Origin of the sequence: Brevundimonas sp., assembly GCF_016463295.1 — a bacterium.
Taxonomy (GTDB): domain Bacteria; phylum Pseudomonadota; class Alphaproteobacteria; order Caulobacterales; family Caulobacteraceae; genus Brevundimonas.
Genome location: NZ_JAEMRO010000008.1, coordinates 1688 through 56157, shown reverse-complemented (window position 1 = coordinate 56157; position 54470 = coordinate 1688). Strand labels below are relative to the sequence as shown.

Sequence of the window (54470 nt, the reverse complement as noted above, 5' to 3'; positions counted from 1 at the left end):
GACATGGGTGACGCCCTGCAGGGCATCGTCATGGGTGACAGCCAGATGGTAGGCCGTGCCCGCATCCTTGCGGGCCAGGATGACGTCGCCGGCGGTTTCGGGGCGGGCCGGGATGCGGCCGGTTTCGCCGTTCGGTCCGGAGCCTTCCTCGACAAAAGACAGGTCGTTCCAAGCGTCGTCGCCCAGTTCGGCCCGCGCTCGATCCAGCGATAGCCTCCAGGCGAAGGGCAAACCCTGTTCCAGCATCACCGCCTCTTCATCTGCCGGATGCGGCCCCGGACAGGCGGCCTCCGCGCGACCGTGCGGGGCGTCACCGATGGCATCCAGTAGCGCCTTGCGGGTGCGAAAGCAGCGGTAGAGCAGGCCGCGCTGTCGCAGCGTGTCTACGACTGCTGCATAGTCGGCCAGATGGTCCGACTGCCTGCGCACCGGCCTGGGCCAGTCCAACCCGAGCCAGGCCAGGTCTTCCAGTATCCCTGCTTCGAAATCCGGCTTGCAACGTGTTGGATCGATGTCCTCGATCCGCAGCAGCCATTGCCCGCCCGCGTTCTGTGCCAGGCGATGGCCCAGCAACGCCGACCAGGCATGGCCTTTGTGCAGGCGGCCGGTGGGGGAGGGGGCAAAACGGGTGACGAAGCCAGGCACCCGTCGTCAGACCCGCACGACCGCCCCGGCCTGATCGGCGGCATCGATCGCGGCCCGGATGTGTTCGGGGGCAAGGCCGTCGAAGGTTGCGGTCATGTCCTCGAGCGCGAACTGACGCTCATCAATGGCCCAGTCGTAGAGTTGGCGCAAAGCCCTGGTTGTGGCGGGAAAGGCGCGGCCGGTCACGCGAAACAGGGTCGCCGGCTTGCGGTTTGGAAGGGTGAAATCAGCCGATGGCGGCTGCACGCGACGCTGGGCGGCGGCCACTTCTTCCAGAAACTCCGGGGCCTGGATGATGTCTTGCAAAAGGCCGGCCAGGTCATCGAGCTGGCGCCGCAGAACCGCGCCCCCCTCTCGGTCGGCCGGAGCCAGATAGGCGCGATAATCCGACTGTCTGGAGGCCAGGCCGTGCAGCACATCCAGGACGGCCTTGCCGGTTATCGGAGTGACGGAATAGGTGACGTGCAGGGACGCGCCGTCCGTCGCCAAGGCGTCGTGGTACCAGCCACGCGGCAGGTACAGGACATCGCCGCGCCGCAGCCGGACCTGGCTCATCACCGCGCCGCGCGACCGCTCAAAGAACCGCTGGGTGTCATCACTGCCCGGCAGGAGATCGACCGGATTATCGGCCCGGTTTTCATACAGGGTCCAGACCTTTTCGCCTTCGGTCTGAACGACGAAGACGTCGTGATTGTCATAGTGGCTGCCGAACGCGCGGATACCCTGGAACGAGCAGTAGACATTCGCCCCGACCGTGGCGGCGAAGGTCCGACCCAGGATCTGGCCAACATGCGTGAGGGGTGGATGGGCGTGCAGCACGTCATTGGCCACCAGGCTGGCCCCGCCCGACAGGAAGACATCGACCATGGTCGGGCTGGGCCGCAGAATTGGGCCGGAGGGCGTGGCGATCGGCTTGCAATACTGCTCCGGGCGCACGGCCTGGCCGTCAAGCATCAGCCGCAGCGTTTCGGCCGTCCAGACGTGGGTCTGTTGCAGAAGGCTATTGAAGGCCTGCCATGTCAGAATACCAGCCTTATGGGGATGGTCGCCAGCGGGGACGTGCAGGGGCTGGCGCCCGTCATAGTCGCGCATGAAGTCGGCTTCGGTGACGGGAAAAAGCAGATCCGCAAGTGTGCGCACACCCTGGGTCTCCTGTTGAGCGGAAGGGGACATCGGCTGGGTCATGAGCGTCGCAGAACGCCCAGGCGCTCTGCCTCTGCCAAGGCAGCCCGCAAATCTGCCTCCGGGATGAAATCGAACTGTGCGACCACGGTTTCCAGCGGCACGCCGGGTTGGGTCATGATCCAGTCCATGGCGATCGCCACCGGGCCCGACCACGCCGGCGCGGTCCGTCCCGTCGGATGAAGCATGACCAGAGGGGGTCGGTCCGGCAGACTGTACCGAGCCGGTCGCGGGGACAGCCTTTCCTGCGTCATCGCGATTTCATCCATGAAGGTGTCGGTCTCGGCGAGCGCCGCCAGACGACGGCCAAGATCCCGCAGCTGAGCTTTCAGCGGGCGTCCTCCATCCTCGGTCGCCGGGCGCAACCAGGTGCGAAACGCCGGGTCCTGCAAGGCAGCGGCCTCCAGCAGGCCGAACATGATCCGACCATACAGCGGCGTGACGGAGAAGGTCACATGCAGGGACGAGCCGCTCGGCGTCAGGGCGTCATGATACCAGCCGCGGGGCAGGTACAGGACATCGCCCGGCCGCATGAGCACCTCCTGCATCAGTGGACCTCGGGTCCGGGCAAACCACTGCCGTGCATCGGGACCGTCGGCCGGAAAATCGATCGGCTGGTCTGCGCGGTTCTGATACAGCCGCCAGGTCTTTTCGCCCTCCACCTGCACGGCGAAAACGTGATGAAGGTCGAAATGGGTGTTAAACGCCTGGACCCCGCCAAACGAGCAATAGATGTTGGCCCCGACCAGGCCCGCGAAATGACGAGAGAGGGCTGTCGAGAGCGTGTCGATTTCGGGGGTCAGGGCCTCTACCCCGTCCGCAATCAGGCTGGCCCCCTTGGCCAGCAGCGGCTGGATGCGCGACGGCGAAGGGCGCAGAGCCGGCCCCGCGGGCGTCTTCACCTCGGCGCAATACTGGGTGGCGGGTATCGGGTCGCCGTTGAAGACCAGCTTCAGGGATTGTGGCGTCCAGATCGATGCCTGGTCCAGAAGCGCATTGAACCCATCCCAGCGCAGCAGGTCCTGTTTGGCGGTGCCGGGCGCGGCGGGAATATGCAGCGGTTTCCGGTCGTCGTAGTCGGACCGAAACTGTTCCGGGGTGATCGGATGAAGAAGATCGGCCAAGGTGCGCATCCGAACAGGCATAAATCCGTGTTCGCATCCTGTCGATGAGGTCTCCATGCCCAAAGCACCCGATATCGAGGCCATTGCGACAGCGCGTGCGACGCTGGCCGAGCGCGATCCCGCCTTGGCCCGTGCGCATGCGCAGACTCCGATGCTGGAATGGCGGCTGCGCCCCGGCGGGTTCGAGGGCCTGTTCCGGATGATCGTGGAGCAGCAGGTGTCGGTGGCCTCGGCGGCCTCCGTCTGGGCCAGGCTGCAGGCTGGACTGGGAGAGATCACGCCAGAGGCCCTGCTGGCGCATGACATCGACAGCCTGCGCGGCATGGGCCTGTCGCGGCAGAAGTCGACCTATGGACAGGGGATCGCCCTGGCCCAGATCGAGGGGCGGATCGATCTGGAGCATATGCAGACCCTGTCGGACGATGACGCGATCGCGGCCCTGACGGCGCTGAAGGGGGTCGGGCTGTGGACGGCGGAGGCCTATCTGATGATGTGCGAGGGGCGGCTGGATGTTTTCCCGGGTGGCGACGTCGCTCTGCAGGAAGCCATCAAATGGGCCGATGGGACCGAGACCCGGCCCGATCAGAAGGCCGCCTATGCACGGGCGGAGCTGTGGCGACCTTACCGGGCGGTGGCGACGCATCTGCTGTGGGCCTGGTACACGGGCGTGAAGCGTGGCGAGATCGTGCTGGCTGAGGGTGGGCCTGAGCCGGTAGAACCGCGAGAATGAGCCCTATCGTCGATCCTGCCCTTGCCAGTCCCGAGACCGTTCTGGGGGCGCTGGACTTTGCCGGCGTCGCCGTTTTCGCGGCCACCGGTGCGCTGGCGGCGGCGCGCGAGAAGCATGACCTGGTTACCTTTGCCTTTTTCGGGGCCATCACGGGCGTGGGCGGCGGGACGCTGCGCGACCTGCTGATCGGGGCTCCGGTCTTCTGGGTGCAGGACTGGCGCTATATCGCCGTCTGCCTGTTCGCCTCGGTGGCGGTCTGGCTTGTCGGGTCGCGGCCCTGGCGGTTCCGGGCCCTGCTGTGGCTGGATGCCATCGGCCTGGCCGCCTATGGCGTGCTGGGCGCGGCCAAGGCGGAGGCGTTCCAGGTCGCGCCCCTGATCTGCATCGTCATGGGAGCGCTGACGGCCTGCTTCGGCGGGATCGTGCGCGATATCCTGGCGGGGCAACCGTCCATCCTGCTGCGGCGTGAGATCACAGTATCGGCGGCGCTCTTGGCGGCGACCCTGTTCGTCATCGGGCGGGCCGTCGGGCTGGAGGCCTGGCCGGCGGCGGTGCTGGCGGCCTGTTGCGGCTTTGCCCTGCGCGCGGGGGCCCTGGTCTGGGGGTGGAGCCTGCCCGGCTTTCCCGGCAAGACCAGTTGGGGCGGGTGAGGGCCCGATCTCCGGCCCGATCTCTGGCCCTGTCGCCAAACCGTCTCGCGCCCGTCACGACGCGATGATCGCCAAGGCGTCGAATCAGGTCTAGGCTTGATCCATAGCCTGGGAAGGAGACCTGTCTTCAGTCCTCTCGCGTGCACACATCCCGCCCGACCCGCGGCCCTCGTGAGAGGTGTCTGATGCAGGTCACCCATCGCCAGCTGTCCGGCTTTCCCGCCTTGGTGCTGAATGCGGACTTCAGGCCCCTGTCCTATTATCCCCTGTCGGTCTGGCCATGGGAGGAAGTGGTCAAGGCGGTCTATCAGGACCGCGTCGACGTGATCTCGACCTATGACAAGGTCGTGCGCAGCCCGTCGATGGAGATCGCCCTGCCCAGCGTGATCGCGCTGAAGACCTACGTCGATCAGGACCGCCCACCGGCCTTCACCCGTTTCAACGTCTTTCTGCGCGACGGCTTCACCTGCCAGTATTGCGGGGATACCGCCGAACTGACCTTCGACCATGTGGTGCCCCGCTCCAGGGGTGGGCGCACGACCTGGGAAAACATCGTCGCGGCCTGCTCGCCCTGCAATCTGCGAAAAGGCGGCCGCACACCCCAGCAGGCCGGCATGCCGATCCGGCGCGAGCCGCACCGCCCCAACGCCTGGCAACTGCAGCAACATGGCCGCCGCTTCCCGCCGCACTATCTGCATCAGAGCTGGCTGGACTATCTGTATTGGGACATCGAACTGGAGCCGTAGGCGTCACGGAACGGCCTCATCGGCATGGCGTTGACGAGCGGCCCGCAATGCCTCAGTCGAGCCTCCATGAAAATCCGCGTCCGTGCCGAACTGGTCTATCGTTTCGATCCCCCGACGGATGCGATCTACAAGATTCAGGTGGCTCACTGGCCCGGCCAGAACATCCTCGAAGAAACGCTGACCACGACGCCCGAGGTGGATTTCCAGCATGATCAGGATGACGAGTTCGGCGCGCGCACGCTGCGGGCGCATCTGCAGGGCGAGGTGGCGCTGGTCTATGAGGCGGTGGTCGACAATGGTGTCCTCAAGGGCCTGCCGCCCGTGACGGTCCAGCATGACTGGAACGACCTGCCGGCCGAGGTGCTGCCCTATCTGAACCCCAGCCGCTATTGCCCGTCGGACCAGTTTGGACGGTTCGTGGAGCGGACGTTCAGCGGCACGGTCGGCGGCGACCGCGTGCTGAAGATCCTGGACTGGATCGCCGAGAATATCGACTACGAGCCCGGTGCGTCGGACAGCGAAACGACGGCGTCGCGCACCTTCATCGACCGCGCGGGCGTCTGCCGCGACTTCACCCACATGGGCATTACCCTGTGCCGGGCCTCGGGTATTCCCGCGCGGGCGGTCAGTGCCTTTGCGCATCAGCTGAACCCGCCGGATTTCCACGCCATCTTCGAGGTCTGGCTGTCGGACGGCTGGTGGCTGGTCGATCCGACGGGGCTGGCTCCCGTCGAGGGTCTGGTACGGATCGCCTGCGGGCGCGACGCGGCCGACATCGCCTTTCTGACCACCCAGGGGTCGTGCCAGATGGTGCGCCAGTCGGTGACGGCCGAGGCGGTCTAGTTTCCGCCTGAGCCCTTCCACGCCTCGATGAAGTCCATGCGGCGCAGGACCTTGCTGTCCGGGTCGATCAGGATGTGCGCGCCTGCGCGGGCCTCGACGAAGCCGCGGCCGCCGGGCATGGCCACGGTGGTGCGCCGACCGTCGATCTCGACCTCGACCGGCATGGGGAAGGGCTTGCCGTCGCCGGTGACCCATTCCAGGGCAAGCCCGCGCTCGTCGCGGGTCTGGCGCAGATCGGGCAGGGCGGCCTGATACAGATAGCCGTCGAAGAACCAGCCCAGGTCCTGTCCGGCCTCTTCGCTGATCAGGGCCAGGAACTCGCGCGTGGTGCCATAGCGGGGCTGGAACTGGCCAGGCTGCGGCGTCGCCGTCCCATAGACCAGGCGGGTCACGGCGCGGAAGAAGGCCTCGTCCCCCACCAGCATGCGCAGGGAATGCGCGATCAGCGACCCCTTGTTGTAGAGGTCCAGCCCCGGCCCGGTGTCACCCTCATAGACCTCGGCCACGGCGCGGTCGGTGCCGGAGACGACAGGGTAGCGGTTGATCAGGTCCCGCCGCTGCTGCAACAGGCTGGCCTGCATGAAGCGCTCGCCGTTCAGCCAGCGGTCGTAGAGCGGCTGCATATAGCTGCCCAGCCCTTCGTGCAGCCACATGTCGTCGGCGTTGCGGTTGGTCAGCTGATTGCCGAACCACTCATGGCTCAGCTCGTGATGCAGCAGCCAGTCGAAGCCGCGCCCGTCCAGCCGGTAGCCGTTGCCATAGGCGTTGATGGTCTGGTGCTCCATGCCCAGATGCGGCGTCTCCACCACCCCCATCTTCTCGTCACCGAAGGGGTAGGGGCCGACGGTGGCCTCGAAGAAGTCCACCATGGGCGCGAACTGGTCGAACAGGACCTTCACCTTGGCCGGGTCGTCGCCGCGCAGATACCAGTAGGTCAGGGGGATGACGTTGCCGAACCGGCTGACATAGTCGGTGGTCATCTCGTCATACGGCCCGATGTTCAGGGCGATGGCATAGGTGTTGGGGCTACGCGCGCTCCAGTTCCAGGTCGTGGTGCCGTCGCCGTTGTCGGTCTTGCCGACGAACCGCCCGTTCGACGGCGCGGCCAGATCGGACGGCACGGTGATGTGCAGGTCGACACGGCCCGGTTCGGCCAGCGGATGGTCGATGCAGGGCCAGAACAGGTCGCAGCCCTCGCCCTGAACCGCCGTGGCGATCCACGGCTGGCCATCGGGCGTGGTGGACCAGACGAAGCCGCCGTCCCAGGGCGCGCGGGGGGCCACGCGCGGCTGGCCCGCATAGGCGATGCGCAGGGACGCGGTCTGGCCCGTCTGAAGCGTGCGACCCAGCGGCACGGTCATGCGGCCGTCGGGATTGGTCCAAGTGCCGGACGCGATCTCCTGCCCGTCGACCTGGACGGAGGAGACGGCGAAGCGGGTGTCCAGTTCGACCACCAGGGCCTCGACCGGCGACTGGGCGGTGAAGTCCAGTACGGCGACGGCGTCGATGGCCTTGTCCGCCGGGATGACCCGGATCGCCAGATCGGCCTTGTCGAACCGCACCGCGACCTGTTCGGGCGCGCGGGGCTGATCGGTGGCCAGGGTGAAGGCGGACGACTCGACGGAGATGTCGGTGACGACAGGGGCGGGTGCGTCCTGGGCCGAGGCTGTGAGGGGGGCCGCGGTCAGGGCCAGGACGGAGACGGTGGCGACGGCGACACGGCGGAATACGGACACGAAGGGCTCCGGGACGGACAGGGGGATCAGCCTAGAGACACAGTCGGTGTGCGCAAGTGATCCATTCCTCCCCCATCGGGGGAGGAATACACGAGCCAACGACTTACCCGGCTGAACCGGCCTTGCCCTCCCGCGCCTTGCGCTGGGCTGCCGTCGCGCGCCGGGCCCAGGCCTTGTCGATCTGTTCGCGCAGGCGGTCGTCGTCGGCCACGGCATAGCGGACCAGCACGGCGGGCCAGCCATCGAAATGCGGAGTCTGAAAATAGGTCTGTGGCTCCGTCTCCATCAGCAGGGCCACGGTATCGCGATCCAGCGCCAGGGCCAGAGCCTCCGGGTCGGCATTGTCATTGACGATCCAGTGCCCCCGCACCCGCACGCACCGCCCGCCATGCAGGGTGGAGTCCTCCGCACCGGGCTGGCTCAGCGCATGGGCGAACATCTGGTCGCGGGTCATGGAGGTGTCCTCGGGGCGAGGTCGTTGGCGCCTGCAAGGTACAGCGCGAAGCGTTAGAAGGAAGCCGCTTGCCAATGTCCGGTTTTCGGCGGCAGTGCGATGTCCGCTTTCGACCCATAGCGGACATTAGCGAGTTGCGGCAGACTTACCGAATGGCGCTGAACGACTATCAAGGCGAGTATGTCACGGGGGGCACGTTCCTTTACGAAGGCACTTTGCCCATGCGCATCACCATCATCGCAAAGGACCACGACGCCTGTTACGCGCTGGGAGAGGCGGAGAACAGGCTTGAGCCAGGCGAAACACCTCGACCGCTTGGACCAGACGGCCTCCTTTATTATCAGAAGGGCGAACTCACGCCCCACCAAACGCTGGCGGAGGTGAAGGCGTGGATCGACGCTAAAGCCTACGGGCCTGTCAAATGGGACCCGCAGCCGGAAACATCGGCGCGCAAAACGACGGGGTCGAAAGGTCCTTGGGGCCAAATGCCATAAGGCTGTTCGTCCGCTTTCCACTCGCAGACGAGAGTCCGCATTCGACCCATAGCGGACGTTAGGCCCTCGGGTTAGCGTGGCCGCATGACCAAGGGCTGGAAGACCTACTGGGTTGCGGTCGGCGTAATCTCCGTCGTGCTATTTGCTTGGATATTGGTCAACGGGTGGTTCGAGCTTGTCCCGGCGTACAGTAAAGGCCACGGCCCCGATCCCGGCTCACAAGAGGCTCTACGCGGAGCCGCGCGCCGTCAGCAGGACACTCCATTCATTGCGGCTCTTGCTGCGGTCTACTGGTTTGCCTTCTCGGCAGTGATAGCTGGTATCGTCATCGGAGCGCGCAACGCGTTTCGCTGGCTCGGTGCGCAAAACAAGAACGTCCGCTAGTCACCCGAAGGCAAGGGTCGGCTTTCGACCCATTGCGGACATTTGACCCTGCTGCCACTTTCGATGGATGGCGGACAAATGGCTCTCGGAAATCGTGGTCGTAAATGAAAGCTCTGACGAGGCGTTGGCCGGTGATGTCAGCATCTTCCGCCACGCCGGTGATGCTTGCGCTCACCTGGAATACTGGTGGGTCCAAGACAAAGAAGGGTTCGCAATCACGGCTGCCGGGCACCGTATAGAGCTTGGTGTTGGATCGCAGCGAGAGGTCATCATCGCTGGCATGGAAGAAGTGCCCACTGGCTCCGACATGGTGCGATCATGGCTCCACAGCATCGCGAATGGTGTTCTGGAGGAAAGGACACGTAGGGCGGAAAAAGGGAAGTTGAGGCTCAGTCCCTCGGAGGCTCATGGCGATTTGCCTACGTCGCCTGAGGGACTGATCGCCTACATTTTCATGAAGTGATGTCCGCTTGCCACCCTCAGGCGACAGTCGGCTTCCGACCCGTTGGCGACCTCCCGAACGTCCGCTATTTGGGGCACATGTATGGACCCAAGCCTCTTGGTTACTGGACCGCCTCACGCTCGCAGGCCGCGTTCAAACACCTGACACCAGGAGCGCGTTACGAGGTAACTCAAGACTTCACCGACTACGATGCCAAGCTGCATCAGGTCGGTGAAACGTGGGCATTCCTCGGCCACACCTCCCTGCCCCACGACGATGGCTTGAGCTTGTTCGTCTCGTTAGACGGCCAGTCCGAATGGCACATCAGGCTGCAATGGCGCGACGATGAACAAGGCCGTTTGATAGACAGCTTGGCCGACTACATTCGGACCGTGAGCTAGCGTCCGCTAACCACCCATAGGCAACGGTCCGCTTTCGACCCATTGCGGACCCTAGAATGGTCGGTTTTGCGTCGCTTGAGCGGCTTGAGTTAGTTCTATCGCGATGTGCTCCAGCATCGCTACCCCCGTCGCGTCGTTGGCGATGAGACATGGGTCATCCCACTCGTTCTGAAAGGCCAGCTTCGCCTTGGCGAAGCTGTAGACAGTCATGAATGGGCTTGAGTCATTGACCGCCGGTTTGCCGTAGTGTCGTTCAAGTGCTGCTCGGACGCGCTCTATGTCGGACACTGAAAATTCCAGCGAGCAGCCGGATTCAGAATAGAGAAGAGATACGGCCATCCAGTGATGGTTGCTAAATCGCCTGCAAGACGCAAGCGACGTCCGCTAGCCACCCCTACGCGACTGTCTGCATTCCACCCATAGCGGACCTTCAGCGCGTCTGCTTGTGGCCTTGCCGCTGCCCGAACTGCCACAAAGCCAGCAACTCTCGTTCCCCATCCACCCAAAGAAAAAGGCCGGTGTTTCCACCGGCCCTCTTCACATCTTGATGTCGTCGCCGATCAGGCGGCGGTGGCTTGCTCGGCCAGCTTGGCCTTGACCTGACGCTTGATGCGCTGGGCGGCCATCGACAGTTGCTCGTCGCGGGCCTTGACGATGAAGGGGTCCAGGCCACCCTTGTAGTCCAGGGTGCGCAGGGCGGCGTTCGAGATCCGCAGGCTGAAGGTCTGGCCCAGGGCTTCCGAGGCGACCTTGACCGTCTTCAGCGACGGCAGGAAGCGGCGCTTGGTCTTGACGTTCGAGTGGCTCACGCTGTGGCCGACCATGGGGCCGATACCGGTGAGTTCGCAGCGACGCGACATGGGACTATCCTTGGGCAGAGGCGTCCACGAAGCGTATGGACGCATGAAATGATTGCGCGCAGGAACGGGGCTCCTGCGCGAGAGGGGGCCGTATAGAGGAGGGCACCCCGCCGCGTCAAGGGTTTGAAGCCCGTTCAGCCGCCGTTCAATTGCCACCCTGTATCCGCTTAATGATGAAACGCCCCTCTGTCGAAAGACCCGCCATGTCTCGCAAGCCCAGCCGTGTCTTCAGCCGCGTCCTGGCCACCGCCGCACCCGTGATCGCCGGGGCCCTGTTCCTGGCCGCGCCGGCGGCCGCGCCGATGGCCGGCCCCTCCTATCAGGCCGCCGCGACGGCCGCGCCACCGGTCCTGCCCGGCTACTGGGAATATACCACCAGCGCCCTGGGTCAGCGGGACACAGAGACGAAGTGCGTGCGCCCCAGCGAGATCAACCGATTCTTCGGCGGCCTGTCGACGCGCCACTATCAGTGCACCTATCCGGTGCGTCAGGTCGGCAACGGCAATGCTAGGTTTGAGGGCAACTGCGTCTCGCGCAGTGGCCGTCAGGCCCGCGTGCGCCTGAACGGCACCTATCAGGCCGAGCAGTTCAGCTTCCGCGGCGGGGCCTCGGTCAAGGCGGCGGGCATCTGGAGCCCCTTCATCCCGGCGACCATCACCGCCCGTCGCATCGCGGCGCAATGCCCGGCCAATGCCGAATATTTCTGACGGTCGGTATCACGGCATCCGGCGGTCGGCCGTGCGTTGATCGTCTGCCCGGTTCTGGGCCGCATCCATCTGACCCACGCTGGCGGCGCCGGAGCGTGCCATCTCCGACTCGGAACCCGGACGCAGAAGCGTGAAGGCCAGCAGGGCCAGCACGAGGCCCAGAAGGCCGATGACCACGATCCGCCCGATCCAGGGGTTGGGATAGTGCGGACTGGTCTTTTGCGCATTGGCCATGGACGGCTCCTTCGCCACATCAACGCGTGAGCAGGCCAAATCCGTGCCCTTGGCGCAAACAAAACTGCGTTCGTTCGCTGGCCGCCTGTTTTCGCTGGCGATTGTCGGGAAAATGAGCCCTGATCAGAGGCGCACCCGGCAGGACAACAAAGCCATGACCCGCAAGACCCCGCCCAAGAAGAGCGAAACCCTGGAAATCCGGCTACCGTTTTCGACCAAGGAACGGTTCATGGCGCGGTGCCGCCACGATGGCCGTTCGGCCAGCGAGGCGGTGCGAGGCTTTATCGAGGATCAGATCGAGGGTCGGACCCGGTCGATGCGCTTGCGGGCCTGGCAGTTTGCCGTGGCGGCAGCCGCCGGTCTGGCGCTGGGGGCTGTGGCGGCCCCGTCGCTGGCCAAGGCGTCGGGCCAGACGGCGTTCGAACAGCTGGATGCGAATGGGGATGGAGTGCTGACGCAGGTCGAGTACGCAGGCCGTTAGTCGTCCTTCTCCCCTTGCGGGAGAAGGTGGCAGCCGAAGGCTGACGGATGAGGAGTCGCACCGGTTTATCGGTGTCTGGCCGCTACGGCGCGGGATGCGGAAAGGTCAGTGCGACCCCTCATCCGACCTCGCTGCGCTCGGCCACCTTCTCCCGCAGGGGGAGAAGGATCAGTTCACACGTTTGAAAAACCGGTCTGTCTGCAGCCTGACCCAGGTCCAGGGCTTGAACAGGTTGGCCCCCGGTTCCCATGACGCCGCCACGACCTCGGCCCGGCCCAGGATGTTTTCCTCCGGTAGCAGGCCGACCCCCACATCCGCCGGCCAGCGGCTGTCCAGGGAGTTGTCGCGGTTGTCGCCCATCATGAAATACTGGCCTGCCGGCACGACATAGGGGCCGGTGTCGTCGCCGGGCTGGCCGGGGCCGCCGTCGTAGGTCAGGTGCTTCTTCTGGCCCGTGGTTTCGCGTACCAGGGCGACGGTCCGCTCGGGCGCATCGTGATCCTGAGCCAGTCCCAAGGGCGTCTGGCGCATTGGCTGGCCGTTGACGAAGACGGTCCCGCCCGTGACCTGCACCGTGTCGCCGGGCAGGCCGATCAACCGCTTGATCCAGACTTCGTTCGGGGCGCTGGGCCGCCGGAAGACGACGACATCGCCGCGTTTCGGCTCCCGCCCGAACAGTCGCCCGTCGGGCAGTGGCGGATTGAAGGGCAGCGACGCCCGGCTCCAGCCATAGGCGTATTTGGACACGACGATGTAGTCGCCGGTCACCAGCCCCGGCTCCATCGAGGAGGAGGGAATGGTGAAGGGCTGGAACAGCACGGTCTGGAAGGCCGTGGCCGCCACTAGCGCGACGGCCACGGTGCGAGCCAGGTCGATGGCTTCGTGCAGCGGGCCGGTGGGGGAGGGAGCTTGGGTCATGCCACCAGCAAGCCGGACTGTGGCGCGGGGGAAAGCGAAAGCTTGTCCGGACAGGGCAAAAACCTGTCCGGACAGAGCCCTCAAAGAAAAGGCCCGGTGTTTCCACCGGGCCTTTCCGTATCACTTGATCAAGCCTGATCAGCTCACGCCGCTTCAGCCTCGTCCGCGTCCTCGGCAGCGGCTTCAGCGGCGGCGATGACGGCCTTCTTGGCGCTGAGGGACTTGGCCAGCAGTTCGACGGCGGCGTCCTTGTCGATCTTGTTGGCGGCGGCGACTTCGCGGGCCATGCGGTCCAGAGCCGATTCATACAGCTGGCGCTCGGAATAGGACTGCTCCGGCTGGCTGTCGGCGCGGTGCAGGTCGCGGACCACCTCGGCGATGCAGACCAGATCACCCGAGTTGATCTTGGCTTCGTATTCCTGAGCGCGGCGCGACCACATGGTGCGCTTGATGCGGGCGCGGCCCTTCAGCGTAGTCAGGGCGCGGGTCACGACATCGTCGGCGGCAAGCGAGCGCAGGCCGGCCGTCTTGGCCTTCTTGGTGGGGACGCGCAGGGTCATCTTCTCGTGGTCGAAGGTCACGACATAGACCTCCAGCGACATGCCGGCGACTTCCTGGGTCTCGACCGCCGCGACCTTGCCGACGCCGTGCGCCGGATAGACGACCGCGTCGCCAACCTTGAATTCCAGACCACTCTTGCTCGTCATGTCATTCCTTTCACGGCGCAGGTGAAGGGCGAGACGTCGTCACGCAGTCGAAAGCACAGCAACCCCCGGCGGAGAACCTCCGAGGGCCAGTCATACAGTCGTCAAACGCGAAAACGGATCACCGAACCTCTGGCCGACTTCACCTTCGTGGGTGAAGTTCTGTCGCAAACGCGGGCGGCGCGAGAAAATCGCAGACCGCCCGTCCCAATAGGGTGAACCTATCACAAATCTGCGGAATTTCAAAACGTCCGGGGACGAAGCGTCGCCTTGGGGCACGCGGCGACCCCCAAGGGCGCGATTCTCAGGAACCCGTGCCCGGCTTGGGCGAGAAGTATTTCTCGAACTTGCCGGTCTCGCGCTCAAACTGCTCGCGGTCTTCCGGCGGCGTGCCCTTGACCGTGATATTGGGCCAGACCTTGGCGTATTCGGCATTGACCTGCAGCCACTTGCCGTCTGGCTCGTCTTCCGTATCGGGCACGATGGCGTCGACGGGGCATTCCGGCTCGCAGACGCCGCAGTCGATACATTCGTCGGGCGCGATGACCAGGAAGTTCTCGCCCTCATAGAAGCAGTCCACCGGACACACCTCGACGCAGTCCATGAACTTGCACTTCACGCAGGCGTCGGTGACGATATAGGTCATGGGCGGACGGGATCGGTCTGGCTGGAATGGCGGGACGGGTTGCGCAGATGACCCCGCAGACCGGAAGTGTCAACCGAACGAGACGGCGAATGCGGCGTTAAGCCCTTGCCAAGCGAAGTCCCGCCTCTATCTGTTACAGTTCTGATTGCAGTTTAGCCGTCGACAGGAGCCTCCTCATGAACCGTCTCGTCCGTTATTCCCTCGCCGGTGTCGCCGCCGCTGCCCTGATGACCTCCGGCGCGGTGATCGCCCGCACCCAGGCGACACAGGTCCCTGCCGAAGTCCGTGCCGGGACCTATGCGCTGGATTCCGCCCACGGCAAGATCACCTGGTCGGTCAACCACCTGGGCTTTTCGACCTACTACGGCCAGTTCGTAAACGTGCAGGCCGAGCTGAAGCTGGACCCGGCCAATCCGTCGGCCTCGACCCTGACGGCGACCATTCCCCTGACGGACGTGGATTCAAACTCCGACGGTCTGGACACGCATCTGCAGACGCCGGACTTCTTCGACACGGCCAACCATCCGAACGCGACCTTCGTGTCCCGCTCGATCACCATCGACAGCGATGATCCGACCGAGGCCGATGTCCTGGGCGACCTGACCATTCGCGGCGTCACGCGTCCCGTGACCATGGAAGTCGAGTTCAACCAGGCCGGTCCGTCGATGGGCAACACCTACAAGGTCGGCTTCGACGGCGAGGCGTCGATCAAACGCTCGGAGTTTGGTATCAACTATGCGCTGCCGGGCATTTCGGACGAGGTCGAGCTGCACATCGAAGGCGAGTTCGTCCTGCAGCAGTAGGCGATCAGTTCGCCTCGATCAGGGCATACAGGGCGCGGGCCTCTTCGGCCGGTCCGCGCCGCTCGCCCAGCCCCTCCACCGTCAGATCGATCAGCCGGGGTCCGACCATGAAGGTCAGGCCGTCGCCGACGTGGACGCAGCGGCTGGGCTTGTCCAGCCGGGTCTGACGCCCCGCATGGGTCAGTCGCACCACGCCCCTTTCGACCAGGGCAGCCGCCATCGACCGCGTCTTCACGAACCGCGCGCGCCACAGCCAGACATCGATGCGGCAGGTCGCTTCATTCGTCATGCAGGTGGGCTTTCGGGCTCGTCCCCCCGTGCGGCAACGTAGCTGGCCGAAAGCTGTCGATAGTAGCGCGAGTTGAAGGCCAGAACGGTCAGCAAAACCCCGATCAGGCCCGCGACCACGAAGACGAGGGCGATGGCGCGTGCCTGGCCGGTGCCGAACCAGCCGCCGATCAGTTCGGCACCCGTGCCATCGGTCATGAAGGGCGTCACCACGAACTGTGTCAGGGGCCCGATGAGGAAGGCTGTGACGGGCGAGGCCGCCTGTTCCACCGACTGGGCGAAGCCGAAGACCCGCCCCTGACGCTCGAACGGCACGACCTTCTGAAGCGTGGTGTGTTCGGCGGCCTCGGCCACGGGGCTGATGAAGAACCAGACGAAACAGCCGATGGCCAGAAGCCAGATCCACGGCTGAACGGTGAACAGAGCCGCGGATATCCAGGCCACCAGATTGACCAGCATCAAAGTGCGCAGCGGGTTCCGGCCCAGACCGTACCGCGACACCACCAGTCCCGACAGGATGAAGCCCGTCGAAACGACCGCCAGCATCACCCCCCAGGTCTGCACCGACATCAGGGACAGGGCATAGGCATCCAGCAGGGCCATGAAGACCCCGCCCAGGAAGTTGTTGAAGGTCGCGAACAGGATCAGGGCGAACAGGCCCGGCACCGCGCCGATGACCTTCAGCGTACCCGGCAGGTCGATTTTCGCTCGCGGCTTTTCGCCGTCATCATGGACCGGCGTCGGCTCGTCCAGCTTCATGAGCCAGAGGTGCAAGCCGACGGCCAGCGTCAGACCCAGGGCGAAGACCAGTGTCCCCGTCATCCCTGTCCAGGCAACCAGCAGGCCGCTGATGACCGAGGTGGTCAGAAAGCCGATACCCGTGACCATGCCCACCAGACCATTGGCCTTGTCGCGTCGATCCTCGGGGACCAAGGCCGTGACCAGGGTGGGAAGGGCGATGGAGCGGATGTTGCCGGCGATGACCCCCAGCATGACGACGCCGATCAGCACCCACAGCATGGGCCCCGACACATCGCGAAACTGCGAGGCCGGCGTGACCAGCAACACGGCCAGCGACACCGCATAGAAGGTCAGCGACGCCAGGCTGGAGCCCAGCATGACCTGCTTCTTGCGGTGGTGATCCACCAGACTGCCGAACCAGATGGCGAAGGCGGCGGTCAGGACCAGAAACACGCCAGCGATCATGCCGGTCGCGAACACCGATCGCGTTTCCAGAAAGACCCAGAAGGTCAGGGCGAACCACACCGTATAGTTGACTATATTGGCCACAGCATTGTTCGCCAGCACCTGATGAAACGGGCTCATTGCGCCCCGCTGCGTGGGCGACGACGGCGGCGTCGGTTCGGTGCAGGCTTGGCCGTCAGAGCCGAGAGGGCCGCGAAAGGAGAGTCCTTGATCTGACGGGCCTGGCCCTCTCCCGCGTCCGCCTGCTGTGCGCGGGTGGACTTCAAGGCGGCGAATAGGGCTTGCGATTGTTCTCGCGTCAGGCCGAGCGTGGTCAAATCGGTGTCCGGCACTGTCCCCTTGCCCTTGGCGCGCGCTTCGCCGAGCGCCTCCAGCGTCTCGATCGGCAAGGCCCAGCGCCCAGCGGCCCGCAGGCCGAAGGCCGACAGAAGGCGAGGCGAGGGGGAGGGGTCGGGCAGCAGCGTCAGGGTCGCTTGAACCGGGCGGAACGGCTCCCGCGCCACGAACGCCTGCGCCACCGCGCGGGGGCGATCCTTCAGCAAGGCGGGCATCCAGACGGAGTGCGCTCCCACCCGGATCCCAAACGTCTTCAGCGTGCGGCGCTCGACCTGGCTGAGCGCCGACAGGTCACGCTCGACGTCGCGGCGGTCCAGAATGCCGCCGGTTTCCAGCAGGCGGAACGCTAGCCCGCGCGGCAGACCCTTCAGCGCGCCGGTCTCGACGGCGGTTCTGAGCCTGCGCAGGGGTCGTAGCGCCCGACCCGCCTCGGCTGCCAGCCAGGCCTCCAGCCGGCGCTGGGCCCGCTCGCGGGCCGCGATCGGACCCAGCTCGCCCAGCAGCCTGACCTTGGGTGCAAACCAGTCGCCGCCCGCAACCTGACCGGCCTGGGCGCCGCGCCACAGGACCGCGCCGTCGGGCAGGACCGCAAAGGCGTCCTCCGTGTCGGCGGCGAGACGACCGAGCCGCCGCGCGATTTCGGGCGTCACGGCCTGGCGGGCGGCATGGCGCAGGGCGCGATCTTCCAGAGCGCCGCCACCCTTTTCGATCTGGAAATGGATGCCGTTCAGCTGACCGACGGCATGCCCCTCGACGACGACGGCTCCATCGCCGGCGACATCGGCGACGGTGTCCTCGGTCACGTTCAGGGCTCGCATCAGGGCCGTGGTGCGACGGTCCACGAACCGCGCGGTCAGCCGCTCGTGCAGCACGTCGCTGAGCCGCTCCTCCAGTGCCTTCGTCTTGTCGCGCCAACCCTGCGCCTGATCCAGCCAGTCGGGACGATTGGCGATGTAGGACAGCGTCCGCACCCCGCTGAGACGCGCCGACAGCTGGTCGATCTGGCCGTCGTCGCGGTCCAGTTCGGCGAAGCGCGGCGCGATCCAGTCCTGGCTCAGACGCCCGTGCCGCCCGGTCAGGGCCTGGAAGATTTCCTTCGATAGCCGCGCATGCTCGTCCAGCGTCGTCTTCTGGAAGTCGGGCAGCTGGCACGCCTCCCACAGGCGCATGATGGCCCCGCGCGAGCGGCTGATGCGGGCCACATCCTCATCCTTGATCGCGCGCCGCAAGAGGGTCTCGTCCAGCGCCGGCTGGGTCAGGTTCAGCCCCCGAAAGCCGGAGCTCACCGTCAGCGACCGCAGCAGATCGGGCAGGGTGTCGAAGTCCAGCCGCGCATTGCGCCATTCGGCCGCCTCGACCGGATCGAAACGATGCTCGACGACCTGTTCGACGATGTCCTGATCCAGCTCGGTCGCCTCGGCGGTGACGCCGAAGGTGCCGTCGCGAAGGTGCCGTCCGGCCCGGCCCGCGATCTGGCCGATCTCATGCGCATGCAGCCAGCGGGTGCGCCGCCCGTCGAACTTCCTCAGGCCCGCGAAGGCGACATGGTCCACGTCCATGTTCAGCCCCATGCCGATGGCGTCGGTGGCGACCAGAAAGTCCACCTCGCCCGACTGGAACAGCTCGACCTGGGCGTTGCGGGTTCGAGGCGACAGGCTGCCCATGACCACGGCCGCGCCCCCCCTCTGGCGCCGGATCAGCTCGGCGATGGCATAAACCTGGTCTGTGGAGAAGGCGACGATGGCGCTGCGCGGTGGCAGCCGGGTCAGCTTCTTGGAGCCCGCATAGGTCAGGGTCGACAACCGCTCGCGCGTGACGATCTCCACATCCGGGATCAGCGAGCGGATCAGGGGGGCCATGGTGCCGGCGCCTAGGAACATGGTCTCGAACCGCCCGCGCGCATGCAGCAGCCGCTGGGTGAAGACGTGGCCCCGCTCCGGGTCCGCGACCAGCTGGATCTCGTCGATGGCCAGGAACTCGACCTGGCGCTCCAGGGGCATGGCCTCGACCGTGCAGACGAAGAACTGCGCCCGGGGCGGGACGATCTTTTCCTCGCCGGTGACCAGAGCCACTGACGACACCCCGCGTCGCTTGACGATCCGGTCGTAGATCTCGCGCGCCAGTAGCCGCAGCGGCAAGCCGATCATGCCCGAGGCATGGCCCAGCATCCGCTCGACCGCCAGATGGGTCTTGCCGGTATTGGTGGGCCCCAGGACCGCGACGACGCGGGAAGGAGCCTGGCCGGTCGAACGGTCGCTCATGATATCGATAAGGTGGCGACTTGTTCGCCGTTCCTCAAGCGAGGCCTTGTCGCCGCGACAATCCCGCCCGTGCCGCCAGATAGACCAGCAGGCCGATCGGACCCGCCATCAGCGTCAGGAACAGCACCGGCACCATGGCCCAGTGTGGCACGCCGCGCTTGCCCGCATCTTCCACGGCCCAGGCCCCGACCCACAGATCGAACGCCAGATAGTGGACCCAGCCGACCAGCACCGCCTCGGGCCGGGAAAACAGGGCTGTGACCCCTGCCAGCGTGGTGAACCCGCCACCCTCACTCATACCGCCACCCACGATCGAGCCGATCAGCAGCCCCGCATAGGTCAGGGCCAGCGCCACCCCGATCACGCGGGCCGCAAGCACCAGCCGATCCCGGGCCAACGGCGCAAAAGCCAGGGCGATCCAGCCAAGAAGTGCGATCAGATTGGCGATGTCGAACAGGCGATCGGCGGTCATGGCGGCGGGTCTCCTCGCACCGATTAATGCGCGTAAACGCCTTGGAGGAACAGGGCCGAAACGAATCAGGACCGAATCAGTGACACCGCCCGATTCGGGTTTTGTTCTCCACAAGATATTGTATCTTAACGACGATTAACCACAATCGCATTTCCGCAGCGTCCAGGTAGAGCGGGGCTTCCGCTCGGGCGACTTTGGTTTTGATCGCCTGCCCGCTTCCCCCGCACCGCTTCTGACGCTAGTTCACGCTCGCGTGGTCCCGTAGCTCAGCCGGATAGAGCAAGGCTTTCCTAAAGCAGAGGTCGGGGGTTCGAGTCCCTCCGGGATCGCCACCTCATCCTCCCAACCTTTCACGACTCGGCCTTGAGCGGCCGATCCTCCAGCCATGGCGCTACAAGCGTCCTCACATCGACGCGGGCTTTCAGACGGGCGGCCAGAAGGGCGGTGCCGCTGATCTTGCGCTGGGCGAACAGGACACCGGTGGGCGGCAGATGCCAGGCGCGGGTGTCGGCAGCGATCTCCATGCCTTGATCGCGCAGGGCGGCGACAAAGCGGCGGTCGCTGAAGTCGAACAGGCCGGGGCGGTTCATCTCGCCCAGGATGACGTCGATCATCCGGTCCACGCCCTCGGCATGGTGGTTCACCACGCCCGAGCCGAGAAAACCCGCCGCCAGTGCCGCCTCGCGCACGGCATCGCGGTCGCCCGCCATACCGGCCCTCAGAAGGGCGCGATAGCCTTCTGACGTGGCCGCATCGACCGGTCGGGCCGCGCCGAAGTCTAGCAGGACCAGCCGCCCCGTCGCGGGCTGGATGCGATAGTTGGCGAAGTTGGGATCGGTCTGCATGACCCCGAACTCGAACAGTTCACGCAGCACCAGCCGCATCAGGGTCTGCATCGCCGCATCGCGGTCGGCCTGGGGCGCGGTCTCCAGCGTCTCGATAGGGCGACCGTCCAGCCAGGTCATGGCTAGGATGCAGGAGGTGGTCAGGTCCGGGTCCAGGGTGGGCACCACGACCTCGGGCATGTCGGCCAGCAGGCGACCGAACAGGCTCATCTGCTCGCCCTCGCGCTGATAGTCGGCCTCCTCGGCCAGTTGCAGCTTGGCCTCGGCCAGCAGGGGCGCGATGTCCAGGCCGCGCGGCAGGGCCCCGGACATCTTCAGCAGGGTGGCGACATTGTCGACATCGGCGTCGATACTGTCCCGAACGCCCGGATACTGGACCTTGATCGCCAGCGCGCGACCGTCGCGGGCGACTGCCCGGTGCACCTGACCGATGGAGGCGGCGGCGACGGGGCTGAGGTCGAAATGGGTGAACCGCTTGCGCCAGTCCGGGCCCCACTCCTGGACCAGCACCTTCAGCAGCTGGGCCGGGGGCATGTGATGGCCATTGTCGCGCAGGCGCGCCATGATCTGGGTCAGCTCGGCCGGCAGGATGTCCCCGGCATCCATCGATATGATCTGGCCCAGCTTCATCGCCGCGCCGCGCAGGTGCGACAGCCGGTCGGCGATCCGACCGACATTGGCAGGCGTCAGCAGCATGTCGCGCAGCTGCGGCCGCTCGCCGTCCGCCAGCCGCCGCGCCCCTTCGGCCAGCATGCCGCCCGCCACGGACCCGGCGAGCCGCCCGAACTGTCCCAGCCGGGATATCCGCCCGCGCGGGATGTTGCGGGCGCGTGCCCGGTCATCGTCGCTTGTCATGGCCTCACCACCCTTGTGTGCCCGGTCCACCCTTGAACGGCCCCGCCAGGCGCGAGGTGATCCAGCCGCCGTAGAAGTCGCCAGCCTGAGGCGTGACGATCTCGCCATCCACGCTGCAATGGTCGAAGGGTGCGGCGTAGAAGGCGATGTGATCGCGCAGAGCCTGGAACGTCGGCGTCGGATCAGGATAGCTCCAGCCGACCCGATGCAAGACCTTGTCGTCGATCACGACATCCCAATACAGCGCCGCTCCCTTCCATTCGCAGAAGGACCCGCCGCCAGCGGGCCTCAGCACGCCGGGCGCGATGTCACGTTGCGGGATGTAGTAGGTGGGTGGATGGCTGGTTTCCAGGGTGCGGACGGCGTTTCGCGTATCGGCCACCAGTCGCCCGCCATGGCGGATGACGATGTGGGCCGCTGTCGGCTCGGCCACCGCCGGGCGGGGGTAGGCCCAGACGCTCTCCTGGCCGGCGAGCGGCTCATCGGGCTGTGGTCTCATGAACGTCGATCCCGGCTGGCGACCAGACGCTGGAGACGGGGCCGCAGTCTCAAAAAGCCTCGATACAGGCGCTCAAGTGCCCAAAGAATCAGGGGCGCGCGTGCGGCGATACCCAGCGGACGCAGGACGGGAATGGCCCGCCACATGGCCGCGAACGCGGCCGCTCCGGACAGAAGCTGCCCATTCTCGCTGGCGTGGAACCGCGCCAGCAAGGCTGCCCGGTCGGTTGGGCAGTTGGCGGTCTGGTCATGAACCAGGTCGATGAACTGGATAGTGCCCCGGCGATCAAGACGCCGCATCAACGCGATTTCCCGTCGGCAGAGCGGGCAGGCACCATCGTACCAGACAAGCAGTTCTGTCATGGCTGACATATGGGGCTGGCCCCTGCGCAGTCAGCCCGCCGCGACATCACGCCTCCTGGGCCCACAGCCGGCGGTATTCGCCGTCCGGATCGTGCATCTGGGCCTGATACTCCGGGTCGAACCGGCGGCCCTGGCGTGGGTCGGTACCGCGCCCGGCGATGTAGAGCCAGTTCCCCTGATTGCTGCAGACGTCATAGTCGATCAGCTGCGCCTCGAACCAGGCCGCCCCCGCCCGCCAGTCACACGCCAGGTCATGGATCAGATAGCTGGCCGCGATCTGGCGCATGCGATTGGACAGATAGCCCGAGGCCGCCAGTTCGCGCATGCCGGCATCGACGAAGGGCTGCCCGGTCTGGCCACTGCACCAGGCGGCGAAGGCCTCGGCGTCATGTGAAGGATAGGGCAGGGTGCTGAGACCGTTATGCCGGAACAGGCGGCGGCCATGTTTGAGAGACGAAAACCGGAAGTAGTCGCGCCACAGCAGCTCGAAGACGATCCAGCGGGAGCCGTCGCTGACGCCGAAGCGGTCTTCGTGTTTCAGGAGGGCCTCGTGAACCGTGCGCGGTGACATCGCGCCAGTGGCCAGCCAGGGCGACAGCTTGGTCGAATAGTCCCTCCCCGAAAGGCCGTTGCGCGTCGTCTTGTAGCTGCGCGGCAAAGGGCCTGAAAAGTAGCGCTCGACATGGGCCAGGGCCGCAGCCTCCGATCCGTTGAAGCGGGCGTCGTCGTAGGGGAAGGATGTGCGCGCGTCGGGGCGGGCGGTCTGCTCGACGACCGCGTCGCGGGCCACTTCTGTCTGTGGCAGGGGCGGGACGACGTCGGGTGCAGGGATGGCCGCGTGAGGCCGGACATCGGCCTTCTCGACCGCCTGGCGGAAGGGCGTGAAGATGTCCGGCAGTCTGGCGATGTCGAACGGCAGGTCGGCGGGGTCAAGCAGGCTGGACTGCCAACTGTCCTCGATGTGCAAGCCAGCTGCCCGCAGAGCCTCGACCTGATCGATCTCTTCGGGCGCGGCGATGTGTTCGCACAATACGGTGTCGGCTCCGCACGTCTTGGCTAAGACCGAGAGCTTGTCGGTCGGATTGCCCTTCAAGATGAGCAGATCCGAGCCGCGCGCCTGAAGGGCTGATCGGAGCCCAGCTAGCGCCTGGTCGCGGAAGCGACGTCGATGTTCGCCCCAGCGCAGGAAGCCCCATCGTGTCAGGGCCTGCGCCTCGTGGTCCAAGACATAGACCGGGACGAGGGTCCGTGATCGCGCGCAGGCGTCGCTGAATGCGGGATTGTCGGTCAGGCGCAGGTCGTTGCGGAACCAGTACAGGGCACAGTCGATCAACATGCCGCCCGGCTCTCTGACGCCCGCAGCCCCTATTTCCATTTCGACCCGTCGCCGTGCTTGCCGATACTGGCCCATTCGGGCGGGGCGGCCTTGTGGACGTACTGCTCGGAGACCATCCAGCCCTTGATGGGCCTCAGGACCGCCAGACAGGCGAGGACCAAGAGCGGCATGGTCACGACCAGATGCACCCAGATCGGCGGCTGGACCGTGAATTCGAACCACATGAACAGGCCCAGACCCACTGTCCCGACGCCGGTCATGCCGAAAAAGGCCGGGCCGTCGGCGGGGTCGGCAAAGCTGTAGTCCAGGCCACACTCCGGGCAGGCGTCCCTGATCTTGAGATAGCCCCGCAGCAACGGCCCCTTGCCGCAGCGCGGGCACCGGCAGCGCAGGCCGGTCGAAAGGGTGCTGAGGCGGGGATAGACAGGATCGGTCATGGCAGGGATGTCGGCCTCTGGTGGCGCGAGGGCAAGCGGCACCTTTGTCGCGGCGACCGGTGGTCACCGATCGTTAACTGCGTTGAAAGGCCGAGGCGGTAACCGTGCGCGTACATGTCCGGGGCCTCCGTCAGCAAGCGCGTCCTTCGCACCACCGTGGCCGCTGCCGCGGCGGGCGCGGTCGCGTTCTCGCCGCTGGCTTCCCTGGCACAGGAAGGGTCAGCGGCGCTGGACCCCGTCACCATCCGCATCGGGGCCAACAGCGAATTCACACGGGTCGAGTTCGCCGGCGTCATCGGTTCGCGCTCCCGCGTGCGACGCGAGGGCCGCAACATCATCGTGCGGATCGGCACGACCGCTGCCCCGGACGTCTCACGCCTGAAGGTCGATCCGCCGCCCGGCGTCGAAAAGGTCGAGACCCGCGCCGTGACCGGCGGTACCGAACTGGTCCTGACCCTGGCGGAGGGCGGCGACGCGCGCTCGGGTAGCGCGGACGGGGCGGTCTATCTGAACCTGTATGCCCAGGCCGCCGAGGCTCCGGCCCCCGCCGCCGGTAGCGCCGCCGCCACCGTGCCGGTGACGACCCGCGCCGAGGCCGGGCGTGTCACCCTTGATTTCGGATGGACGACGCCGGTCGGTGCTGCCGTCTTCCGTAGGGGCGAGGCGGTCTGGATCGTCTTCGACAGCCGCGCCCGTCTGGACATGGCAGGGGCCAAGGCCTTGGGACCGGCCACCGAGGCCAAGTGGACGGCCGGGGCCGACCATGTCGCGGTGCGTATCGCTGCGCCCCAGGCGCTGGCGGTTTCCGCCGTCGCGGACGGAACGACCTGGCGCGTCACCATCGGCGGCTCCCCCACGGCCGTCGAGGGCGTGCAGATCGCGCGCGACGATACAGGCGACGCAGCCCTGGTCGCCCGCATGGCCGGGGCGACCAAGGCGGTCTGGCTGACCGATCCCGTCGCGGGCGACCGGTTCGCCGCCGTTACGGCGCTGGCCCCCGGCAAGGGGTTCGGCGCGCGGCGCAAGACGATGGACCTGGCCCTGCTACCGACGGCGCATGGCCTGGCGGTCGAAACCACGGCCCCCGATCTGGCCATCCTGGCTGAGGGCGATCTGGTGACCCTCAGCCGCCCCGGCGGCCTGATCCTGTCGCCGCCGTCGGCCGAGCTGGAAACCGGCGTGGCTCAGGCAGATGCGCCGCAGCGTGCGCAACATCCCGGCCTGATCCTCGCTCAATGGGCCGATGCGGGTGAAGGCGGCTTTTCCGCACGCTACCGGGCCCTTCAGGATGCCGCCGCGCTGGAAGCCCAGACCGCAGGCGACGATCCCCGGGCCCCGGCCGAGGCACGGTTCGCCTTCGCCCGGTTCCTGATCGGCTCGGGGCTGAGCTATGAGGCGATCGGCGTCCTGAACGCCATCGTGGCCAAACAGCCGAACATGATCGGCGAGCCGGAACTGCGCGGCCTGCGCGGTGCCGCCCGCGCCTCCATCGGCCGGATGGAGGAGGCCCAGGGCGACTTCGCCTCTGCCGCCGTGGCGGGCGACCCTGCGTCCTCGGTCTGGCGCGGCTATATCGCCTCGACCCAGGGAGATTACACCACCGCGCGTCAGGCCTTCACCGCGGGGGCCTCGGCCATCGACCAGTTCCCGGCCGAGTGGCGCGCGCGCTTCGGGGTGGCCCATGCACTGGCCGCGCTGGAGACGGGCGATCTGGACGCGACCCGCGCGCTTCTGGCCTATGCCTTCAGCCAGGAAGCGCCCGCCGCCGACGAACTGGCCGCGCGTCTGGTTCAGGCCAAGCTGTTCGAAATTGATGGCCAGTCGGACAAGGCCCTGGCCGTCTATACCGCCGTCGGTCGCGCGCCGATGGACGCCATCGCCGTGCCCGCCAAGCTGGGGGCGGTGCGCCTGTCGATGGCCAAGGGCACGCTGACGCCCGCCGCAGCGGCCGCCCAGATGGAGAGCCTGCGCTGGCGCTGGCGCGGCGATGCGACCGAGCTGGCTGTCATCCGTCAGCTGGGTCAGCTCTATCTGTCGCAGGGTCTGTACCGCGAGGCGCTGACGGCGCTGAAGGCGGCAGGGCCGCGCATGGCGCGCCTGCCGGGGGCACCCGAAATCCAGGCCGATCTGAACAACGCCTTCCGCGCCCTGTTCCTGGAGGGCGGTGCCGACGGGCTGCAGCCGATCCAGGCGCTGGGCCTGTTCTACGATTTCCGTGAACTGACGCCGATCGGGGCCGATGGCGACGAGATGGTGCGCCGCCTGGCCCGCCGTCTGGTAGACGTCGACCTGCTGCCGCAGGCGGCGGAGCTGCTGAAGTATCAGGTCGAGAACCGGCTGGAGGGCGTGGCCAAGGCCCAGGTCGCGACCGATCTCGCCACCGTCTATCTGATGGACCGTCAGGCCGAGGCGGCCTTGCAGGCCCTGTGGTCGTCGCGCTCTACGCTTCTGCCGACAGCGATGAACGCCGAGCGCCGCGCACTGGAGGCTCGCGCCCTGACGCAGCTGGGCCGTTATGACCATGCGCTGGAAATCCTGGGCAGCGACAACGGTCCGGAAGCGCGGGCGGTCAAGGCCGAAATCCTCTGGAAACAGCAGCAGTGGCCCCAGGCCGCGGCCCTTTACGAGGCCGGGCTGGGCGAGCGCTACAAGGCGGGCGGGGCCCTGACGGCGGACGAGGAGGCGCGTCTGCTGCGCGCCGGGATCGGCTATTCGCTGGGTCGCGACGCGGCGTCGCTGAACCGCCTGTCGCGCAACTATCGCCCCTATGTGGCGGGGGCCCGCAACAAGCCGGCCCTGTCGATCGCGCTGGATGGTCTGGACGGGACGGATGGCGAGACGTCGGCCGCCGACTTCGCCGGACTGGCGACGTCCGCCGATACCTTTGCCGGCTGGGTCACGGCCATGAAGACCGAGCTCCGAACGAAAACGGGCGGCGGCCCTGCGGCCCCCGCCCGTTCGTAATCACCGTATTCCGCTCATCCCGGCGAATGCCGGGACCCAGATGGAAAACTCCGGATCATGATGCAGTGGGCGTTGGGGGTTGAACCCATCGGCCCGCGCTCGTGATCTTGGCCCCGGCATTCGCCGGGGTGAGCGGTTGAAAATGGGTCTTACTTGTTGACCGCATCCTTCAGCGGCTTGGACACGCGGAAGCGCACGGCCTTGGAGGCGGCGATCTTGATGGTCGCGCCCGTGGCGGGGTTGCGGCCTTCGCGAGCGGCGCGGGCGGCGGTGTCGAAAACGCCCAGGTTCGAAATGCGGACATCGCCACCGGCGGTCAGCGAGGCATGGATGTTCTTGACGATGGCTTCCAGCACGCGGCCGGCATCGGCTTGGCTGACACCCGCGTCCTTGGCGACGGCGGAGATGAGTTCGGCTTGAGTAGTCATAAGGGTCGTTTCCCGATGTAAGCTCGCTCCGATTCCGGAGCGATGACCGGGGGATGAGGGCGACTTTTTTCCGACAATGCAAGCGTCATCGCCGCTGTAGTGCCCGCAGGGTGGGGATTTATCCCGCGCCGGACGCCCTCTGGAAGCTCTCGACCAGGCTTCCGCAGACCAGTCTCCAGCCGTCCACCAGCACGAAAAAGATCAGCTTGAAAGGCAGGGAGATCACCACCGGCGGCAGCATCATCATGCCCATGGACATGAGTACGCTGGCGACCACCAGATCGATCACAAGGAACGGAACGAAAAGGAGAAATCCGATCGTGAAGGCGGTCTTCAGCTCACTGATCATGAAGGCAGGCGTGACCACCCGCAGAGGCAGTTCGGCAGGCGGTGTGGAGGCCTCCACGGCCGACAGCCGGGTGAACAGCGACAGGTCGTCCGGGTCCACCTGAGAGAGCATGAAAGTCTTCACAGGTTCGGCCGCCGCATCGAAGGCCTGCGGCAGCTCCATCTGCTGATCCATCAGGGGTCGGATGCCCGAATCATAGGCGTCCTGCCACGTCGGGGCCATGACGACGGCACTCAGGAACAGCGCCAGGGACACGATCACGGCATTGGGCGGCGACTGCTGCATGCCCAGCGCCGTCCTCAGAAGGGACAGCACAACGACGATCCGCACGAAGCTGGTGGTCATGATCACAATCGACGGAGCCAGCGACAGCACGGTCATCAGGCCGACCAGTTGCACCACCCGCTCGGTCAGACCCGCGCCTGTGCCCAGATCGACATTGATCGCCGCGCCGCCCGAGGCGACGTCTTGCGCAAACGCCCCCAGCGGCCACAGCATGCACAACAGGGTCGCGATCAGCGACAGCTTGGCCGCCTTGGCCAGCTCGGCGCGGGTCGGGACGACAAAGAGGCCGGATAGTTTCACTGGTCCGATCCCCGGGGCTCGATCAGTTCGCGCCCTTCGCCCAGCACCAGCAGGCGTTCCTCGTTGTCGATCCGCACCAGGACCAGCCGCCGCGCGGGATCCAGCACCAGGGTCTCGACGATCTGCATGCGGCGCGGCCCGCGATCGGCGCTCAGCCGGGCCAGCAACTGCGGCGCATAGCGGCGTGCGGCCCAGGCGGCCAGGCCGATGATGCCCAGGGTGAAGGCCAGGGCGAACAGTGCCCGCAACAGATCGAGGAAATTCATGCGCCGCCGGTCCCGCCGGCATCGGTCGTCCGGCCCGCCAGATGTCGGCCATCGTGGTTAACGGCGCGTATAGATAACGTCCCATTAACCATGCACGCGGCATTTTCTGCCCATCTTCAGGGGCGATCCGCGCCCGGAGGGATGTCCGTGGGCCTCACCGACCTGCCACTGCTGAGCCAGATCAAGGGCCGCCTGTCCTGGCTGGACGAGCGCCAGCGGGTCGTCGCCCAGAACGTCGCCAACTCCGACACTCCCGGCTATGTCGCCCGCGACCTGCAACAGCCGACGGATTTTGCAGCCGCCATGGCGCGAGGCCAGGGGGTGCAGATGATGCGCACCAGCGCCATGCATATCGCGCCCCAAGGGCAGGTCGCGCGTTTCGAAAGCAAGGCCGCGCCCGATTCAGAGACCACGCTGGATGGCAACTCGGTCGTGGTCGAGGAGCAGATGCTCAAGATGGCCGAGAGCCGCATGGCCTATGATGCCGCCATCGGCTTCTACCAGAAATCCATGCAGATGCTGCGGATGGCCGCGCGCAAGCCCGGCGCGGCCTAGGGCCAGGAGACTGATCGATGACCGACGCCGTACCGCCCAGAAACAGCGCCATGGCCGTGGCCGCCAGCGCCCTGAAAGCTCAGCAGTCGCGCATGCGGGTGATCGCCGAGAACATCGCCAACGCCCAGTCCACGGCCCCGACCGCGGGCGGCCAACCCTACAGGCGTCAGGTGCCGGTCTTTCAGGCGCGAGAGATCGACGGCGCGACCGGCGTCACCCTGGCCGAGGTCCGGCCCGACATGGGCGACTTTCGCAGCGAATACGATCCGTCCCATCCGGCCGCCAATGCCGAGGGCTATGTCCTGCGCCCCAACGTCGACACCCTGGTCGAGGCGATGGACATGCGCGAGGCCCAGCGCGCCTACGAGGCCAATCTGAACGTCATCGAGACGGCGCGGTCGATGGAGACCCGCACCCTCGACCTGCTCAAGCGATAGGATCTAGGCCATGAATCCGATGATGGCGGCCAAGGCCTATGCCTCGATCCAGGGCGGGGCCATGCCCACCGCCCCGGTCCAAGGGCCGGCGCAGTCCGGCTTTGCCGAAATGCTGACCAGCGTCATGGGCGACATGACCCAGACGTCAAAGGCCGCCGAAACCCAGATGGCCGCCTCGGTCCAGGGCCAGGGCAGCCTGATCGACGTCGTGACCGCCGTCTCGTCGGCCGAGGCGTCGCTGGAAACCGTCATGGCGGTGCGGGATCAGGTGATCCAGGCCTATCAGGAAATCATGCGGATGCCGATCTAATCGGCGTCTGCCTTACGCGCCGAGGATCCAGCCTTCTTCCTGCTCGACCTGGGCGATGAGAGCCTCGGACGCGTCCTTGGGCGGGGCGAAGGCCTTTTCCAGATCACCCGCCTCGTCAAGCTTGGCGAAGTGTTCGGCGGTGACGCGGACCTGCGCCTGATCCTTGAACTCGCCGGGGTTGGGCGTCGCGTCCCACATCGACGGATAGACCTCGACCACCAGAGCCGACAGCGGCTCGACGTCGTCGGTGCCCAAGGCGCGCCAGCCGGTGCCGAACGGCCAGACGGCGCCTGATGGGCCCAGCTTCTCCAGCAGACGGCGCACGGCCGGGATGCCGACCAGGGTCTGCCCGCCGACAGCGCCGGCTCCGTGCATCTGCCAGTTCGACTTGGGTTGCAAACGACCCTTGCGGATCGCCTCCTCGGTCGCGCGAAATTCGGGGATGTCGGCCCCGGCCCCTGCAGGCGGCTTGGTCGTGGTCAGCCAGCGCTGGGCCTGTTTGGCGGGTGTCCCCCAGAAGGGCCAGGCTTCGTCCGTCATCAGGCGGTTCATCTTGGCCGCGACCTGATAGCGGTTGTTGGTGTTGTCGGCCTTGTCGACGATGTTGCTGGACAGGAATTTCCACAGCGCGGACCAGGCCGGGGTGTCCTTCAGGCCCAGTCGCGCCGCCGTGCCCGCCGGATAGCCCAGCGAGAAATCGAAGCCGACCAGAACCCGGTCGCCGCGCTTCCTGTGGTCGGCCAGCAGCGAGGCCAGCAGGGCCTCCCCCTCGGCGCGCGTGGCGACGTTGTGGGTCTCGGAATACAGGCGGAAACGCACGTCGCGCTTGGCCACCCCGATCCACACGGAGTTTTCGCCCAGCTTCTTGCCCTCGGCGGCAGTCCAGTCAGCAATGATATAGGCGTCGAACAGGCGGGCCACTGCGGGCTCCTAAAAGGCTGGGCGTAAACAGGATGCGGGCTTCTAGCCCATTTTGGCGCGGGGGCTAATCGTCCGACGGGCAAAAAAGTGTTTCGGCGTTCGTTCAGACCGCAGGCGCGCCGCGCAACTGGATCAAGGGGATGATGATGTCCTCCTCGTCATCCAGATGACGCCGCAGGGGGCGGGTCGCGCCTGCGATCCGGTCGCCGAGGCGATGGGCATGATCGGCGGCGTCGAGGGCCTTGCCGGCCAAAGCCTGGTGGAAGGCCATGCCGTCGCGGAACATGGCCTCCAGCGTTTTGTGGACAGCGTCATGGTCGCGGTCCAGCAGGTCGATGCCGCGATCGATCCGGGGCTCCATCGCGCGCAGGGCCGGAAAATAGTGGCCGCTCTCGACGCGGTGGTGGCCGTCCAGATGCTGCAGGAAGCCTTGCAGGGCGGGGATCAGCTGACGGTGCAGGGCGACCAGGTCGCCGTCTGACCGCCACCGGTCGACCAGATTGATCATGTGTCGCTGATGGTCGCGAAAGCCGTCGTGCATCTGAAGCCAGAAGGCGGCGGTCTGATCCAGTTCGCTGCGCACCCAGCGATCGCGCGGAAAGCCTTCGAGCAGATAGCGCATCTCGGACGGCAAGCCGTTGCGCGAGCCGAGAGCCAGCGCGTCGTAGGTGTGATCAGACAACGGCGGTCGTGGTCTTGATGAAGCCGCCGCCCAACAGGCGGTCGGGATCGGCGGGGTCGTACAGGGCACAGGCCTGGCCCGGCGCGACGCCTTCCTCGCCCTGGTCGAAGCTTACGGCCACCACGCCGTCCGTCATGGACAGGCGAGCAGGCGACGGCGGGCGGGTCGAGCGCACGCGGGCCAGGACAGGCGCACGGGCTTTGGCGGCATCTTGCATCGTGGCCTCGTCACCCAGCCAGTTGGTTTCGTCCAGCGTCAGGGACGCGGTCAGCAGGGCCTCGCGCGGGCCGACGATAACGTGACGTTTGGCGGGATCCAGCCGCGTCACGAACAAAGGTTCGCCCACTGCAACGTTCAGGCCGCGCCGCTGGCCGATGGTATAGTCGGTGATGCCCGCGTGGCTACCCAGAACGCGGCCATCCATGTGCACGATCTCGCCTGCCTCACGCCCCTGTGGGCGCAGCTTGTCGATCAGGGTGCGATAATCGCCGTTGGGCACGAAACAGATGTCCTGGCTGTCCGGCTTGGCCGCAATGCGCAGGCCCAGCGCCGCCGCCACGCCGCGCACCTGAGGCTTCTCCAGATCGGCCAGCGGGAACCTCAGATAGTCCAGCTGATCCCGCGTTGTGGCGAACAGGAAATAGGACTGGTCGCGGCTGTGATCGACGGCCTTGCGCATCTGGGCGCGGCCACCCGCAACGGATCGCCGGACGTAATGGCCCGTCGCCATCGCCTCGGCCCCGAGGTCGCGGGCGACGTCAAGCAGATCGCGGAACTTGACGGTCTGGTTGCAGCGGATGCACGGCACGGGCGTCTGGCCAGCCAGATAGCTGTCGGCGAACTGATCGATCACCGCGTCGCGGAACTTGGATTCATAGTCGAGGACGTAGTGGGGGATACCCAGCATCTCGGCGGCCAAGCGGGCGTCGTGAATGTCCTGCCCGGCACAACAGGCCCCCTTCTTCTTCAGGGCCGCGCCATGGTCATAGAGCTGCAGGGTGACGCCGACGACGTCATAGCCTGCCTTGTGCAGCAGGGCTGCCACCACAGTAGAGTCCACCCCGCCGGACATGGCCGCGACCACGCGCGATCCGACCGGCAGGCCGACCGCCGCGCGCGCGGCCTCGACCGCCGCATCCATGTCGTCCTGCGACGACACGGGGGCGATGTCGGGGATCGGGCAAAGGTCCTCGGTCAGGGTCATGGCCGCTATCTAGGCCTTGAACGGCGCGATTTCGAGACCTGAGCGCGGACCCACGTCAAAACGACAACGGCCGCCCCTGTCGTCAGGAGCGGCCGCTGGCCGTCGGAGAGAGATCGGGCCGATCAGTCGTCGCGGCCGTAATGCTGGATGCGGGTCGTGCGCAGGCCCTGCATGCCCCATTTGTCGATGGCCTTCTGCCAGGCCAGGAACTCCTCGGCCGTCAGGCGATAGCGGGCCAGGGCGTCCTCCAGGCTGATCAGGCCACCGCGAACGGCGGCGACCACCTCGGCCTTGCGGCGGATGACCCAGCGGTCCGTATGCGGCGGCGGCAGGTCGCGCAGCGTCAGCGGCGTGCCCGTGGGTCCCACGACATACTGTTCACCCTGGGTATTAAGACGTCGCTCTTGCAACATGGGCTTTTGCCTCATTCACCACCACACTGAGCAGGCAAGGTAGCGCGACCCGACTAAGGGCCGTTTAAGCGTCGTGGTGAAGGGAATCCTAAAATCCCGTCCGTCCACCCGCCTGGTTTTCATCGATCGGTCCATGCGCCGTTCCCCCCGTTCAGGCCTTTATCAGCGCTTAATGTTGATCAGTTCGGCCAGCATTTCGTCGGCCGTGGTGATGATCTTGGACGAGGCGGAATAGGCCCGCTGGGTGGTGATCAGGCCGGTGAACTCGGCCGACAGGTCCACGGTGGAGGCCTCCAGCTGCGAGGCGCCGATGAAGCCCGCGCCGCCCGTGCCCGCCGTCTTGAGGTTGAAGGTGCCCGAGCCGCGGCTGACGCGGTAGGCATTGCCGTCCTCGACCGTCAGATTGTCGGGGCTGGCGAAGGTGGCAATGGCGACCTGGGCGATACGGCGGGTCACGCTGTTGTCGAAAATGGCGGTGACGAAGCCTTCCTTGTCGATCTCGATGCTGGCCAGGTTACCGAAGGCGGTGCCGTTGGTGTTCACCGACTGGACGGCCGAGGCGCTGCTGTACTGGGTCAGGCCGCCGGCGGAGGCGTTCAGCGCCAGATTGATCGGCTGGGCCGCGATCCCCAGGCCGGTGGCCCACTTCACAGCGCCCGGTGCCGCTGCAGCGTCAGAGGCTCCGATGTTCAGGGTGGCGGCGTTCAGATCCGGGAACAGGGCATTGGCACCCAAGGCTGCGGTCGCCGTGGGGTCCAGACGCCCGTCCTGGGTGAAGACGATCCGGCCGCTCTTGATCAGGCCGTTGGTTCCGCCCTCGATATCGGAAGCGGGCACGGCGTGAATCTCGGCATACCATTCGTTCGGGTTGACGCCCTTCAGGAAGGACAGGGCCACCGTCCGCTGGCCACCCTTGGAGTCCGAGACCGGGATCGACATGGTGAAGTCGGGCTTCACGCCCACGCCCGTGTCGGGGTCGTACATCGCCATGGAGTTGGTGGCCGGATCGTAGGCGTCGGCCCCGGCCGGAACGGTGGAAGCGGCGGTCGCCTCGGCCGAGATCGGCTGGCTGGACTGCAGGTTGGCGTTCAGCTGGGCGCGCGTGGTGGCCTCGGCGGCGCCGCCGACCGAGCCGATGTTGATCGACTGCAGGCGGTTGATGTCCGACGGGTCGGTGGCGATGTTGCCCTCGGAATCCACCGGCCAGCCCTGCAGATACAGGCCCGCCGTATTTTTCAGAAAGCCGAAGTCGTCGGGCGTGAAGGCTCCGGCGCGCGTGAACAGGCGCGCGTCGATCGGCGTCAGATTCTCGGGCTTTTCCGTCACGACGAAGAAGCCCTGACCGGCGATGCCCAGGTCGGTGCTGGAGGTCGTCCGCTGCAGCTGACCGCCCTGCGAGGTATAGTGGCGGGTGTTGGCGATCACGCCGCCGGCGGAATAGCCGGTTCCGGCGGACTGGCCGTTGATGACCGTCTGGAACTCGCTGGTCGTGCGCTTGTAGCCGACCGTGTTCACGTTCGCGATGTTCTGCGAGATCGAGGCCAGGGCGGCGGCGTTGGCGGACAGGCCGGAAACACCGGCCCACAGGGCGCTATTCAGAGACATGGCTCGGGTCCTTTACGAAAACAGTTTGAAGGGGTTCAGCGCCGAGGCGATGGAAGCCATCAGGCCGTCCTCGCTGTCGTCGTTCGCTGGCGTGGGGGTGGGCGTGGCCGTCCGGTTTTCTTCTAGGGCGATCACGGTAGAGAGCGGAAGGATCGAGTTGCCGACGGTCAGATAGGCCTCACCATTGTACATCTCGACGCCGGTGATCCGGCCGCGGGTCAGGACCTGGCTGTCGACCGTGCCGCCGGTCGCATTGTTGGCGACGATCTTCAGGGTGTAGACGCCGCCTTCGGTGGCATTGACGCCGCTGGTGGTCTTGCCGTCCCAGGTGAAGTCGTGAACGCCGGTGGACTTGTCGGGGGCGGTGCCTTCCCAGACGACCTTGCCCGTCGAATCCAGCACCTGCAGCTTGGCGTCGGTGGCGGTGTTGGCCAGCTCATAGCTCCAGGTCGCCTTGCCGTCGGTCAGCTTGGTGGCGGCCCAGGCGGCGGTGGCGTCCTTGCCGATGTAGTTGGCCGCATTGGCCAGGCTGCCGCCACCCTGACCGGCGACCAGGGATTTCAGCAGGTCGTTGGTCAGCAGCTGCTGCTCCACGCCCGCCATCTGGGTCAGCTGGGCCGTGAACTGGTTGGAATCGACCGGGGACAGCGGATCCTGGTTCTTCAGCTGTGACGTCAGCAGCGTCAGGAAGGTCTCGAAGTTCGAGGCCAGCATGGTCGAGCCGGAGTTGATCCGGGTCGTGGCGGTATTGGTGCTGATGGAATCGACCATCGGTTAAACCTTCAAATCCACGCCCGAGGGCGAGAGGGACAGCGACATCCAGCGCGGCGGCTGGGCAACATCGATTTCGGCATTCAGGCGTGAGGCGGCGGAGAAGGCGCGGTTCTGGCGCTGGTTGTCGTTGTGGTCGGACGAGCCCCGGTCGAAGGCGCTGGAGCCGCTGTCGCGCTCGGCGAATTCGAAGGCGTCGTCGGGGACGTGGAAGCCCGCGTCCTGAAGCTGACGACGCAGTTCGTCGGCCCGGCCACGCAGATCGGCGGCGGCTGCGGGGTTGTCGAACGCCATACGAGCGGCCAGGCGGCCCTCGGCATCGATCTCCAGCTTGACGTCGACCCGGCCCAGATCGTCGGGCGTCAGGGCCATCTCGAACCGGGTCGACCGGCCATCCAGCTTGCGGATGATCTGGGCGGCGATCTGGGCCGTGGCATCGATCGTGGCGCGCGACAGGGTCGACAGGCTGGCGTCGTGTGTGACGGTGGCCTCGGCATGGGCCCTGGCGGTGTCGAGAGAGGCGGATACGCCGTCGGTGCCGAGGTCGCCGGAGGGATCGGCCTGGCCTGCCAGCGCGGCAGTTGCAGGCGGCAGCGCGGACGCGTCGGTGGTGGTCTTGCCGGGCGTCGGTGCAGGTGTCGCGGGGGGGGCTGATGCGGTGGTGGTCACGGTCACGCCATCGGCAGACACCTTGGCCTCGCTCCCTTCGCGGGTCAGTCCGTCATGGGTGCGGCCCGTACGCTCGGACGCGGGTTTCAGTGGGGCCGGTGCGGGCGGCTGGACCTGGGGAACCGGTGGTGTCGTCGCGGCGGCCTTCTCGGCGGCGGCGGACGGCAGGGTCTGGGCGTCGTCGGTAGCGGCCTCGGAGGCTGCGGCCAGCAAGGCGGCTTCAGCAGCGTCGGCGGCGGTCACGTCTGGCAGGACAACCGGCGCGGTCGATGTCAGGGCTGCTGTGGACGCGGTTGCAACGACCGGCATCGGCATGACCGGCAGGGGCATTACGGGGGGCTGATCGTCCGTCTTCACCGCGACGTCGGACGCAGGTGAATCAGCTTCCACAGCGGGGCCGGGGAAGGTGAGGGCGACATCCGGTACCTTGGTGCCGACAGTCTCGTCCGCCGGGGCGGGGGGCTGGGTCTGGATGGTGCCCAGACCGGTCGGGTCGGTCAGGGTGCCGGGTGTGCTGCCGTCCAGGGCGATCAGCTTGTTCGTGGCCTTGGTTGTGTCACGTGGCGGCTGTGTGGTCGGCTGCGGTGGGATGCTGTCGTCAGCGCCGCCGTCGCCCGCCCCGACATCGGACAGCAGGCCGCCAAAGATCGACGCATCGGCATCGCCCGCAGCCTGCACAGGCATCAGAGCGGAGGGCGCGATCAGATTGAGGACGGCGGAGGCTGACATGAAACCGTGACGGCTCGCGGTGAAGCGAGAGGACGAGGGCGCCTGCTGCGCCGGACATTCGGCAGCTCCGCCGCAAGTCGCGGGCCAAAGTGCGCAGCCAGACACAAGCATCTGTATTCAAACAACAAATCCCCACCCCTGTCGCCGACGTGGCCCAAACGGCTGTGATCAATCTTGCCGCGTGGTGACGGTATTTGCCCGGTAGGCAGGGCGATTTACGTCGCTTGTCCGTCTGGCCCGCCGCTTGCGCACCTGATCGGTCATGACCCAGGCGCGAAACACGATCTTGCGTAATATCAGTGACTTGACGGAAGCGCCCGCGCGCGCCGCCGGGCAAAAAGCGCATGTGGCATGGCAGGCTTTGCCGAGTGCCGCCCGTGACGGAGGGCCGGTCGCATGACCCTGAACGCCATCATGAATACGGCCAGCAGTGGCCTGTCGGCGGCCCAGACCCAGCTTCGGGTGATCTCGGACAACGTCTCCAACGTCAATACGCCGGGTTATGTCCGCAAGATCGCCGATCAGAAGACCCTGACGGGTACGGGCATCGGCTCGGGCGTCGAGATCGCGCGCATACGCCTGGCCACCGACACCTTCCTGCAGGCGGCCAGCATGAAGGCAGGCGCTGAATCTGCCCGCCAGGCCGTGCGCTATGAACTGTACGACCGCATCCAGTCGCTGTTCGGCGATCCTGGCGGCGACAACGGCTTCTTCTCCCAGATCGACAGCCTGTTCTCGGCCTTTGCGGCCAGTGGCGAGAATCCGACGTCCTCGCCCAGCCGTCAGGACGCCCTGTTCAAGACCCAGGCCCTGTTCGACGAGGCCGGGCGGATCAGCAAGCAGATCGATGCCGTCCGTCAGGACGCCGACGCCCGCATCCTCAGCGCGGTCGAAAAAGCCAACAGCCTGCTGGAACAGATCGAGGGGCTGAATCTGGAGATCGCCCGCGCCTCGGCGACCAAGGGCGACTCATCCGGAGCCCAGAGCGCACAGTCCGCCCTGCTGGGCGAACTGTCCAAGCTGATGGATGTGCAGATCACCCAGAGGCCTATCGGCGGTGTGACCGTGCGAACCAATGGCGGGGCCATGCTGGCCGGCCAGGGCGTGGGCAGGATCAGCTACAACCCGACGGGCACGGTCACCAGCACCAGCGCCTTCAACGAAATCTATGTCACCGAGCCCAGCGGCCAGAAGCGGGCCCTGCTGGACGGCATCACCTCGGGCGAGATCAAGGGCCTGGTCGAGCTGCGCGACGTGGACGCGCCCGCCGCCGCCGCCCGGCTGGCCGAACTGGTCAGCCATGTCGCCGACGAGCTGAACCGCGCGCACAATGCCAATACCGCCGTGCCGGCCCCTAACCGCCTGACCGGACGCAATGTCGGCCAGTCGCTGGAGACGGCGCTGACCGGCTTCACCGGCCAGACGACGATCGCGGTGGTGAATGCTTCGGGTGTGATCCAGAACCGCGCCGACATCGTCTTCTCGGGCGCGACCATGACGATCAACGGCGTCGCGGCCGACCCGACAACCTTCCTGGCGACGCTGAACAGCCAGCTGGGCGGGGCGACGGCCAGCTTCGTCGACGGCAAGCTGAGCATCCAGGCTCCCGCGGGCAACGGCATCTCCATCGCCGACCCGGCAGGTGTCGCCTCGAACAAGGCGGGGCGGGGCTTCTCCCACTATTTCGGCCTGAACGATCTGGTCGGCACCGACACCCCGGCCATCTATGACACCGGCCTGACCGCCGCCTCGGCCCACGGCTTCACCGCCGGCGAGACGATGAGCTTCCGCTTCACCGACGAGCGCGGCGCACGCATCCGCGACATCGAGGTGGCCGTTCCCGCGGGCGGCACGGTCGGCGATCTGCTCACGGCCCTGAACGACCCGATCACCGGCATCGGTCGCTATGGCAGCTTCTCGCTCGGGGCCGACGGGGCGCTGAACTATACCGGCGCGGGCAATCCGTCGCCAAGCATGAGCGTGCTGGACGATCGCACGCGGCAGGTGCCGTCCGGCGTCTCGGTCTCGGCCCTGTTCGGGATCGGGGAAGGGACGCGGGCCTCGCGCGCAGACAGCTTCACCATCCGCTCCGACATTCGCACCAGCCCGGCCAATCTGGCCCTGGCCCAGCTGAACCTGGGCGCAGCCGCAGGATCGGCGGCCCTGACCAGTGGCGACGGACGCGGAGCCCTGCTTCTGGCCGACGCCGGTCAGCGCACCAGCGCCTTCCAGTCGGCGGGCGGGGCCGCGGGCGGGTCGATGTCGGTGTCGCGCTATGCGTCGGAACTGGCCGGCGATATCGGTGGCAAGGCCGCCGCCGCCAAGACCCGGGCCCAGACGGCCGACGCCTTGGCGACAGAAGCCAGCGCCCGGCAGATATCGCAGGAAGGCGTCAACCTGGATGAGGAGCTGGTGCTGATGACGACCTATCAGCAGGCCTTTAACGCCTCGGCCCGCATGATCCAGGCCGCCAAGGACATGTATGACACGCTGCTGGGGATGGTCTGATGACGCGCGTAGCCACATTCGGAAACTATCAGACGGCCCTGCTGAATCTGATGAACACCCAGATCAAGGCCAATGACGCCCAGGAACGGGTGTCGACCCAGAAGAATGCCACCGACCTGGTCGGCTTCGGCCGCCAGTCGGAGACCCTGACGGCGCTGAAGGGGTCTGCGGCGCGATTGCAGGGATTCCTCGACACCTCGAACTCGGTGGCAGCGCGTCTGACGTCGCAGGATCTGGCCATGAACCGCGTGGGCGAGGGCACCCAGGATATCCGCGCGGCCCTGGGCAATGCGATCGCCGCCGACAGCAGCGTGGGTCTGATGACCGAGCTGGAAGGTCTGTTCCAGACGGTGCGCGGCGGATTGAACACCAAGCACCAGGGCAACTATTTGTTCGCCGGATCCTCGGTCGATGTGGAGCCTCTGGCCGCCCAGACTATGTCGGACCTGACGACCGGTCCGCTCGCCGCCCAGTTCCGCAACGATACCCTCAAAACCGCCAGCCGCGTTGCCGAGGGCACGACGCTGGAGACCGGCGTCCTGGCCAGTGACCTGGGCACCGACACCCTGGCCATTTTGCGCGACATCCAGGCGTTTCACGAAGGGCCGCAAGGACCGCTGACCGGCAAGCTGACCGAGGCGCAGAAGACCTTTCTGACCAGCCAGCTGACCCTGCTGGATCAGGCGGGAAAGGCCGTGACGGAAAAGACCGCCATGACCGGGGCCCAGGCCAATCAGGTCGACAATCTGATCGCCAGCCACAAGGATCAGATCGCCTCTCTGGACGGACTGGTCGCGGACCGCACCGACGCCGACATGCTGAAGGCGGTCACTGATCTGCAGCTGTCGCAGGTCGCCATCCAGGCCTCGGCCCAGGTGATCAGCCAGCTGCGCCAGTCGACCCTGCTCAACTATCTGAGCTGACGCGACATTTTGCCGAACGGCTACGCTGGACCTCACATCGTTATTGGAACATACCATGAACGATGGCGCAGCTCGATCTCAAGCGGAAACTGTCGATCTTGGCCGATGCGGCGAAATATGATGCCAGTTGTGCGTCGTCGGGCACCAGCAAGCGCGACTCCATGGGTGGCAAGGGCATCGGCTCGACCGAGGGCATGGGAATCTGCCACGCCTATACGCCGGACGGCCGCTGCGTCTCCCTGCTGAAGATCCTGCTGACAAACTTCTGCATCTACGACTGCGTCTATTGCATCAACCGCGCGTCCTCGAACGTGCAGCGGGCAAGGTTCGATGTAGACGAGGTCGTGTCGCTGACGCTGAACTTCTACAAGCGGAACTATATCGAAGGGCTGTTCCTGTCGTCGGGCATCATCCGTTCGGGCGACTATACGATGGAGCAGTTGGTTCTGGTGGCCAAGACGCTGCGGATCGGCCACGGCTTTCGAGGCTATATCCATCTGAAGCTGATCCCTGAGGCCGATCCCCGCCTGATCGAGGAGGCGGCGCTGTATGCCGACCGACTCTCGGCCAATATCGAACTGCCGCGCGACGAGGCCCTGCATCGGCTGGCCCCGCAGAAGGATGTGGCCGTCATCAAGAAGGCGATGAGCCAGGTGCGGCTGGGCGTCGAGGCCGCCAAGCCGTCGAAGAAAGAGCGCATCAAGCCGCCGAAGTTCGCGCCTGCGGGTCAGTCGACCCAGCTGATCGTGGGGGCGGATGGTGCGCCGGACACCGAGATTATCGACCGGTCGGCCTCGCTGTACGGAGGCTACGGCCTGCGCCGCGTCTACTATTCCGCCTTTTCGCCGATCCCGGACGCGTCCAGCGTCCTGCCTCTCACCAAGCCGCCGCTGATGCGTGAGCATCGGCTGTATCAGGCCGACTGGCTGATGCGGTTCTATGGCTTTTCACCGCCCGAGATCGGCGAGGCGACGGTGGACGGCATGCTGGATCTGGCCATCGATCCCAAGCTGGCTTGGGCCCTGAACAGCCGGGCGCAATTCCCCGTCGATGTGAACACGGCCCCGCGCGAAATGCTGCTGCGCGTGCCCGGCCTGGGTGTGAAGTCGGTCAACCGGATCGTGCAGGTGCGGCGCTGGCGCACCCTGCGGCTGGAGGACATCGGGCGGCTGTGCCGGGGCATCGACAAGGTGCGCCCCTTCATCACCGCCCTGGACTGGACGCCGGGCGGGCTGACCGATGCCGCCGACCTGCGCGCGCGCCTGACGCCGGTGGAGAAGCCGGTGCAGCTGAGCCTGTTTTGATGCGGGTCGCCACCCTGGCCAACGAGATCGACTTCGATGGCTGGCGCAAGGCTGCGCGCGCCTTTCGGCTGGAGGGGGTTGAGCCGTCGCAGGCGCGCTTCGTGGTGGCGGGAGGCGAAGATCAGGGCGGGCTGTTCGATGCTCCTCTAACCGCTCATCCCGGCGAAAGCCGGGACCCAGTGATGTCCAGCGAGAAGCACGCGTTTCAGGATGTGGGTCCGTGCGAACAGGTGACCGCTCCGTCACCCAAAGAACTGGGTCCCGGCTTTCGCCGGGATGAGCGGAAAAAAGAGACAGCATTCGCGGTGCCCAAGGCCTTCGTCGATCTGGCACAGGCCGTAATCCTGCATCGCTCGGCCGACCGGTTCGACCTGCTGTATCGCCTGCTCTGGCGACTGCGGGACGAGCCGGACCTGATGAAAGTGGTCACCGACGTCGATGTCGCCGACGCCTTTGAGCGGGCCAAGAATGTCAGCCGGGCCAGCCACAAGATGAAGGCCTTCGTCCGCTTCCGGGAAGTTCAAGACGATCAGGGCGAGGCCTGGGTCGCATGGTTCGAACCGGCTCACCGCGTGTTGGAGCGTACCGCCCCCTTCTTCATGCGGCGGTTCACGACCATGCGCTGGTCCATTCTGACGCCTGACGGCTGCGCCTTCTGGGATGGGCAAGTCCTGACGTTCGGCCCGCCGGCCACGCGCGACATGGCCCCGACCGAGGATGAGATCGAAGAGTTCTGGAAAACCTACTATGCCTCGACCTTCAATCCGGCGCGGCTGAAGACCGGCACCATGCAGGGCGAGATGCCCAAGCGCTATTGGAAGAACCTGCCCGAGGCAGCGCTGATCCCGGAACTGATCGCCCAGGCTGCGGTTCGGGAAGACAGAATGGTCGCCGCCCCCGCCTCCACCCCCAATCCGCGTCTGGCCCAGACCCTGTCGCCAATCGTGCGCAAGGGCGAGGTCGCCGAGGACTATTTGCCGACCTCGCTGGAGGATCTGAACCGCGCCGTCCAGGGCTGTCGACGCTGTCCGCTGTGGCGCGATGCGACGCAAGGGGTGTGCGGCGTGGGCACGACGGCCGCGCCCTTGATGATCGTCGGCGAACAACCCGGCGATCAGGAGGATCTGGCAGGTCAGCCCTTCGTGGGCCCCGCCGGTCAGGTGCTGAACAGCGCGCTGGACGAGGTCGGCATCGACCGCGATCAGGCCTTCGTCACCAATGCCGTCAAGCATTTCAAGCACGAGCCGCGCGGCAAGCGCCGACTGCACAAGACCCCGGTGGCGGGCGAAGTTACCGCCTGTCGCTGGTGGCTGGACAGCGAGCGGCGACTGGTCAAACCGCGCCTGATCGTGGCCCTGGGCGCGACGGCGGCGCTGGGTGTGCTGGGCCGCAAGGTGGCGATCGGCAAGGAGCGAGGCCATCTGATCGCGCTGGACGACGGCGCGACCCTGATGATCACGGCCCACCCGTCCTATCTGCTGCGCATTCCGGACGAGGCCGGGCGGGCGGCGGAAAGGCTGCGGTTCGTCGAGGATCTGGCGCGCGTCCGCGACACACTCTGAGACGTATCGATCTCTGTGGCTGAACGAATACGGCGTGGCCGCGTTGTCATCGGCTGATGAGCTTTGCCGTGGCCAAAGCCGACGGGGCGATTTAGGTAGAGGCATGGCCGCAGCGGACTTTCAGATCGACGAAAATGGCGCGGCCGGCCTGACCCTGCGGCTGACCGGCGACTGGACGGCGACCGAGCTGGGCCGCGTGTCGCGGCGTCTGGACGAGCAGTTGCATGAGCGCTGCGTCGATGCAGTGGACCTGAAGGATCTCGGCCGTTTCGACACCGCCGGGGCCCTGGCGATCGTTCAGGCCTCCAACTGCGTCCTGCCTGAAAAGGCCTGGTCCGAGCGCCCTGAAGCGGGCCGCACCTATGCCATGGTCGAGAAGCTGGAGCGCGAAAGCGCGCCGCCGCCGCGCCGCCCGCTGCCCGTCGTTCGGTTCTTCAGCAAGATCGGCCTGGGCGTCCACGACATCGCCATGGAGGCCATGCTGTCCATGGCCTTCCTGGGCCGGTTGATCGTGGCGGTGGGGACGGCGTTCAAGCATCCCGGTCGCATCCGCTGGGCCGCCTGGTTCAGTCAGGGCGAACGCGCCGGGCTGGACGCCATGCCCATCATCGCGGTCACCAACTTCTTCATCGGCGCGGTCATCGCCTTGCTGGGGGCCAATCTGCTGTCGCAGCTTGGGGCGGGCGTGTTCACGGTCCAGCTGGTCGCCGTGTCGGTCCTGCGTGAACTAGCCGTTCTGATCACCGCCATCCTTCTGGCCGGTCGCTCGGCCTCGTCCTTTGCGGCCGAGATCGGCTCCATGCGAATGACGCAGGAGGTCGACGCCATGCAGGTCATGGGCGTCAATCCGTTTCAGGCCCTGGTCATTCCGCGACTGGCGGCCATGGTCATCATGATGCCGCTCCTGACGTTCGTGGGCATCGTGACGGGCCTGTTCGGAGGCTTGCTCGTGACCTGGGGCGTCCTGGGCTATGGCCCGATCTTCTTCATCCAGCAGATGTCGCAGGACCCGATGATGGGCAATCACCTGCTGGTCGGCATGGTCAAGGCACCCGTGTTTGCCATCGTCGTGGCCGCCATCGGCTGCCGCCAGGGTATGGCCGTAGCCGGCGACGTCGAGAGCCTGGGGCGCCGGGTGACCGCCGCCGTGGTGCAGGCCATCTTCGCCATCATCTTCCTGGATGCCGTCTTCGCCATGATCTTCATGGAGCTGAACCTGTGACGGATACTCTGAACAAGACCGAAGCCGCCGCTCCGGCAGGCGACAAGCCGGAAAACCTGATCGAGGTGCGTGGTCTGGTCAGCCAGTTCGGCGATCAGGCCCCCATTCACGAGAACCTCGATCTGGACGTGGTCCGGGGCGAGGTCCTGGGCGTGGTCGGCGGCTCCGGTACCGGCAAGACGGTGCTGCTGAACACCATCATCGGCCTCAAGGAGCCCGAGGCCGGCTCCATCAAGATCTTCGGGCATGAAACGGCCGATATGACCAAGGCCCAGGCCGCCGACATTGAGCGCCGAACGGGTATCCTGTTCCAGCAGGGGGCCCTGTTCTCGTCGCTCAGTGTGCTGGACAACGTCGCCTCGCCGCTGGTGGAGCACACCAACCTGTCCAAGGCCGTGATCCGAGAGCTGGCCGAGATGAAGATCGCCATGGTGGGTCTGAAGCCCGAGGTGCATCATCAGAAGCCGGCCGAGCTGTCGGGCGGCATGAAGAAGCGCGTCGGCCTGGCCCGTGCCTTGGCGCTGGACCCGGAACTGGTGTTTCTGGACGAGCCGACGGCCGGTCTGGACCCTATCGGGGCGGCGGCCTTCGACGATCTGATCCGCCAGCTGTCGGACGATTTGGGCCTGACCGTCTTCATGATCACCCACGATCTGGACAGCCTTTACGCCATCACCGACCAGGTGGCCGTCCTGGCCGACAAGCACGTTGTCGCCAAGGCGCCGGTCCGCGAGTTGGAACGCTCGGACCATCCCTGGATCAAGGAATATTTCCTGGGACCGCGCGGACGCGCCGGTTCCGGATCGAAAGCGGCCTGAGGAGAGCCGACCCATGGAAAGAGACGCACACTACGCCGCCGTCGGCATCGCCACCGTCGCCCTTCTGGCGGCACTGGCGGTCTTCGCCATCTGGTTGGCCCGCCTGCAATTCAACAACGACTACGACGTCTATGACATCGTCTTCTATGGCCCCGTGCGCGGCCTGTCGGAAGGCGGCGAGGTCCACTTCAACGGCATCCGCGTGGGCGAGGTCACCGATCTGAATCTGGATCCCAACAAGGGCGATCAGGTCATCGCGCGTATTCGCGTGGATGGCACCACGCCCGTGCGTGTCTCCTCGCGCGCCCAGCTGGAACCGCAGGGCATCACCGGCCTGAACTATATCCAGATCACCGCAGGCGATCCCAACAGCGCCATCCTGAAGACTCAGTATCCGGATAATGTCATTCCGGTGATCCAGAGCCAGCCGTCGCCGATCGCCGAACTGCTCAGTGGGTCCGGCACGGTGCTGGCCCAGACGGTTGATGCGTTGAACCGCATCAACCGCGTGCTGTCCGACGACAACGTTCGCAGCTTCTCGACCAGCCTGAAAAATGTCGAGTCCCTGACCGCCGAACTGGAAGCGCGCAAGGGCATGTTCGAGCAGCTGGAGCAGGCCCTGACCAAGGCCAATTCCGCCATCGGCGAATATGAGGCCCTAGGGGCCGAGGCGCGTCGTCTGGTCGAGACCGACGGCCGCTCTGCGGTGGCCAATATCAACAAGGCTGCCGAGGATGCCCAGAAGGCCATCGCCACCATCAACCGCACGGCCGAGGGAGTGGAGGGTCCGCTGACCGACTTCACCGCCACTGGCCTGCCGCAACTGCAACAGTCGATCCAGGGGCTGGAAGACGCCACGCGTTCGCTGGAAGGCCTCGTCGATGAGGTCCGTGCCAGCCCGCGTGACTTCATCGGCCGCGCCCCGACCCGTGAACTGGAGGTTCAACCGTGATCCGTTCTCACCTGCTTCGCCCATCCCTCATGCGTTTGGCCGCTGTCGGCGCGACCGCCATCTCCCTGTCGGCCTGCGCCCTGCTGTCCAGCCCGGACCCGGTCCAGACCTATCGCTTTGGCGGGGTGTCGGGTCAGGCGGCGACACTGGTGGCCGATCCGATCCTGGTGTCCATGCGTCGCGCCGAAATGCCGGCGGCGTCGGAGGGCGACAAGCTGCTGGGCGTCACCGGCACGGAGACGGCTTATATCGGCGGGGCGCGTTGGATTTCGCCTGCGTCCGACCTGTTCACCGCCAGTCTGGAAAACGCCTTCGCCAGCCAGGCGACGCGCGTGCGACTGATCGGCCCACGCGAACTGGCCCGCAGCACTCGCTCGCTGGACATCGACGTGCGCTCTTTCGAGACCCGCTATCCGGCTCCGGAGGCCGTGCCGACGATTGTCGTCTCGGCCCGCGTGCGTCTGCTGACCCTGCCCGAGCGGCAGGTGAAGGTGGAGCGCATCTTCACGGTCGAACAGCCCGCCACCGCCAATCGCGTCGGGGCTATCGTCGAGGCCTATGATCTGGCCACGCGCGACCTCAACACCCAGATCGTGGCCTGGACCGAGGCGAACGCGGCCTGACGCCGATCAGGCCAGGCCGGGCGCGATCGTATAGGTCGCCTCGGTCCTGGCCGCGACCTCGTCCAGGGTTACGCCGTCGGCCAGTTCGATCAGCTCCAGGCCTGCGCCATCCGGCTTGACGTCGAAGACGGCGAGATCGGTGATGATGCGGCTGACGACGCCTGTCCCGGTCAGAGGCAAGGTGCAAGCCTTCAGCACCTTGGACTGGCCGTGTTTGTTGGCGTGATCCATGACGACCACGACGCGCTTCACGCCTGCGACAAGGTCCATGGCCCCGCCCATGCCCTTCACCAGCTTGCCGGGGATCATCCAGTTGGCGATGTCGCCGTTCTCGGCGACCTCCATGGCCCCCAGGATGGACAGATTGATATGGCCGCCGCGGATCATGGCGAAGCTGTCGGCGCTGCTGAAATAGGCGCTTTCCGGGATCTCGGTGATCGTCTGCTTGCCGGCATTGATCAGGTCGGCATCGACGTCCTCGTCATAGGGAAACGGACCCATCCCCAGCATGCCGTTCTCGGACTGCAGCGTGACCTCCATCCCCTCGGGAATGTAGTTGGCGACCAGTGTCGGGATGCCGATGCCCAGGTTCACATAGAAGCCGTCCTGCAGCTCTATCGCGGCGCGTTCAGCCAGTTGTTCGCGGGTACGGGGCATGATTCAGGTCCTCATGGACAGTGTCGGCCAGGCCTTGATCGTTCCGATCAGGAACGCCAGGCCCAGCACTAGGACGATTAGAGACGATACGGTGATGAAGGTCGGCGAATGCTCCGCCCTCCAGACGCCCGGCACAAAGGCCGCGGCAGCACGCAGCAACAGAACCAGGGTTATGGCGATCAGACCGATACGCAGCAAAGGCGGACGGGGCACCTGGCCCGCTGCGGCAAAGGCGAACCAGGCCCAGCCAAAAAGCACGATGGCGATGACTGCCGTCATGACATGCGGTTGCCAACGCCCCTGCTCGACAGCACGCGCCATGCCTTCGCCTGCGCCGAAGAACCGATACCAGTCCGGCCCGCCAACGATACAGGCCAGATGCACCACACCGGCCGCGAGGCTGCCCGCCCCTGCCACCAGAAGTGCGGGATTGGCGGGCAGTGTCACGCGACCTCGCGCGTACGCACTGTCCGCTGTTCGATCCGCTTCTCGAACGTGCCGACGAACAGGCGGTCGACGTAGACGCCCGGCGTATGAATGTGGTCGGGGTCCAGTGATCCGACGGGCACGATCTCCTCGACCTCGACCAGGGTGACCTTGCCGGCCGTGGCCATCATCGGGTTGAAGTTGCGAGCGGTCTTGCGGAACACCAGGTTGCCGCGCTCGTCGGCTTTCCACGCCTTGACGATGGCCAGGTCGGCGACCAGCCCGGTTTCCATCACATACTGCCGTCCGTCAAACTCACGCACCTCCTTGCCCTCGGCCACCAGGGTGCCGACGCCGGTGGCGGTGAAGAAGGCCGGGATGCCCGCGCCGCCCGCGCGGATGCGCTCGGCCAGTGTGCCCTGGGGGTTGAACTCCAGCTCCAGCTCGCCGGCCAGATACTGGCGCTCGAACTCCTTGTTCTCTCCGACGTAGGAACTGATCATCTTGGCGATCTGGCGCGTCTCCAGCAGCTGGCCCAGGCCGAAGCCGTCGACGCCCGCATTGTTGGAGATGACGGTCAGGCCCTTGACACCGCTGTCGCGCAGGCCCGCGATCAGGTTCTCGGGAATGCCGCACAGGCCGAAGCCGCCGGACATGACGGTCATGCCGTCGAACGTCAGCCCGTCCAGCGCCGCCCGCGCATCGGAGACAATCTTCCGCATCGCTTCCTCTTTTCATCTTTTGATGAATATCTGCTCTTCAGCCGTGTCTAGCTTTCCCCGCGCAGGGGGGCAAGCGCAAGGCGGTATGCGCGATGTGAGCGAGCAGGCCGACATCTTTCGTCAGGTGTGGGGGGCTGGAGAGACTCGGGAAAAAGGATAAAGGTCGCTGCGACATTCTGGCTTCCGGGAACCGTGAGTATGAGCGTGCGCAAGGTCATCAATGCCCTGACCCTGATCTTCGTGATCGGCGTCGTGGCGGGTTTGGCCCTGACTCCGGACGGACGGCAATGGCTGCGACATCCGACGTTGATGCTCGGCAATGGCCAGGCAGCTGAGGCTTCCGCGACCCCCGATGCGCCCACGCCTGCCCCGGCCGCCGATACCATCCGACCTGCCTTGCCGACGGCGGCCGTCGATGCCCGTACGGTCACCCCTCTGCCCCAGCGTCTGGCCCAAGGCCCGCTGAAGATCGGCGTGTTCGGCGACTCCATGGCGTCGGACCTCTACACCGGCCTGTACCGCGACATGCAGGCCTATCCGAACGTGACGGTCAGCAAGTTCACCCAGCCCGCGACCGGCCTGGCCCGCTACGACTTCGTGGACATTCAGGCCAAGACGCAAGGGCAACTGGCCAATGCTGATCTGGACGTCGCCATCATCGCCTTCGGCACCAATGACGGCCAGGGCATGGAGATCGACGGCACAGTCCATCCGTTTGGCAGCGACGGCTGGAAAGCCATCTACGGCAAACGGGTCGACGACCTCATCGCCTTGCTGAAAAGCCGTGACATCGCCGTCTACTGGGTCGGCAATCCGCGCATGCGCAGCGATGCCTTCAACGCCAAGATTCAGGTCATCAACGACCTGGTCCGCAGCCGCATGCAGGCCGCCAATGTCACCTTCATCGACATGGTGCCCCTGACCGCCGACGCGCAGGGCGGCTACGAGGCCTATGGCCAGGATGCGAACGGGCGCCGCGTCCTGATGCGCAAGGACGACGGCATGCACCTGTCGCTCGCGGGTGTGATGCATGTCAGCGGCAGCATCGTCGATCGTCTGGTGCGCGACGCGGGCTTGACCCGGCCGCAACCCACCGCCCAGCCTGCCGCCTGATCGCCGGGACCGACTAAATGCTGTTCCCAACCCTGGCCTTCGCGGTCTTCTTTCTGATCGTCTATTTCGCGACCTGGGCGTTGGGGGCGGAGAACCGGTCGCGCAAGCTCTTCCTCCTGCTGGCCAGCTGGTTCTTCTATGCCCAGTGGGACGAGCGGTTCGTCGCCCTGCTGATCCTGTCGGCGGTGCTGAACTGGGGCATTGCGGCGATGATCGCGCGGCGGGCCCCGGACCGGCGCAAATGGCTGCTGGTCCTAGGCGTCACGGCCAATCTGCTGATCCTGGGGACCTTCAAATACTACGGCTTCTTCGTGGAGCAGTTCGCCAACCTGCTGGCCCCGCTGGGCTGGGGGCGCGACATCCAGATCCTTCAGATCCTGCTGCCGGTGGGGATCAGCTTCTTCACCTTCCAGGGCATCAGCTATGTCGTGGACGTGCATCGCGGCACGACCCCACCGGCCAGGAGCCTGCTGGACGTCATGCTGCTGATGAGCTTCTTTCCGCATCTCGTCGCCGGGCCGATCGTGCGGGCCTCAGACCTGCTGCCCCAGTTCGACAAGGCTCCGCGCCTGACGCGCGAAGCCGCCACCTGGGGCCTGCTGCTGATCGTCTGGGGCCTGTTCAAGAAGTCGATCATCGCCACCGAGATTTCGGTCAATCTGGTCGATCCGGTCTTCTTCGATCCCTCGGCCTACAGCAGCGTCGACATCGCCTTTGCCGTCTATGGCTATGCGGTCCAGATCTATTGCGACTTCTCGGCCTATTCCGACATGGCGATCGGGATCGCGGCGCTCTTGGGCTATTCCTTCCCGCGCAACTTCGACCAGCCGTACCGGGCCAGTTCGATGCAGGACTTCTGGCGGCGCTGGCACATCAGCCTGTCCAGCTGGCTGCGCGACTATCTGTATATCCCGCTGGGTGGCGGCAAGAAGGGGCTGTGGGCCAGCTGCCGCAATGTCTTCATCACCATGCTGCTGGGTGGTCTCTGGCATGGTGCAGCCTGGACCTTCCTGGCCTGGGGTGCCCTGCACGGCTTCGTCCAGGTGGTCGAGCGGCTGGGTCGTTCCGCCTTGGGCAACCGCAAGGTCATGCCGACCGTCATCGGTGTTATCGTCACCTTCCACATCGTCTGCCTGGGCTGGATCCTGTTCCGCGCCGAGAGCTTCGGCATGGCTGTGGCGATGCTTCAGGGGCTGGGTCGACCCGGTCCCGTTCTGGCGCTGACGCCGCTGCTGCTGGTGCTGGTCGTCGGCGGCCTGGCCATGCATTGGCTGCCGCCGCGTGCGATCGAGGGGGTTGCGGTGCGGCTCAAGGAGGCTCCGGCCCTGACGTTTGGCTTGCTGCTGTCCGCCGCCTTCCTGATCCTGGAAGCGGCCCGCCCCGACGGCGTCGCCCCCTTTATCTATTTCCAGTTCTGAGGCGGGAGGCGTCATGACCCACGAGCCCGATCGCACACCACCGGCCACCCCCGCCGATCCCGTCAGCGACTGGATCCCGGAAGCCGACGCCCACGACCTGCGCACCTTTCGCGGGCGACTGCGCGCCTTCGGACGCAGCCTCTACCCGGCCGAGCCACCGCTGGATGCCGAGGCCACTGCGGCCGCCGACCGCCGCTGGACCGATGTCGTCATTCTGGTCGTCGCGGTCTTCATGCTGACGTTCAATGCGGTTTCGCCCCTGAACTGGTCGCGCGAACAGCCGCCGGGCTGGTGGTCCGTGACGGTCGGGCGGGTGTCGGAGGTCTGGGTCGATCAACTGGCCCAGGTCGGCACCGACATGCCGCGCCAGGGCATGCGCGACATCTGGCACAGCTGGCAGGACGCCCGCTTCCCCGGGCAGGAACCCGCCGAGCCGCGCCCGCCGACGTGAATATCTATAGTCCGCTCATCCCGGCGAAAGCCGGGACCCAGAGCTTTGGATGATCGGTGTCGCGGTGCGTGCGCGGTCGCTGGCCTGAAACACCCGCGCCAAGCTGGACGGAACTGGATCCCGGCTTTCGCCGGGATGAGCGGACGGGGAAGGGTTGACCCAAGGGCACGCCGACCCCTAGCGTGCCGCTCCCGTCGGGCTGGCGGGGTGTCATGGGACTGTTCTGAAATGCGTCATCGTCTGCTTGGCCGGGCCCTGCCCGCGTTCGTTCTTCTGGCCGCCTTTGCCGGTCCGGTCCTGGCCCAGGAGGCCCAGAACGGGGTCACCTACCAGCAGCCGCCCGCACCGATCGCCCAGATACTGGACACCAAGCCGACGCCGACCCCGTCGCTGAGCCCCGACGATCAGACGCTGGCCCTGTTTGACCGGTCGAACCTGCCGTCCATCGCCGAGCTGGCCGAGCCCATGCTGCGGCTGGGCGGCTACCGCATCAATCCGCGCAACAACGGCCCGGCCAACAGCCGCATCAGCTGGCTGACGGGCATGAGCTTCCAGCAGATCGAGGGCGGGGCTATCCGCCCGGTCAGCCTGCCTGCCGATGCGCGCTTCACCTCGCCCAGCTGGTCGCCGGACGGCAAGTCGGTGGCCTTCCTGATGGACGCACCGCAAGGGATGGAGCTGTGGGTTGCCGACGTCGCTGCCGCGACGGCGCGAAAGGTGGCCGATGGCTATGTCAACGCCGCAGCCGGTGCCGGCTTCGACTGGCTGCCCGACAACTCCGGTCTGGTGGTGCGCATGGTGCCTGCGGGGCGCGGCGCGGCCCCCGACACCACCCGTCCGCCGGCCGGCCCGACGATCTCAGAGACCGGCGGCCGTGCGGCCCCGACCCGGACCTATCAGGACCTATTGTCCGATGCGGGGGACGAGGCCCTGTTCGACCACTATTTCACCTCCCAGCTGGCGGTGGTGTCGCTGGACGGGACGGTCCGCCCGATCGGCCAGCCCGGCGTGATCCTGGGGGCGTCCGTGTCGCCTGACGGGGCGCATGTGCTCCAGACGCGCGTCAAGAAGCCCTACAGCTATGTGGTGCCCGCCGGCCTTTTCCCGTCCGAGGTGACGGTCACCGACCTGCAGGGTCGGGTCGTGCATCAGGTCGCCGACCTGCCCCTGCGCGACAACATCCCCACCCCGTTCGATTCCGTCGCGCCGGGCCCGCGCGCGGTCCAGTGGCGTGCCGATGCCCCCGCCACCCTGGTCTGGGCCGAAGCTCAGGACGGTGGCGACTCCCGCAGCGCCTCCGAAGTCCGCGACCGCGTCCTGATGCTGGCCGCGCCGTTCAACGGCCAGCCGGTCAAGCTGATCGATCTGGACGAGCGCTACGGCGGCGTCGACTGGGGTCGTGACGATCTGGCCATCGTCGGGAGCCGCTGGTTCAACACCCGCAATGAAACCCGCTATGTGGTCGATCCGTCAAACCCGGGTCAGGGCCGCGTCCTTCTGGAGCGCAACTATCAGGACCGTTACAACGACCCGGGATCGCCCGTGTCCCAGCCGACCGGCAATGGCTTCAACGTCATGCGCTTCACCCCCGACGGTTCGCGCGTCCTGATGACCGGCGCGGGTGCGACGCGGCAGGGGGAGTATCCCTTCCTGGCGGCGATGGACCTCAACACCGGCCAGTCCGAGCGGATATGGACCTCTGCTCCGGGGGCCTATGAAAGCCTGGTCGGCATTCTGGACGACGAGGGTCGCCGTCTGGTCACACGGCGCGAGACGAAGGACATGCCGGGCAACCTCTACATCCGCAGCCTGGACGACGATCAGACCGCCGCCCCGACCACAGCCCTGACCGCCTTCCCGGACCCCGCGCCGCAACTGGCCGGGGTGTCGCGCGAACTGATCACCTATACCCGCGCCGACGGCGTCCAGCTGTCCGGCACCCTGTATCTGCCCGCCGGCTACGACAAGGACCGCGACGGCCCGCTGCCGCTGGTCATGTGGGCCTATCCGGCGGAGTTCACCGACGCCGCCGTGGCCGGTCAGGTGGTCGATACCGACAACCGGTTCGTGCGTCCGGGCGGGTCCAGCCACCTCTTCCTGCTGACCCAGGGCTATGCCGTGCTGGACAATCCGACCATGCCCATCATCGGCGTGAACGGGGCCGAGCCCAACGACACCTATATCGAACAGCTGAGCGCCTCGGCCGAGGCGGCGGTCAAGGCGGTGGTGGATCGGGGCGTGGCCGATCCGGACAAGATCGCCGTGGGTGGCCACTCCTACGGGGCCTTCATGACTGCCAACCTGCTGGCGCACACCGACCTGTTCCGCACGGGGATCGCGCGTTCGGGGGCCTATAACCGGACCCTGACGCCTTTCGGCTTCCAGGCCGAGCAGCGCACCTATTGGGAGGCGACCGAGACCTATCAGGAGATGTCGCCCTTCACCTATGCCAACCGGGTCAATGAGCCGATCCTGCTGATCCACGGCGAGGCGGACGACAATTCCGGCACCTTCCCCGTGCAGTCGGAGCGCTTCTATGCCGCGCTGAAAGGGCAGGGGGCGACGGTGCGCTATGTCGTGCTGCCGCTGGAGGCCCACGGCTATCGCGCGCGCGAGTCCGTCGGCCATACTTTGTGGGAGACCGTTCGCTGGCTGGATCAGTACGTCAAGAATGCGGGCCCGCGTCAGGTGGCGGCAGCACCGGCGACGGCGGCATCGGGCACGCCCTGATTTCGTCGTCGCCGCGCTGCAACAATCTTGTTGCAACGCTGTTGTGTCTCGGTCCACCCTGACCGGACGCAT

Annotated in this window: 60 protein-coding genes and 1 tRNA gene (1 of these 61 cut by a window edge); 28 read left to right on the top strand and 33 right to left on the bottom strand. The window is 66.4% G+C overall.

What is annotated here, in order from left to right; genetic code table 11:
* The 3 genes in view from gluQRS to JHC81_RS04110 are tightly spaced (at most 41 nt apart) and all read right to left on the bottom strand, a layout consistent with a single transcriptional unit that may run on beyond the window.
* Positions 1-645: the 5' portion of a tRNA glutamyl-Q(34) synthetase GluQRS gene (gene gluQRS / locus JHC81_RS04120; RefSeq protein WP_292171012.1), read on the bottom strand. The gene continues 210 nt to the left of window position 1, outside the view; the window shows 645 of its 855 coding nt (coding positions 1-645); it begins with the start codon at positions 643-645; the stop codon falls past the left edge of the window.
* 6 nt (positions 646-651) lie between these two features.
* Complete coding sequence (locus JHC81_RS04115) at positions 652-1785, bottom strand: cupin domain-containing protein (RefSeq protein WP_292171009.1); 1134 nt, start codon at positions 1783-1785, stop codon at positions 652-654.
* A gap of 41 nt (positions 1786-1826) precedes the next feature.
* Entirely contained in the window at positions 1827-2951 is a 1125-nt protein-coding gene (locus tag JHC81_RS04110) for a cupin domain-containing protein (RefSeq protein ID WP_292171008.1), read from the bottom strand.
* Between the two features lie 55 nt (positions 2952-3006).
* Here JHC81_RS04110 and JHC81_RS04105 point away from each other — a divergent pair, with 55 nt between their 5' ends.
* The 4 genes from JHC81_RS04105 to JHC81_RS04090 all read left to right on the top strand — a co-directional run bounded on the left by JHC81_RS04105 (position 3007) and on the right by JHC81_RS04090 (position 5920).
* Complete coding sequence (locus tag JHC81_RS04105; RefSeq protein ID WP_292171006.1) at positions 3007-3681, top strand: DNA-3-methyladenine glycosylase 2 family protein; 675 nt, start codon at positions 3007-3009, stop codon at positions 3679-3681.
* Entirely contained in the window at positions 3678-4331 is a 654-nt protein-coding gene (locus tag JHC81_RS04100) for a trimeric intracellular cation channel family protein (protein ID WP_292171003.1), read from the top strand. The genes JHC81_RS04105 and JHC81_RS04100 overlap by 4 nt, the downstream gene beginning before the upstream one ends.
* 185 nt (positions 4332-4516) lie before the next feature.
* Positions 4517-5077 carry an HNH endonuclease gene (locus JHC81_RS04095; RefSeq protein WP_292171000.1) on the top strand — a complete coding sequence of 187 codons (561 nt, stop codon included), beginning with the start codon at positions 4517-4519 and terminating at the stop codon, positions 5075-5077.
* 66 nt (positions 5078-5143) lie between these two features.
* Positions 5144-5920 carry a transglutaminase family protein gene (locus JHC81_RS04090; protein ID WP_292170997.1) on the top strand — a complete coding sequence of 259 codons (777 nt, stop codon included), beginning with the start codon at positions 5144-5146 and terminating at the stop codon, positions 5918-5920.
* On the opposite strand, the gene JHC81_RS04085 is transcribed toward JHC81_RS04090, so the two are convergent.
* Both JHC81_RS04085 and JHC81_RS04080 read right to left on the bottom strand, forming a co-directional pair.
* Positions 5917-7656, bottom strand: a complete 1740-nt coding sequence (locus JHC81_RS04085; RefSeq protein WP_292170996.1) for a M1 family metallopeptidase — start codon at positions 7654-7656, stop codon at positions 5917-5919. The genes JHC81_RS04090 and JHC81_RS04085 overlap by 4 nt on opposite strands.
* Before the next feature lie 103 nt (positions 7657-7759).
* Positions 7760-8110 (bottom strand): MmcQ/YjbR family DNA-binding protein, encoded by a 351-nt coding sequence (locus tag JHC81_RS04080; protein ID WP_292170993.1) that lies wholly within the window; start codon positions 8108-8110, stop codon positions 7760-7762.
* Between the two features lie 152 nt (positions 8111-8262).
* Here JHC81_RS04080 and JHC81_RS04075 point away from each other — a divergent pair, with 152 nt between their 5' ends.
* From JHC81_RS04075 to JHC81_RS04060, 4 genes are all read left to right on the top strand, one after another.
* Positions 8263-8604, top strand: coding sequence for a hypothetical protein (locus tag JHC81_RS04075; protein ID WP_292170990.1), 342 nt, complete (start codon positions 8263-8265; stop codon positions 8602-8604).
* An 84-nt stretch (positions 8605-8688) separates the two neighbouring features.
* Positions 8689-8988, top strand: coding sequence for a hypothetical protein (locus JHC81_RS04070; RefSeq protein ID WP_292170987.1), 300 nt, complete (start codon positions 8689-8691; stop codon positions 8986-8988).
* A 67-nt stretch (positions 8989-9055) separates the two neighbouring features.
* Entirely contained in the window at positions 9056-9451 is a 396-nt protein-coding gene (locus JHC81_RS04065) for a hypothetical protein (protein WP_292170986.1), read from the top strand.
* A gap of 77 nt (positions 9452-9528) precedes the next feature.
* Positions 9529-9831: a DUF3601 domain-containing protein gene (locus tag JHC81_RS04060; RefSeq protein ID WP_292170985.1), complete on the top strand. Its 303-nt coding sequence runs from the start codon at positions 9529-9531 to the stop codon at positions 9829-9831.
* 51 nt (positions 9832-9882) lie between these two features.
* Here JHC81_RS04060 and JHC81_RS04055 read toward each other — a convergent pair whose 3' ends face one another.
* Positions 9883-10170: a hypothetical protein gene (locus tag JHC81_RS04055; RefSeq protein ID WP_292170983.1), complete on the bottom strand. Its 288-nt coding sequence runs from the start codon at positions 10168-10170 to the stop codon at positions 9883-9885.
* A 221-nt stretch (positions 10171-10391) separates the two neighbouring features.
* Entirely contained in the window at positions 10392-10691 is a 300-nt protein-coding gene (gene rpmB, locus JHC81_RS04050; protein ID WP_292170981.1) for a 50S ribosomal protein L28, read from the bottom strand.
* A 203-nt stretch (positions 10692-10894) separates the two neighbouring features.
* Here rpmB and JHC81_RS04045 point away from each other — a divergent pair, with 203 nt between their 5' ends.
* Positions 10895-11398, top strand: coding sequence for a DUF3617 family protein (locus JHC81_RS04045; RefSeq protein WP_292170979.1), 504 nt, complete (start codon positions 10895-10897; stop codon positions 11396-11398).
* 9 nt (positions 11399-11407) lie between these two features.
* Here the strand turns inward: JHC81_RS04045 and JHC81_RS04040 are convergent, their stop codons facing one another.
* Positions 11408-11632 carry a hypothetical protein gene (locus tag JHC81_RS04040; protein WP_292170977.1) on the bottom strand — a complete coding sequence of 75 codons (225 nt, stop codon included), beginning with the start codon at positions 11630-11632 and terminating at the stop codon, positions 11408-11410.
* 154 nt (positions 11633-11786) lie between these two features.
* On the opposite strand from JHC81_RS04040, the gene JHC81_RS04035 reads away from it, so the two are divergent.
* The gene (locus JHC81_RS04035) at positions 11787-12113 is read left to right on the top strand and encodes a hypothetical protein (RefSeq protein ID WP_292170974.1); all 327 of its coding nucleotides are present in this window, start codon (positions 11787-11789) and stop codon (positions 12111-12113) included.
* A gap of 168 nt (positions 12114-12281) precedes the next feature.
* On the opposite strand, the gene lepB is transcribed toward JHC81_RS04035, so the two are convergent.
* From lepB to fdxA, 3 genes are all read right to left on the bottom strand, one after another.
* Positions 12282-13031, bottom strand: a complete 750-nt coding sequence (gene lepB, locus JHC81_RS04030) for a signal peptidase I (RefSeq protein WP_292170972.1) — start codon at positions 13029-13031, stop codon at positions 12282-12284.
* A 143-nt stretch (positions 13032-13174) separates the two neighbouring features.
* Positions 13175-13738, bottom strand: coding sequence for a CarD family transcriptional regulator (locus tag JHC81_RS04025; protein ID WP_292170970.1), 564 nt, complete (start codon positions 13736-13738; stop codon positions 13175-13177).
* A gap of 301 nt (positions 13739-14039) precedes the next feature.
* Positions 14040-14381, bottom strand: coding sequence for a ferredoxin FdxA (gene fdxA / locus JHC81_RS04020; protein WP_292170967.1), 342 nt, complete (start codon positions 14379-14381; stop codon positions 14040-14042).
* 176 nt (positions 14382-14557) lie between these two features.
* Between fdxA and JHC81_RS04015 the strand changes: the two genes are divergently transcribed.
* A complete protein-coding gene (locus JHC81_RS04015; RefSeq protein ID WP_292170965.1) occupies positions 14558-15184 on the top strand; it encodes a YceI family protein in 627 nt (208 codons plus the stop codon).
* Positions 15185-15188: 4 nt separating this feature from the next.
* Here the strand turns inward: JHC81_RS04015 and JHC81_RS04010 are convergent, their stop codons facing one another.
* From JHC81_RS04010 to JHC81_RS03995, 4 genes are read right to left on the bottom strand one after another with little or no spacing between them, the layout of a single operon-like run.
* Positions 15189-15473: an RNA-binding S4 domain-containing protein gene (locus tag JHC81_RS04010; RefSeq protein ID WP_292170960.1), complete on the bottom strand. Its 285-nt coding sequence runs from the start codon at positions 15471-15473 to the stop codon at positions 15189-15191.
* A complete protein-coding gene (locus tag JHC81_RS04005; RefSeq protein WP_292170957.1) occupies positions 15470-16798 on the bottom strand; it encodes an MFS transporter in 1329 nt (442 codons plus the stop codon). The genes JHC81_RS04010 and JHC81_RS04005 overlap by 4 nt, the downstream gene beginning before the upstream one ends.
* Positions 16795-19275 (bottom strand): helicase-related protein, encoded by a 2481-nt coding sequence (locus JHC81_RS04000; RefSeq protein ID WP_292170955.1) that lies wholly within the window; start codon positions 19273-19275, stop codon positions 16795-16797. Before JHC81_RS04000 ends, JHC81_RS04005 begins: the two co-directional genes overlap by 4 nt.
* 34 nt (positions 19276-19309) lie before the next feature.
* Positions 19310-19747, bottom strand: a complete 438-nt coding sequence (locus JHC81_RS03995) for an ABA4-like family protein (RefSeq protein WP_292170952.1) — start codon at positions 19745-19747, stop codon at positions 19310-19312.
* A gap of 255 nt (positions 19748-20002) precedes the next feature.
* Between JHC81_RS03995 and JHC81_RS03990 the strand changes: the two genes are divergently transcribed.
* Positions 20003-20079, top strand: a tRNA-Arg gene (locus JHC81_RS03990).
* Positions 20080-20097: 18 nt separating this feature from the next.
* On the opposite strand, the gene JHC81_RS03985 is transcribed toward JHC81_RS03990, so the two are convergent.
* The 5 genes from JHC81_RS03985 to JHC81_RS03965 are packed head-to-tail and all read right to left on the bottom strand — an operon-like array spanning position 20098 to position 24081.
* Positions 20098-21447 (bottom strand): AarF/ABC1/UbiB kinase family protein, encoded by a 1350-nt coding sequence (locus JHC81_RS03985; protein WP_292170950.1) that lies wholly within the window; start codon positions 21445-21447, stop codon positions 20098-20100.
* A 4-nt stretch (positions 21448-21451) separates the two neighbouring features.
* A complete protein-coding gene (locus tag JHC81_RS03980; protein WP_292170947.1) occupies positions 21452-21946 on the bottom strand; it encodes a DUF427 domain-containing protein in 495 nt (164 codons plus the stop codon).
* On the bottom strand, positions 21943-22308 hold the full coding sequence (locus tag JHC81_RS03975) for a DUF393 domain-containing protein (RefSeq protein WP_292170944.1): 366 nt from the start codon (positions 22306-22308) through the stop codon (positions 21943-21945). The genes JHC81_RS03980 and JHC81_RS03975 overlap by 4 nt, the downstream gene beginning before the upstream one ends.
* 46 nt (positions 22309-22354) lie before the next feature.
* Positions 22355-23644 (bottom strand): DASH family cryptochrome, encoded by a 1290-nt coding sequence (locus JHC81_RS03970; RefSeq protein ID WP_292170942.1) that lies wholly within the window; start codon positions 23642-23644, stop codon positions 22355-22357.
* 29 nt (positions 23645-23673) lie between these two features.
* On the bottom strand, positions 23674-24081 hold the full coding sequence (locus JHC81_RS03965) for a DUF983 domain-containing protein (RefSeq protein WP_292170939.1): 408 nt from the start codon (positions 24079-24081) through the stop codon (positions 23674-23676).
* Positions 24082-24195: 114 nt separating this feature from the next.
* On the opposite strand from JHC81_RS03965, the gene JHC81_RS03960 reads away from it, so the two are divergent.
* Positions 24196-27045, top strand: a complete 2850-nt coding sequence (locus JHC81_RS03960) for a hypothetical protein (RefSeq protein WP_292170929.1) — start codon at positions 24196-24198, stop codon at positions 27043-27045.
* A gap of 149 nt (positions 27046-27194) precedes the next feature.
* Here the strand turns inward: JHC81_RS03960 and JHC81_RS03955 are convergent, their stop codons facing one another.
* The 3 genes from JHC81_RS03955 to JHC81_RS03945 form a co-directional block, all read right to left on the bottom strand.
* Entirely contained in the window at positions 27195-27473 is a 279-nt protein-coding gene (locus JHC81_RS03955) for an HU family DNA-binding protein (RefSeq protein WP_292170926.1), read from the bottom strand.
* A 118-nt stretch (positions 27474-27591) separates the two neighbouring features.
* A complete protein-coding gene (gene fliP / locus JHC81_RS03950) occupies positions 27592-28320 on the bottom strand; it encodes a flagellar type III secretion system pore protein FliP (RefSeq protein WP_292171026.1) in 729 nt (242 codons plus the stop codon).
* Positions 28321-28403: 83 nt separating this feature from the next.
* On the bottom strand, positions 28404-28673 hold the full coding sequence (locus JHC81_RS03945; protein WP_292170924.1) for a flagellar biosynthetic protein FliO: 270 nt from the start codon (positions 28671-28673) through the stop codon (positions 28404-28406).
* 147 nt (positions 28674-28820) lie between these two features.
* Between JHC81_RS03945 and flgB the strand changes: the two genes are divergently transcribed.
* The 3 genes from flgB to JHC81_RS03930 are packed head-to-tail and all read left to right on the top strand — an operon-like array spanning position 28821 to position 29975.
* Positions 28821-29228, top strand: a complete 408-nt coding sequence (gene flgB, locus JHC81_RS03940; protein ID WP_292170921.1) for a flagellar basal body rod protein FlgB — start codon at positions 28821-28823, stop codon at positions 29226-29228.
* A 50-nt stretch (positions 29229-29278) separates the two neighbouring features.
* Positions 29279-29665: a flagellar basal body rod protein FlgC gene (gene flgC, locus JHC81_RS03935; protein WP_292171023.1), complete on the top strand. Its 387-nt coding sequence runs from the start codon at positions 29279-29281 to the stop codon at positions 29663-29665.
* A 10-nt stretch (positions 29666-29675) separates the two neighbouring features.
* Positions 29676-29975, top strand: a complete 300-nt coding sequence (locus JHC81_RS03930) for a flagellar hook-basal body complex protein FliE (protein WP_292170918.1) — start codon at positions 29676-29678, stop codon at positions 29973-29975.
* Between the two features lie 12 nt (positions 29976-29987).
* Here the strand turns inward: JHC81_RS03930 and JHC81_RS03925 are convergent, their stop codons facing one another.
* From JHC81_RS03925 to JHC81_RS03895, 7 genes are all read right to left on the bottom strand, one after another.
* Positions 29988-30896, bottom strand: a complete 909-nt coding sequence (locus tag JHC81_RS03925; protein WP_292170916.1) for a cobalamin biosynthesis protein CbiG — start codon at positions 30894-30896, stop codon at positions 29988-29990.
* Positions 30897-30999: 103 nt separating this feature from the next.
* Positions 31000-31578 carry a hemerythrin domain-containing protein gene (locus tag JHC81_RS03920; protein ID WP_292170913.1) on the bottom strand — a complete coding sequence of 193 codons (579 nt, stop codon included), beginning with the start codon at positions 31576-31578 and terminating at the stop codon, positions 31000-31002.
* Positions 31571-32782 carry a tRNA 2-thiouridine(34) synthase MnmA gene (gene mnmA, locus JHC81_RS03915; protein ID WP_292170911.1) on the bottom strand — a complete coding sequence of 404 codons (1212 nt, stop codon included), beginning with the start codon at positions 32780-32782 and terminating at the stop codon, positions 31571-31573. The genes JHC81_RS03920 and mnmA overlap by 8 nt, the downstream gene beginning before the upstream one ends.
* 122 nt (positions 32783-32904) lie before the next feature.
* Positions 32905-33195 (bottom strand): DUF1153 domain-containing protein, encoded by a 291-nt coding sequence (locus JHC81_RS03910; RefSeq protein ID WP_292170909.1) that lies wholly within the window; start codon positions 33193-33195, stop codon positions 32905-32907.
* Positions 33196-33357: 162 nt separating this feature from the next.
* A complete protein-coding gene (flgE, locus tag JHC81_RS03905) occupies positions 33358-34800 on the bottom strand; it encodes a flagellar hook protein FlgE (RefSeq protein ID WP_292170908.1) in 1443 nt (480 codons plus the stop codon).
* Between the two features lie 12 nt (positions 34801-34812).
* A complete protein-coding gene (locus tag JHC81_RS03900; protein WP_292170905.1) occupies positions 34813-35571 on the bottom strand; it encodes a flagellar hook assembly protein FlgD in 759 nt (252 codons plus the stop codon).
* Between the two features lie 3 nt (positions 35572-35574).
* Positions 35575-36969, bottom strand: a complete 1395-nt coding sequence (locus JHC81_RS03895; protein ID WP_292170902.1) for a flagellar hook-length control protein FliK — start codon at positions 36967-36969, stop codon at positions 35575-35577.
* Between the two features lie 396 nt (positions 36970-37365).
* Between JHC81_RS03895 and flgK the strand changes: the two genes are divergently transcribed.
* From flgK to JHC81_RS03855, 8 genes are all read left to right on the top strand, one after another.
* Positions 37366-39477 (top strand): flagellar hook-associated protein FlgK, encoded by a 2112-nt coding sequence (flgK, locus tag JHC81_RS03890; protein WP_292170900.1) that lies wholly within the window; start codon positions 37366-37368, stop codon positions 39475-39477.
* The gene (locus tag JHC81_RS03885) at positions 39477-40400 is read left to right on the top strand and encodes a flagellin (protein ID WP_292170897.1); all 924 of its coding nucleotides are present in this window, start codon (positions 39477-39479) and stop codon (positions 40398-40400) included. Before flgK ends, JHC81_RS03885 begins: the two co-directional genes overlap by 1 nt.
* A gap of 62 nt (positions 40401-40462) precedes the next feature.
* Positions 40463-41704, top strand: coding sequence for a putative DNA modification/repair radical SAM protein (locus tag JHC81_RS03880; protein ID WP_292170895.1), 1242 nt, complete (start codon positions 40463-40465; stop codon positions 41702-41704).
* Entirely contained in the window at positions 41704-43266 is a 1563-nt protein-coding gene (locus tag JHC81_RS03875) for a UdgX family uracil-DNA binding protein (RefSeq protein WP_292170892.1), read from the top strand. Before JHC81_RS03880 ends, JHC81_RS03875 begins: the two co-directional genes overlap by 1 nt.
* Before the next feature lie 103 nt (positions 43267-43369).
* Positions 43370-44488, top strand: a complete 1119-nt coding sequence (locus JHC81_RS03870; RefSeq protein WP_292170890.1) for an ABC transporter permease — start codon at positions 43370-43372, stop codon at positions 44486-44488.
* A gap of 8 nt (positions 44489-44496) precedes the next feature.
* The gene (locus tag JHC81_RS03865) at positions 44497-45306 is read left to right on the top strand and encodes an ABC transporter ATP-binding protein (RefSeq protein WP_292171021.1); all 810 of its coding nucleotides are present in this window, start codon (positions 44497-44499) and stop codon (positions 45304-45306) included.
* A gap of 13 nt (positions 45307-45319) precedes the next feature.
* On the top strand, positions 45320-46258 hold the full coding sequence (locus JHC81_RS03860) for an MlaD family protein (RefSeq protein WP_292170889.1): 939 nt from the start codon (positions 45320-45322) through the stop codon (positions 46256-46258).
* Between the two features lie 29 nt (positions 46259-46287).
* Positions 46288-46881 carry an ABC-type transport auxiliary lipoprotein family protein gene (locus tag JHC81_RS03855; protein ID WP_292170887.1) on the top strand — a complete coding sequence of 198 codons (594 nt, stop codon included), beginning with the start codon at positions 46288-46290 and terminating at the stop codon, positions 46879-46881.
* A 6-nt stretch (positions 46882-46887) separates the two neighbouring features.
* On the opposite strand, the gene JHC81_RS03850 is transcribed toward JHC81_RS03855, so the two are convergent.
* From JHC81_RS03850 to JHC81_RS03840, 3 genes are read right to left on the bottom strand one after another with little or no spacing between them, the layout of a single operon-like run.
* Positions 46888-47538, bottom strand: a complete 651-nt coding sequence (locus JHC81_RS03850) for a 3-oxoacid CoA-transferase subunit B (protein ID WP_292170886.1) — start codon at positions 47536-47538, stop codon at positions 46888-46890.
* A gap of 3 nt (positions 47539-47541) precedes the next feature.
* Positions 47542-47985 carry a hypothetical protein gene (locus JHC81_RS03845; RefSeq protein ID WP_292170885.1) on the bottom strand — a complete coding sequence of 148 codons (444 nt, stop codon included), beginning with the start codon at positions 47983-47985 and terminating at the stop codon, positions 47542-47544.
* On the bottom strand, positions 47982-48686 hold the full coding sequence (locus tag JHC81_RS03840) for a CoA transferase subunit A (protein WP_292170883.1): 705 nt from the start codon (positions 48684-48686) through the stop codon (positions 47982-47984). Before JHC81_RS03840 ends, JHC81_RS03845 begins: the two co-directional genes overlap by 4 nt.
* A gap of 198 nt (positions 48687-48884) precedes the next feature.
* On the opposite strand from JHC81_RS03840, the gene JHC81_RS03835 reads away from it, so the two are divergent.
* The 4 genes from JHC81_RS03835 to JHC81_RS03820 all read left to right on the top strand — a co-directional run bounded on the left by JHC81_RS03835 (position 48885) and on the right by JHC81_RS03820 (position 54398).
* Entirely contained in the window at positions 48885-49799 is a 915-nt protein-coding gene (locus tag JHC81_RS03835; RefSeq protein ID WP_292170881.1) for a DUF459 domain-containing protein, read from the top strand.
* A gap of 17 nt (positions 49800-49816) precedes the next feature.
* The gene (locus tag JHC81_RS03830) at positions 49817-51217 is read left to right on the top strand and encodes an MBOAT family protein (RefSeq protein ID WP_292170877.1); all 1401 of its coding nucleotides are present in this window, start codon (positions 49817-49819) and stop codon (positions 51215-51217) included.
* Positions 51218-51230: 13 nt separating this feature from the next.
* Positions 51231-51668 carry a hypothetical protein gene (locus JHC81_RS03825; protein ID WP_292170874.1) on the top strand — a complete coding sequence of 146 codons (438 nt, stop codon included), beginning with the start codon at positions 51231-51233 and terminating at the stop codon, positions 51666-51668.
* A gap of 228 nt (positions 51669-51896) precedes the next feature.
* Positions 51897-54398, top strand: coding sequence for a prolyl oligopeptidase family serine peptidase (locus tag JHC81_RS03820; protein WP_292170871.1), 2502 nt, complete (start codon positions 51897-51899; stop codon positions 54396-54398).
* Positions 54399-54470: the final 72 nt, after the last annotated feature.

Coding starts and splice junctions, on each gene's coding strand:
- JHC81_RS03880 (WP_292170895.1), top strand. CDS start 40,463: ATGGCGCAGCTCGATCTCAAGCGGAAACTGTCGATCTTGGCCGATGCG.
- JHC81_RS04095 (WP_292171000.1), top strand. CDS start 4,517: ATGCAGGTCACCCATCGCCAGCTGTCCGGCTTTCCCGCCTTGGTGCTG.
- JHC81_RS03930 (WP_292170918.1), top strand. CDS start 29,676: ATGAATCCGATGATGGCGGCCAAGGCCTATGCCTCGATCCAGGGCGGG.
- JHC81_RS04105 (WP_292171006.1), top strand. CDS start 3,007: ATGCCCAAAGCACCCGATATCGAGGCCATTGCGACAGCGCGTGCGACG.
- JHC81_RS04065 (WP_292170986.1), top strand. CDS start 9,056: ATGGCGGACAAATGGCTCTCGGAAATCGTGGTCGTAAATGAAAGCTCT.
- JHC81_RS03835 (WP_292170881.1), top strand. CDS start 48,885: ATGAGCGTGCGCAAGGTCATCAATGCCCTGACCCTGATCTTCGTGATC.
- JHC81_RS04035 (WP_292170974.1), top strand. CDS start 11,787: ATGACCCGCAAGACCCCGCCCAAGAAGAGCGAAACCCTGGAAATCCGG.
- JHC81_RS04000 (WP_292170955.1), bottom strand. CDS start 19,275: ATGAGCGACCGTTCGACCGGCCAGGCTCCTTCCCGCGTCGTCGCGGTC.
- JHC81_RS03980 (WP_292170947.1), bottom strand. CDS start 21,946: ATGAGACCACAGCCCGATGAGCCGCTCGCCGGCCAGGAGAGCGTCTGG.
- JHC81_RS03825 (WP_292170874.1), top strand. CDS start 51,231: ATGACCCACGAGCCCGATCGCACACCACCGGCCACCCCCGCCGATCCC.
- JHC81_RS03860 (WP_292170889.1), top strand. CDS start 45,320: ATGGAAAGAGACGCACACTACGCCGCCGTCGGCATCGCCACCGTCGCC.
- flgC (WP_292171023.1), top strand. CDS start 29,279: ATGGCCGTGGCCGCCAGCGCCCTGAAAGCTCAGCAGTCGCGCATGCGG.
- JHC81_RS03975 (WP_292170944.1), bottom strand. CDS start 22,308: ATGACAGAACTGCTTGTCTGGTACGATGGTGCCTGCCCGCTCTGCCGA.
- JHC81_RS03875 (WP_292170892.1), top strand. CDS start 41,704: ATGCGGGTCGCCACCCTGGCCAACGAGATCGACTTCGATGGCTGGCGC.
- JHC81_RS03870 (WP_292170890.1), top strand. CDS start 43,370: ATGGCCGCAGCGGACTTTCAGATCGACGAAAATGGCGCGGCCGGCCTG.
- JHC81_RS03850 (WP_292170886.1), bottom strand. CDS start 47,538: ATGCCCCGTACCCGCGAACAACTGGCTGAACGCGCCGCGATAGAGCTG.
- JHC81_RS03945 (WP_292170924.1), bottom strand. CDS start 28,673: ATGAATTTCCTCGATCTGTTGCGGGCACTGTTCGCCCTGGCCTTCACC.
- lepB (WP_292170972.1), bottom strand. CDS start 13,031: ATGACCCAAGCTCCCTCCCCCACCGGCCCGCTGCACGAAGCCATCGAC.
- JHC81_RS03895 (WP_292170902.1), bottom strand. CDS start 36,969: ATGTCAGCCTCCGCCGTCCTCAATCTGATCGCGCCCTCCGCTCTGATG.
- flgK (WP_292170900.1), top strand. CDS start 37,366: ATGACCCTGAACGCCATCATGAATACGGCCAGCAGTGGCCTGTCGGCG.
- JHC81_RS04055 (WP_292170983.1), bottom strand. CDS start 10,170: ATGGCCGTATCTCTTCTCTATTCTGAATCCGGCTGCTCGCTGGAATTT.
- fliP (WP_292171026.1), bottom strand. CDS start 28,320: ATGCTGTGGCCGCTGGGGGCGTTTGCGCAAGACGTCGCCTCGGGCGGC.
- JHC81_RS04005 (WP_292170957.1), bottom strand. CDS start 16,798: ATGAGCCCGTTTCATCAGGTGCTGGCGAACAATGCTGTGGCCAATATA.
- JHC81_RS04100 (WP_292171003.1), top strand. CDS start 3,678: ATGAGCCCTATCGTCGATCCTGCCCTTGCCAGTCCCGAGACCGTTCTG.
- JHC81_RS03910 (WP_292170909.1), bottom strand. CDS start 33,195: ATGTTGCAAGAGCGACGTCTTAATACCCAGGGTGAACAGTATGTCGTG.
- flgE (WP_292170908.1), bottom strand. CDS start 34,800: ATGTCTCTGAATAGCGCCCTGTGGGCCGGTGTTTCCGGCCTGTCCGCC.
- JHC81_RS04025 (WP_292170970.1), bottom strand. CDS start 13,738: ATGACGAGCAAGAGTGGTCTGGAATTCAAGGTTGGCGACGCGGTCGTC.
- JHC81_RS03900 (WP_292170905.1), bottom strand. CDS start 35,571: ATGGTCGATTCCATCAGCACCAATACCGCCACGACCCGGATCAACTCC.
- fdxA (WP_292170967.1), bottom strand. CDS start 14,381: ATGACCTATATCGTCACCGACGCCTGCGTGAAGTGCAAGTTCATGGAC.
- JHC81_RS04015 (WP_292170965.1), top strand. CDS start 14,558: ATGAACCGTCTCGTCCGTTATTCCCTCGCCGGTGTCGCCGCCGCTGCC.
- JHC81_RS04080 (WP_292170993.1), bottom strand. CDS start 8,110: ATGACCCGCGACCAGATGTTCGCCCATGCGCTGAGCCAGCCCGGTGCG.
- JHC81_RS04090 (WP_292170997.1), top strand. CDS start 5,144: ATGAAAATCCGCGTCCGTGCCGAACTGGTCTATCGTTTCGATCCCCCG.
- rpmB (WP_292170981.1), bottom strand. CDS start 10,691: ATGTCGCGTCGCTGCGAACTCACCGGTATCGGCCCCATGGTCGGCCAC.
- JHC81_RS04010 (WP_292170960.1), bottom strand. CDS start 15,473: ATGACGAATGAAGCGACCTGCCGCATCGATGTCTGGCTGTGGCGCGCG.
- JHC81_RS03955 (WP_292170926.1), bottom strand. CDS start 27,473: ATGACTACTCAAGCCGAACTCATCTCCGCCGTCGCCAAGGACGCGGGT.
- JHC81_RS03965 (WP_292170939.1), bottom strand. CDS start 24,081: ATGACCGATCCTGTCTATCCCCGCCTCAGCACCCTTTCGACCGGCCTG.
- JHC81_RS04070 (WP_292170987.1), top strand. CDS start 8,689: ATGACCAAGGGCTGGAAGACCTACTGGGTTGCGGTCGGCGTAATCTCC.
- JHC81_RS04040 (WP_292170977.1), bottom strand. CDS start 11,632: ATGGCCAATGCGCAAAAGACCAGTCCGCACTATCCCAACCCCTGGATC.
- JHC81_RS03995 (WP_292170952.1), bottom strand. CDS start 19,747: ATGACCGCCGATCGCCTGTTCGACATCGCCAATCTGATCGCACTTCTT.
- JHC81_RS03820 (WP_292170871.1), top strand. CDS start 51,897: ATGCGTCATCGTCTGCTTGGCCGGGCCCTGCCCGCGTTCGTTCTTCTG.
- mnmA (WP_292170911.1), bottom strand. CDS start 32,782: ATGACCCTGACCGAGGACCTTTGCCCGATCCCCGACATCGCCCCCGTG.
- JHC81_RS04045 (WP_292170979.1), top strand. CDS start 10,895: ATGTCTCGCAAGCCCAGCCGTGTCTTCAGCCGCGTCCTGGCCACCGCC.
- JHC81_RS03855 (WP_292170887.1), top strand. CDS start 46,288: ATGCGTTTGGCCGCTGTCGGCGCGACCGCCATCTCCCTGTCGGCCTGC.
- JHC81_RS03960 (WP_292170929.1), top strand. CDS start 24,196: ATGTCCGGGGCCTCCGTCAGCAAGCGCGTCCTTCGCACCACCGTGGCC.
- JHC81_RS04075 (WP_292170990.1), top strand. CDS start 8,263: ATGGCGCTGAACGACTATCAAGGCGAGTATGTCACGGGGGGCACGTTC.
- JHC81_RS04060 (WP_292170985.1), top strand. CDS start 9,529: ATGTATGGACCCAAGCCTCTTGGTTACTGGACCGCCTCACGCTCGCAG.
- JHC81_RS03840 (WP_292170883.1), bottom strand. CDS start 48,686: ATGCGGAAGATTGTCTCCGATGCGCGGGCGGCGCTGGACGGGCTGACG.
- JHC81_RS03985 (WP_292170950.1), bottom strand. CDS start 21,447: ATGACAAGCGACGATGACCGGGCACGCGCCCGCAACATCCCGCGCGGG.
- JHC81_RS03885 (WP_292170897.1), top strand. CDS start 39,477: ATGACGCGCGTAGCCACATTCGGAAACTATCAGACGGCCCTGCTGAAT.
- JHC81_RS03970 (WP_292170942.1), bottom strand. CDS start 23,644: ATGTTGATCGACTGTGCCCTGTACTGGTTCCGCAACGACCTGCGCCTG.
- JHC81_RS03830 (WP_292170877.1), top strand. CDS start 49,817: ATGCTGTTCCCAACCCTGGCCTTCGCGGTCTTCTTTCTGATCGTCTAT.